The organism is Oerskovia sp. 140933, assembly GCF_059651515.1.
Window position 1 is genome coordinate 1 of the sequence record NZ_JAMXIO010000031.1, and the last position, 46,362, is coordinate 46,362.

General features: G+C 71.9%; 40 protein-coding genes and 4 tRNA genes. 18 read left to right on the top strand and 26 right to left on the bottom strand.

The window, feature by feature from the left end:
- Positions 1 to 74: 74 nt before the first annotated feature.
- The 8 genes from NHG27_RS15030 to NHG27_RS15065 all read right to left on the bottom strand — a co-directional run bounded on the left by NHG27_RS15030 (position 75) and on the right by NHG27_RS15065 (position 15,284).
- The gene (locus tag NHG27_RS15030; RefSeq protein ID WP_193718675.1) at positions 75 to 3,944 is read right to left on the bottom strand and encodes a DNA-directed RNA polymerase subunit beta'; all 3,870 of its coding nucleotides are present in this window, start codon (positions 3,942 to 3,944) and stop codon (positions 75 to 77) included.
- Between the two features lie 126 nt (positions 3,945 to 4,070).
- Positions 4,071 to 7,595: a DNA-directed RNA polymerase subunit beta gene (rpoB, locus tag NHG27_RS15035; RefSeq protein ID WP_193718674.1), complete on the bottom strand. Its 3,525-nt coding sequence runs from the start codon at positions 7,593 to 7,595 to the stop codon at positions 4,071 to 4,073.
- Between the two features lie 474 nt (positions 7,596 to 8,069).
- Positions 8,070 to 8,453 carry a 50S ribosomal protein L7/L12 gene (gene rplL, locus NHG27_RS15040; RefSeq protein ID WP_030151946.1) on the bottom strand — a complete coding sequence of 128 codons (384 nt, stop codon included), beginning with the start codon at positions 8,451 to 8,453 and terminating at the stop codon, positions 8,070 to 8,072.
- Between the two features lie 108 nt (positions 8,454 to 8,561).
- On the bottom strand, positions 8,562 to 9,089 hold the full coding sequence (gene rplJ / locus NHG27_RS15045) for a 50S ribosomal protein L10 (protein WP_193718673.1): 528 nt from the start codon (positions 9,087 to 9,089) through the stop codon (positions 8,562 to 8,564).
- 297 nt (positions 9,090 to 9,386) lie between these two features.
- Positions 9,387 to 11,951 carry a CHAT domain-containing protein gene (locus tag NHG27_RS15050; protein ID WP_497016836.1) on the bottom strand — a complete coding sequence of 855 codons (2,565 nt, stop codon included), beginning with the start codon at positions 11,949 to 11,951 and terminating at the stop codon, positions 9,387 to 9,389.
- 99 nt (positions 11,952 to 12,050) lie between these two features.
- A complete protein-coding gene (locus tag NHG27_RS15055; protein ID WP_497016837.1) occupies positions 12,051 to 13,928 on the bottom strand; it encodes a S8/S53 family peptidase in 1,878 nt (625 codons plus the stop codon).
- 217 nt (positions 13,929 to 14,145) lie between these two features.
- A complete protein-coding gene (locus NHG27_RS15060) occupies positions 14,146 to 14,643 on the bottom strand; it encodes a carboxypeptidase-like regulatory domain-containing protein (protein ID WP_193718670.1) in 498 nt (165 codons plus the stop codon).
- Positions 14,640 to 15,284, bottom strand: a complete 645-nt coding sequence (locus tag NHG27_RS15065) for an RNA polymerase sigma factor (RefSeq protein WP_193718669.1) — start codon at positions 15,282 to 15,284, stop codon at positions 14,640 to 14,642. Before NHG27_RS15065 ends, NHG27_RS15060 begins: the two co-directional genes overlap by 4 nt.
- A 479-nt stretch (positions 15,285 to 15,763) precedes the next feature.
- On the opposite strand from NHG27_RS15065, the gene NHG27_RS15070 reads away from it, so the two are divergent.
- Positions 15,764 to 17,086, top strand: coding sequence for a glycosyl hydrolase family 18 protein (locus NHG27_RS15070; protein WP_497016838.1), 1,323 nt, complete (start codon positions 15,764 to 15,766; stop codon positions 17,084 to 17,086).
- A gap of 207 nt (positions 17,087 to 17,293) precedes the next feature.
- On the opposite strand, the gene rplA is transcribed toward NHG27_RS15070, so the two are convergent.
- From rplA to NHG27_RS15095, 5 genes are all read right to left on the bottom strand, one after another.
- Positions 17,294 to 18,010: a 50S ribosomal protein L1 gene (rplA, locus tag NHG27_RS15075; RefSeq protein WP_138825567.1), complete on the bottom strand. Its 717-nt coding sequence runs from the start codon at positions 18,008 to 18,010 to the stop codon at positions 17,294 to 17,296.
- 151 nt (positions 18,011 to 18,161) lie between these two features.
- The gene (rplK, locus tag NHG27_RS15080) at positions 18,162 to 18,593 is read right to left on the bottom strand and encodes a 50S ribosomal protein L11 (protein ID WP_193718667.1); all 432 of its coding nucleotides are present in this window, start codon (positions 18,591 to 18,593) and stop codon (positions 18,162 to 18,164) included.
- Between the two features lie 73 nt (positions 18,594 to 18,666).
- A complete protein-coding gene (nusG, locus tag NHG27_RS15085) occupies positions 18,667 to 19,503 on the bottom strand; it encodes a transcription termination/antitermination protein NusG (RefSeq protein ID WP_193718666.1) in 837 nt (278 codons plus the stop codon).
- Positions 19,504 to 19,622: 119 nt separating this feature from the next.
- The gene (secE, locus tag NHG27_RS15090) at positions 19,623 to 19,898 is read right to left on the bottom strand and encodes a preprotein translocase subunit SecE (protein ID WP_193718665.1); all 276 of its coding nucleotides are present in this window, start codon (positions 19,896 to 19,898) and stop codon (positions 19,623 to 19,625) included.
- Positions 19,899 to 20,003: 105 nt separating this feature from the next.
- Positions 20,004 to 20,076, bottom strand: a tRNA-Trp gene (locus NHG27_RS15095).
- A 322-nt stretch (positions 20,077 to 20,398) separates the two neighbouring features.
- Between NHG27_RS15095 and NHG27_RS15100 the strand changes: the two genes are divergently transcribed.
- The 8 genes from NHG27_RS15100 (at position 20,399) to NHG27_RS15135 (ending at position 28,250) form a co-directional block, all read left to right on the top strand.
- Positions 20,399 to 21,406, top strand: coding sequence for an ABC transporter ATP-binding protein (locus NHG27_RS15100; protein WP_497016839.1), 1,008 nt, complete (start codon positions 20,399 to 20,401; stop codon positions 21,404 to 21,406).
- Entirely contained in the window at positions 21,403 to 22,254 is an 852-nt protein-coding gene (locus tag NHG27_RS15105) for an ABC transporter permease (RefSeq protein WP_193718663.1), read from the top strand. The genes NHG27_RS15100 and NHG27_RS15105 overlap by 4 nt, the downstream gene beginning before the upstream one ends.
- Positions 22,241 to 23,638, top strand: a complete 1,398-nt coding sequence (locus tag NHG27_RS15110; protein ID WP_497016840.1) for a sensor histidine kinase — start codon at positions 22,241 to 22,243, stop codon at positions 23,636 to 23,638. The genes NHG27_RS15105 and NHG27_RS15110 overlap by 14 nt, the downstream gene beginning before the upstream one ends.
- 104 nt (positions 23,639 to 23,742) lie before the next feature.
- A complete protein-coding gene (locus tag NHG27_RS15115) occupies positions 23,743 to 24,372 on the top strand; it encodes a response regulator (RefSeq protein WP_193718803.1) in 630 nt (209 codons plus the stop codon).
- 74 nt (positions 24,373 to 24,446) lie between these two features.
- Complete coding sequence (locus tag NHG27_RS15120) at positions 24,447 to 25,475, top strand: adenosine deaminase (protein WP_497016841.1); 1,029 nt, start codon at positions 24,447 to 24,449, stop codon at positions 25,473 to 25,475.
- A 77-nt stretch (positions 25,476 to 25,552) separates the two neighbouring features.
- On the top strand, positions 25,553 to 25,981 hold the full coding sequence (locus NHG27_RS15125) for a hypothetical protein (protein WP_497016842.1): 429 nt from the start codon (positions 25,553 to 25,555) through the stop codon (positions 25,979 to 25,981).
- Entirely contained in the window at positions 25,981 to 27,585 is a 1,605-nt protein-coding gene (locus NHG27_RS15130; protein WP_497016843.1) for a sensor histidine kinase, read from the top strand. Before NHG27_RS15125 ends, NHG27_RS15130 begins: the two co-directional genes overlap by 1 nt.
- On the top strand, positions 27,582 to 28,250 hold the full coding sequence (locus NHG27_RS15135) for a response regulator transcription factor (protein WP_193718658.1): 669 nt from the start codon (positions 27,582 to 27,584) through the stop codon (positions 28,248 to 28,250). The genes NHG27_RS15130 and NHG27_RS15135 overlap by 4 nt, the downstream gene beginning before the upstream one ends.
- Positions 28,251 to 28,454: 204 nt before the next feature.
- On the opposite strand, the gene NHG27_RS15140 is transcribed toward NHG27_RS15135, so the two are convergent.
- Entirely contained in the window at positions 28,455 to 28,757 is a 303-nt protein-coding gene (locus NHG27_RS15140) for a hypothetical protein (protein WP_497016844.1), read from the bottom strand.
- 11 nt (positions 28,758 to 28,768) lie between these two features.
- On the bottom strand, positions 28,769 to 30,121 hold the full coding sequence (locus NHG27_RS15145) for a phosphotransferase family protein (protein ID WP_497016845.1): 1,353 nt from the start codon (positions 30,119 to 30,121) through the stop codon (positions 28,769 to 28,771).
- Positions 30,122 to 30,256: 135 nt separating this feature from the next.
- Between NHG27_RS15145 and NHG27_RS15150 the strand changes: the two genes are divergently transcribed.
- The 3 genes from NHG27_RS15150 (at position 30,257) to NHG27_RS15160 (ending at position 32,756) form a co-directional block, all read left to right on the top strand.
- Entirely contained in the window at positions 30,257 to 31,276 is a 1,020-nt protein-coding gene (locus NHG27_RS15150) for a hypothetical protein (protein ID WP_497016846.1), read from the top strand.
- A 1-nt stretch (position 31,277) separates the two neighbouring features.
- Positions 31,278 to 31,682, top strand: a complete 405-nt coding sequence (locus tag NHG27_RS15155) for a GntR family transcriptional regulator (RefSeq protein WP_497016847.1) — start codon at positions 31,278 to 31,280, stop codon at positions 31,680 to 31,682.
- 159 nt (positions 31,683 to 31,841) lie between these two features.
- Positions 31,842 to 32,756, top strand: coding sequence for a L,D-transpeptidase family protein (locus NHG27_RS15160; protein ID WP_497016848.1), 915 nt, complete (start codon positions 31,842 to 31,844; stop codon positions 32,754 to 32,756).
- Between the two features lie 61 nt (positions 32,757 to 32,817).
- Here the strand turns inward: NHG27_RS15160 and NHG27_RS15165 are convergent, their stop codons facing one another.
- From NHG27_RS15165 to NHG27_RS15175, 3 genes are read right to left on the bottom strand one after another with little or no spacing between them, the layout of a single operon-like run.
- Positions 32,818 to 34,032 (bottom strand): UDP-N-acetylmuramate dehydrogenase, encoded by a 1,215-nt coding sequence (locus NHG27_RS15165; protein ID WP_497016849.1) that lies wholly within the window; start codon positions 34,030 to 34,032, stop codon positions 32,818 to 32,820.
- 30 nt (positions 34,033 to 34,062) lie between these two features.
- Positions 34,063 to 35,367 carry an MFS transporter gene (locus tag NHG27_RS15170; RefSeq protein ID WP_497016850.1) on the bottom strand — a complete coding sequence of 435 codons (1,305 nt, stop codon included), beginning with the start codon at positions 35,365 to 35,367 and terminating at the stop codon, positions 34,063 to 34,065.
- On the bottom strand, positions 35,364 to 36,917 hold the full coding sequence (locus tag NHG27_RS15175; protein WP_497016851.1) for an MFS transporter: 1,554 nt from the start codon (positions 36,915 to 36,917) through the stop codon (positions 35,364 to 35,366). Before NHG27_RS15175 ends, NHG27_RS15170 begins: the two co-directional genes overlap by 4 nt.
- A gap of 98 nt (positions 36,918 to 37,015) precedes the next feature.
- Between NHG27_RS15175 and NHG27_RS15180 the strand changes: the two genes are divergently transcribed.
- Positions 37,016 to 38,116, top strand: a complete 1,101-nt coding sequence (locus NHG27_RS15180; RefSeq protein WP_497016852.1) for a LacI family DNA-binding transcriptional regulator — start codon at positions 37,016 to 37,018, stop codon at positions 38,114 to 38,116.
- Positions 38,117 to 38,200: 84 nt separating this feature from the next.
- Here the strand turns inward: NHG27_RS15180 and NHG27_RS15185 are convergent, their stop codons facing one another.
- The 6 genes from NHG27_RS15185 to NHG27_RS15210 all read right to left on the bottom strand — a co-directional run bounded on the left by NHG27_RS15185 (position 38,201) and on the right by NHG27_RS15210 (position 40,084).
- Positions 38,201 to 38,653, bottom strand: coding sequence for a MaoC family dehydratase (locus tag NHG27_RS15185; RefSeq protein WP_497016853.1), 453 nt, complete (start codon positions 38,651 to 38,653; stop codon positions 38,201 to 38,203).
- Positions 38,650 to 39,117 carry an FAS1-like dehydratase domain-containing protein gene (locus tag NHG27_RS15190; protein ID WP_497016854.1) on the bottom strand — a complete coding sequence of 156 codons (468 nt, stop codon included), beginning with the start codon at positions 39,115 to 39,117 and terminating at the stop codon, positions 38,650 to 38,652. The genes NHG27_RS15185 and NHG27_RS15190 overlap by 4 nt, the downstream gene beginning before the upstream one ends.
- A gap of 32 nt (positions 39,118 to 39,149) precedes the next feature.
- Entirely contained in the window at positions 39,150 to 39,320 is a 171-nt protein-coding gene (gene rpmG / locus NHG27_RS15195) for a 50S ribosomal protein L33 (RefSeq protein ID WP_030151977.1), read from the bottom strand.
- Positions 39,321 to 39,408: 88 nt separating this feature from the next.
- A tRNA-Met gene (locus NHG27_RS15200) sits at positions 39,409 to 39,485 on the bottom strand.
- 63 nt (positions 39,486 to 39,548) lie between these two features.
- A tRNA-Thr gene (locus NHG27_RS15205) sits at positions 39,549 to 39,621 on the bottom strand.
- A 381-nt stretch (positions 39,622 to 40,002) separates the two neighbouring features.
- Positions 40,003 to 40,084: transfer RNA gene (locus tag NHG27_RS15210), tRNA-Tyr, on the bottom strand.
- A 162-nt stretch (positions 40,085 to 40,246) separates the two neighbouring features.
- On the opposite strand from NHG27_RS15210, the gene rarD reads away from it, so the two are divergent.
- The 5 genes from rarD to NHG27_RS15235 all read left to right on the top strand — a co-directional run bounded on the left by rarD (position 40,247) and on the right by NHG27_RS15235 (position 44,241).
- Positions 40,247 to 41,236: an EamA family transporter RarD gene (gene rarD / locus NHG27_RS15215; protein WP_497016855.1), complete on the top strand. Its 990-nt coding sequence runs from the start codon at positions 40,247 to 40,249 to the stop codon at positions 41,234 to 41,236.
- 142 nt (positions 41,237 to 41,378) lie between these two features.
- Entirely contained in the window at positions 41,379 to 41,873 is a 495-nt protein-coding gene (locus NHG27_RS15220) for a YajQ family cyclic di-GMP-binding protein (protein WP_193718647.1), read from the top strand.
- A 135-nt stretch (positions 41,874 to 42,008) separates the two neighbouring features.
- Entirely contained in the window at positions 42,009 to 42,356 is a 348-nt protein-coding gene (locus NHG27_RS15225) for a hypothetical protein (RefSeq protein WP_497016856.1), read from the top strand.
- The gene (locus tag NHG27_RS15230) at positions 42,353 to 43,192 is read left to right on the top strand and encodes an HAD family hydrolase (protein ID WP_497016857.1); all 840 of its coding nucleotides are present in this window, start codon (positions 42,353 to 42,355) and stop codon (positions 43,190 to 43,192) included. The genes NHG27_RS15225 and NHG27_RS15230 overlap by 4 nt, the downstream gene beginning before the upstream one ends.
- On the top strand, positions 43,189 to 44,241 hold the full coding sequence (locus NHG27_RS15235; protein WP_497016858.1) for an alpha/beta hydrolase family protein: 1,053 nt from the start codon (positions 43,189 to 43,191) through the stop codon (positions 44,239 to 44,241). The genes NHG27_RS15230 and NHG27_RS15235 overlap by 4 nt, the downstream gene beginning before the upstream one ends.
- A 54-nt stretch (positions 44,242 to 44,295) precedes the next feature.
- On the opposite strand, the gene htpX is transcribed toward NHG27_RS15235, so the two are convergent.
- Both htpX and NHG27_RS15245 read right to left on the bottom strand, forming a co-directional pair.
- Positions 44,296 to 45,171 (bottom strand): zinc metalloprotease HtpX, encoded by an 876-nt coding sequence (htpX, locus tag NHG27_RS15240; protein ID WP_497016859.1) that lies wholly within the window; start codon positions 45,169 to 45,171, stop codon positions 44,296 to 44,298.
- Positions 45,172 to 45,375: 204 nt separating this feature from the next.
- Positions 45,376 to 46,362 (bottom strand): ferredoxin--NADP reductase domain-containing protein (locus NHG27_RS15245; protein ID WP_497016860.1); only part of this gene is annotated, 987 nt, incomplete at its 5' end.

Consider the following 46,362-nt stretch of genomic DNA (forward strand, 5'->3'; position numbering starts at 1 on the left):
ACCGCGACCACCCCCTGTGCTACCTGGACGGACGCGACCCGACGACGCAGGGTCGCCGGGTCACGCCGTCAGGGTCAGCGGTAGTCGCCGAAGTCCAGGTCCTCGAGCGGGATCGCCTCGCCGGAGCCCATGCCGAGCCCCTGGAAGTCGATCTCGTCGTAGCCGAAGCTCGGGTAGAGCTCCGTCTTGGCCTGCTCGGTGGGCTCGACCTCGACGTTGCGGTAGCGGGGCAGACCCGTACCGGCCGGGATGAGCTTACCGAGGATGACGTTCTCCTTGAGGCCGAGGAGCGGGTCACGACGACCGCTCATCGCAGCCTCGGTCAGGACGCGCGTCGTCTCCTGGAAGGAGGCCGCCGACAGCCACGAGTCCGTCGCGAGCGACGCCTTCGTGATGCCCATCAGCTCGGGACGGCCGGAGGCCGGCTGGCCACCCTCCGACACCGCGCGACGGTTCGCGTCCTCGAAACGCCCACGCTCCGCGAGCTCGCCCGGGAGGAGCTGCGAGTCGCCCGAGTCCAGCACGGTCACGCGACGCAGCATCTGCCGCACGATGACCTCGATGTGCTTGTCGTGGATGTCCACGCCCTGGGAGCGGTAGACCTCCTGGACCTCGTCCACCAGGTGCTTCTGGGTGGCGCGAGGGCCGAGGATGCGCAGGACCTTCTTCGGGTCGACGGCACCCTGGACGAGCTGGGTACCGACCTCGACGTGGTCGCCGTCGCTGACGAGGAGGCGCGAACGCTTCGTCACCGGGTAGGCCAGCTCCTCGGAGCCGTCGTCGGGGGTCAGGACGATGCGGCGCGTACGCTCCGCCTCGTCGATCGTGATGCGACCCGAGAACTCCGCGATGGGGCCCTCACCCTTGGGGGTGCGTGCCTCGAAGAGCTCGGTCACACGGGGCAGACCCTGCGTGATGTCGTCCGCGGAGGCCACACCACCGGTGTGGAAGGTACGCATCGTCAGCTGCGTGCCGGGCTCACCGATCGACTGGGCCGCGATGATGCCCACGGCCTCGCCGATGTCGACGAGCTTGCCCGTGGCCAGCGAACGGCCGTAGCACTTGGCGCACGTGCCGACACGGGACTCGCAGGTCAGGACCGAGCGGACCTTGACCGTGTCGATCCCGGCAGCGAGCAGAGCGTCGATGACCAGGTCACCGGCGTCCTCCCCCGCCTTCGCGATGACGTTGCCGTCCGCGTCCTCCACGTCGGAGGCCAGCGTGCGCGAGTAGATGCTCGTCTCGACCTTGTCGTGACGGACCAGACGGTCGCCGATCTTCTCGCCCACGGGCAGCGTCAGGCCGCGCTCGGTGCCGCAGTCCTCCTCGCGGACGATGACGTCCTGCGACACGTCGACCAGACGACGGGTCAGGTAACCCGAGTCGGCCGTACGCAGAGCGGTGTCGGCGAGGCCCTTGCGGGCACCGTGCGTCGCGATGAAGTACTCGAGGACCGAGAGGCCCTCGCGGTAGTTGGACTTGATCGGGCGAGGGATGATCTCACCCTTCGGGTTCGCCACGAGACCGCGCATACCGGCGATCTGACGGACCTGCATCCAGTTACCACGAGCACCCGAGCCGACCATCGTGTAGACGGTGTTGCGCTCCGGGAAGCTCGCCCGCATCGCGGTCGCGACCTTGTCGGTGGCCTGCGTCCAGATCTCGATGAGCTCCTGGCGGCGCTCGTCGTCGGTGATCAGACCGCGGTCGTACTCCTGCTGCACCTTCAGGGCACGAGCCTCGTGCTCCTCCAGGATGGTCGCCTTCTCCGCAGGGGTCGCGACGTCCGAGATGGCGATGGTGACGCCCGAACGGGTGGCCCAGCGGAAACCGGCCTCCTTGAGCGCGTCGAGCGAGGCAGCGACCTCGACCTTGGGGTAGGTCTCGGCGAGCTCGTTGACGATCGTCGACAGCTTCTTCTTGTCGACGACACCGTTCACGTAGCCGTAGCTGACGGGCAGCGTCTCGTTGAACAGCGCGCGGCCGAGCGTCGTGGCGAAGACGAACGGCTCGCCCGGGACGAAGCCCTCAGGGGCCTCGCCCTCGGCGAAGACCAGCCCGTCCATGCGGATGCTGACCTCGGCGTTCAGGTCCAGCGAACCGGCGTCGAAGGCCATGATGGCCTCGGCGACCGAGCTGAACGCACGCCCCGCACCCTTGGCATCCTTCTTGTCGTTCGTCAGGTGGTACAGACCGATGATCATGTCCTGCGAGGGCATGGTCACCGGACGGCCGTCCGACGGCTTCAGGATGTTGTTGCTCGAGAGCATGAGGATGCGCGCCTCGGCCTGGGCCTCGGCGGACAGGGGCAGGTGCACGGCCATCTGGTCACCGTCGAAGTCCGCGTTGAACGCAGCACACACGAGCGGGTGCAGGTGGATCGCCTTGCCCTCGACCAGCTGGGGCTCGAAGGCCTGGATGCCCAGGCGGTGCAGCGTGGGTGCACGGTTGAGCAGCACGGGGTGCTCGGTGATGACCTCTTCGAGGACGTCCCACACGACCGGGCGGGCACGCTCGACCATGCGCTTGGCGCTCTTGATGTTCTGCGCGTGGTTCAGGTCCACGAGGCGCTTCATCACGAACGGCTTGAAGAGCTCGAGGGCCATCTGCTTGGGCAGACCGCACTGGTGCAGCTTGAGCTGCGGGCCGACCACGATGACCGAACGGCCCGAGTAGTCGACACGCTTGCCGAGCAGGTTCTGACGGAAACGACCCTGCTTGCCCTTGAGCATGTCGGAGATCGACTTCAGCGGACGGTTGCCGGGGCCCGTGACCGGGCGACCACGACGGCCGTTGTCGAAGAGCGAGTCCACAGCTTCCTGCAGCATGCGCTTCTCGTTGTTGACGATGATCTCCGGCGCGCCCAGGTCCAGAAGACGCTTGAGGCGGTTGTTCCGGTTGATCACGCGGCGGTACAGGTCGTTCAGGTCCGAGGTCGCGAAGCGGCCACCGTCGAGCTGCACCATGGGGCGCAGGTCCGGCGGGATGACCGGGACGGCGTCCAGCACCATGCCCGTGGGCGAGTTGGTGGTGGTCAGGAACGCGTTGACGACCTTGAGGCGCTTGAGCGCACGGGTCTTCTTCTGGCCCTTGCCGCTGCGGATGATCTCGCGCAGCAGCTCGGCCTCGGCGACCAGGTCGAAGTCCTGGAGGCGCTTCTGGATCGCCGCGGCGCCCATCGAGCCCTCGAAGTAGTTGCCGTAGCGGTCCTGGAGGGCGCGGTACAGCATCTCGTCGCCCTCGAGGTCGGCGACCTTGAGGTTCTTGAAGCGGTCCCAGACCTGGTCCAGGCGGTCGAGCTCGGCGTCGGCCCGCTTGCGGATCGACGCCATCTCGCGCTCGGCCGAGTCCCGGACCTTGCGGCGGGCGTCGGCACGAGCACCCTCGGCCTCGAGCGCGGCCAGGTCGGCCTCGAGCTTCTGGGCACGGGTGTTGATGTCGTTGTCGCGACGGTCCGTGATCTCCTTCTTCTCCAGGTCGATCTCGTTCTGGAGGTTGGGGAGGTCTTCCTGACGGCCCTCGACGTCGACCGACGTGATCATGTAGGCGGCGAAGTAGATGACCTTCTCGAGGTCCTTCGGCGCCAGGTCGAGGAGGTAACCGAGGCGGGAGGGCACACCCTTGAAGAACCAGATGTGCGTGACAGGGGCGGCGAGCTCGATGTGGCCCATGCGCTCACGGCGCACCTTCGAGCGCGTCACCTCGACGCCGCAGCGCTCACAGATGATGCCCTTGAAGCGCACGCGCTTGTACTTGCCGCAGTAGCACTCCCAGTCCCGGGTGGGGCCGAAGATCTTCTCGCAGAAGAGTCCGTCCTTCTCGGGCTTGAGGGTGCGGTAGTTGATGGTCTCAGGCTTCTTGACCTCGCCGTGAGACCAGTCACGGATGTCGTCTGCCGTGGCCAGTCCGATACGCAGCTCGTCGAAGACATTGACGTCGAGCAAGGTGGTCCTACTTCCTTCGTCTGCCGGCCTGTCCGGGGTTCGTCCCGGCCGGCGCGGTGGAGGTGCTACAGAGTGTCGGGTGGCGGTGGGGACGATCCGTCAGGGACGTCCCCACCGCTTCCGAGATCAGATCTCGTCGATCGTGGATGCTGCGTTGGGGCGACGCGACAGGTCGATGCCGAGCTCCTCGGCAGCGCGGTACACGTCGTCGTCGGACTCACGCATCTCGATGGAGACACCGTCGCTCGAGAGCACCTCGACGTTCAGGCACAGCGACTGCATCTCCTTCAGGAGGACCTTGAAGGACTCCGGGATGCCCGAGTCGGGGATGTTCTCGCCCTTGACGATCGCCTCGTAGACCTTGACACGGCCCGGGACGTCGTCGGACTTGATCGTCAGCAGCTCCTGGAGGGTGTACGCCGCGCCGTAAGCCTCGAGCGCCCACACCTCCATCTCGCCGAAACGCTGTCCACCGAACTGCGCCTTACCACCCAGCGGCTGCTGCGTGATCATCGAGTACGGACCGGTCGAGCGGGCGTGGATCTTGTCGTCCACCAGGTGGTGGAGCTTCAGGATGTACATGTAGCCCACGGAGACCGGCTCCGGGAACGGCTCGCCGGAGCGGCCGTCGAACAGACGTGCCTTGCCGTCGCGGCCGACCATGCGGTTGCCGTCACGGTTGGGGAGCGTCGTGGAGAGCAGACCCGTGAGGGCCTCCTCCTCGAGTCCGTCGAAGACCGGGGTCGCCACGGGGCGGCCGGGCTCGGAAGACGCAGCGACCGCGGGGACGTGCTCCTTCCAGGACAGGTCGCCCTCGCCGGCTGCGCCGTCGGTCTGCGAGATGTCCCAGCCCTGCTTCGCGACCCACCCGAGGTGGGTCTCCAGGACCTGGCCGACGTTCATACGACCGGGGACACCGAGCGGGTTGAGGATGACGTCCACGGGGGTGCCGTCCTCGAGGAAGGGCATGTCCTCGACCGGGAGGATCTTCGAGATGACGCCCTTGTTGCCGTGACGGCCGGCGAGCTTGTCGCCGTCCGTGATCTTGCGTCGCTGCGCGATGTACACGCGGACCAGCTGGTTCACGCCGGCGGGCAGCTCGTCGCCGTCCTCGCGGTTGAACTCGCGGACGCCGATCACCGTGCCGGACTCGCCGTGGGGGACCTTGAGCGACGTGTCGCGGACCTCGCGCGCCTTCTCGCCGAAGATGGCGCGCAGGAGGCGCTCCTCCGGGGTCAGCTCGGTCTCACCCTTGGGCGTGACCTTGCCGACGAGCACGTCGCCCGCGCCGACCTCTGCACCGATGCGGATGACTCCGCGCTCGTCGAGGTCCGCCAGGACGTCCTCGGAGACGTTCGGGATGTCCCGCGTGATCTCCTCGGGGCCGAGCTTCGTGTCGCGGGCGTCGACCTCGTGCTCCTCGATGTGGATCGAGGACAGGACGTCGTCCTGCACGAGGCGCTGCGACAGGATGATCGCGTCCTCGTAGTTGTGGCCCTCCCAGGACATGAACGCGACGAGCAGGTTGCGGCCGAGCGAGAGCTCGCCCTCGTCGGTCGCGGGGCCGTCGGCCAGCACGGAGCCGACCTCGACGCGTGCGCCCTCGTCGACGACGACGCGCTGGTTGTACGACGTGCCCTGGTTCGAGCGGCGGAACTTCGCCGCGCGGTAGCTCGTCGTGGTCCCGTCGTCGTTCGCGACGACGATCAGGTCCGCGGAGACCTCCGTGACGACACCAGGCTTGGTGGCCACGATGACGTCACCGGCGTCGATGGCTGCACGACGCTCCATGCCGGTGCCCACGAGCGGGGCCTCGGACCGGACCAGGGGCACGGCCTGACGCTGCATGTTGGCACCCATGAGTGCGCGGTTCGCGTCGTCGTGCTCGAGGAACGGGATGAGGGCGGTCGCGACCGACACCATCTGGCGCGGCGAGACGTCCATGTAGTCGACCTCGGTGCCGAGGACGTCGGCCGTCTCGCCACCCTTGGTGCGGACCAGGACGCGCTCGGCACGGAACGAGCCGTCGGGGTTGAGCTCGGTGTTCGCCTGGGCGATGACGTAACGGTCCTCGTCGTCGGCCGTCAGGTAGACGACCTCGTCCGAGACCTTGCCGTTCTCGACCTTGCGGTACGGCGTCTCGATGAACCCGAACGGGTTGATGCGCCCGTAGGAGGCCAGCGAGCCGATCAGACCGATGTTCGGGCCCTCAGGGGTCTCGATGGGGCACATGCGGCCGTAGTGCGACGGGTGGACGTCGCGGACCTCCATGCCGGCGCGGTCACGGGACAGACCACCCGGGCCCAGCGCGGACAGACGACGCTTGTGCGTCAGGCCGGCGAGCGGGTTGTTCTGGTCCATGAACTGCGAGAGCTGCGAGGTGCCGAAGAACTCCTTGATCGACGCCACCACGGGGCGGATGTTGATCAGGGTCTGCGGCGTGATCGCCTCGACGTCCTGGGTCGTCATGCGCTCGCGCACGACGCGCTCCATGCGGGACAGGCCCGTGCGGACCTGGTTCTGGATGAGCTCGCCCACGGCGCGGATGCGACGGTTGCCGAAGTGGTCGATGTCGTCGGTCTCGACGCGGATCTCGACGGGCTCGCCGTTGCGGGTGCCCGGCAGCGTGGTGACCTCGGCGTGGAGCGCGGCGAGGTACTTGATCGTCGCGACGATGTCCGTGACGGACAGCGTGGAGTCACCGAGGGGGGCGTCGACGCCGAGCTTCTTGTTCGCCTTGTAGCGGCCGACCTTCGCGAAGTCGTAGCGCTTGGGGTTGAAGTAGAAGTTCTCGAGGAGCGAGCGGCCGGCCTCGACCGTGGGCGGCTCGCCCGGACGGATCTTGCGGTAGAGGTCGACGAGCGCCTCTTCCTCGGTGTGGACGTGGTCCTTCTCGAGGGTGTCCAGCACGGACGGGAAGTCGGCGAACTCCTCGCGGATCTGCGACTCGGTCAGGCCCAGGGCCTTGAGCAGCACCGTGACGGACTGCTTGCGCTTGCGGTCGACACGGACGCCCACGGCGTCGCGCTTGTCGATCTCGAACTCCAGCCACGCACCGCGCGACGGGATGATCTTCGCGGAGTAGATGTCCTTGTCGCTGGTCTTGTCGGCCTGGCGCTCGAAGTACACACCGGGCGAACGGACGAGCTGCGAGACGACGACGCGCTCGGTGCCGTTGATGATGAAGGTGCCGCGTGCGGTCATGAGCGGGAAGTCGCCCATGAAGACCGTCTGGCTCTTGATCTCACCGGTGTTGTAGTTCACGAACTCCGCGGTGACGAAGAGCGGCGCGGCGAAGGTGAAGTCCTTCTCCTTGCACTCCTCGGCCGAGTACTTCGGGGGCTCGAAGCGGTGGTTGGAGAAGGAGAGAGACATGGAGGAGCCGAAGTCCTCGATCGGGGAGATCTCCTCGAAGATCTCCTCGAGACCCGACGTCGCGGGGACGTCCTGGCGACCGGCAGCGGCCGCGGCGTCGACGCGTGCGCGCCACGCCGGGTTGCCCAGCAGCCAGTCGAAGCTCTCGGTCTGGAGCCCGAGCAGGTCGGGCACCTCGAGAGGCTCGTAGATCTTGGCGAAAGATACGCGCCGGGAAGCGGTGCGGTTCGCGATAGCGTCGGCGGACGGAGCAGAAGGGGTGCGCGAGGCAGCCAAGAGGGGTCCTTCCCTGCAGATCGATTGCACGCTGTACGCTGCGTGGCTGGAGGACCTCTTCCCCCTGAGGCTGCCGTGGTGCACGATGGACGCACACCGGAGACGGTTCGGGCAGTCAGAGGGTGCCGAGGGCACACGCGAGCGCAAAGCGCTAGCATACCCGGCCCAGTCAAGCGTGTCCAGCCGCGCGAAATCGCGGCCTGTCAAGGCCGTCGTCACGCCGCTGCACTCCCCCACCAGGCCGGTGAGGACATCTTCTCGGTGGCCGCCATATGCCGCCCAAGAACACGAAGAAACTCCCTGCCCGACGGCGCCGGTCGCCTTCACGCGGAAGGCGGGCTCCGGCGTCGGGCCGGGAGACGAAGAGGCGACGAGAGGCCCGCACCCCCGGAGGGATGCGGGCCTCGTCGCCTGTGCTACCTGTCAGGTCGCGCGAGGCGACCTGTCATGCGATACCGCCCCGAAGGGCAGTGATCACTTGACGGTGACGGTTGCGCCGGCGCCCTCGAGGGCAGCCTTGGCCTTGTCAGCAGCGTCCTTGGCGACGTTCTCCAGGACGGGCTTGGGGGCGCCGTCAACGAGGTCCTTGGCCTCCTTCAGGCCGAGGCTCGTGAGGGCACGCACCTCCTTGATGACCTGGATCTTCTTGTCGCCGGCAGCCTCGAGGATGACGTCGAACTCCGTCTTCTCCTCGACCTCCTCGGCGGCAGCGGCCGCGGGGCCTGCAACGGCGACGGCGGCCGGAGCGGCCGCGGTGACCTCGAAAGCGTCCTCGAACGCCTTCACGAACTCGGAGAGCTCGATGAGGGAGAGGCCCTTGAACTGCTCGATGAGCTCTTCGGTGCTGAGCTTCGCCATGATGGCGGTCCTTTCGGTTGGTGCTCGGCAGCGGCCCTGTCAACGATCCACAGAGCCCTGCTGGAAGCAGAGGGGGTGTGTGCGTGCTGCGCGATCCTCAGAAGAGGATCAGGCGGCAGCGCTCTCCGATTCCTGCTTGAGGCGCAGGGCATCGATGGTGCGAACGGCCTGCGAAGCGGGCGCGTTGAACAGGTATGCCGCCTGGAAGAGCGGCTGCTTGAACGCGCCGGCCAGCTTGGCCAGCAGGACCTCGCGGGACTCGAGGTCCGCGAGCTTGGTGATCTCCGCAGCGGTCAGGGAGCGCCCGTCGAGGACACCGCCCTTGATGACCAGTGCGGGGTTCGCCTTGGCGAAGTCACGCAGGCCCTTGGCCGCCTCGACCGGGTCACCGGTCACGAAGGCGATGGCCGAGGGGCCCTTGAAGTCGGCGTCGATCTCGATGCCGGCTTCCTTGGCCGCGATGGCGGTCAGCGTGTTCTTCACCACGGCGTAGGTTGCGTTGCCGCTGAGCGACCGACGCAGCTGCTTGAGCTGCGCGACGGTGAGCCCGCGGTACTCGGTCAGCACGGCCGCGTTCGACTCGCGGAAGTTCTCCGTGAGCTCTGCGACTGCGGCTGCCTTGTCCGGCCTCGCCATGGCAATCCTTCCGGTGGTGGTGCCACCGGTCTCCGCAGGGCGGGGGCCCTGGGGGGTGAGGTCCTGCGGAGACGAGAAGAGCCCCGCGCAGGCGCGGGGCTCGAAGTGCAGGCTCTCGCCCGCTCCGTGAACTCTCACCTGCGCTGGCCTCCGCACTTCTGCGGGACTTCGGTCCGGACTGCAGCTGACGAGTCAGCGGGCAGGACGGTACGACCGGCGGTCTTGGGTACTGGAACAGGTTACGCGACGCGGGCGCGTGGACCAAATCCGGCCCTGGGCCCCCTCGCCCCGACCGGCTCAGGCGACGAGCGGACCGAAGCACACCAGCGGCACGGGCTCGTCCTCGGTGCTGACCGCCCGGGCCAGCGCCACGCCCGGGGGCGCTCCCCGGTGCAGCTCCGCGTGCAGCGCGGGCATGATCCGCGCGGCGACGTCGTCCCGCAGCGGCGCGACGCTCGCGATGACCGCCCGGGCCCCGAGCCTGACCAGGACGCTCGCCAGGCCCAGCGCCTCACCGCCGACGCGGACCGAGGACAGGCCGACCTCGCACGCCGACAGCACGACCACGGCGCCCCGCAGGTCGATCCCGTCGAGCTCGTGGGCGAAGAGGGGGCCGTCCGCGAGCCGCAACGACGAGAAGAGCGGGTTGTCCGTCTCGTGCGTCCCGTGCGCCGCCAGGTGGATGACGCCCGCGCCGTCGAGCCCGTCCACGACGTTCCTGCACGTCGCCCGCTCCCCCACGAGGACGGTGGCACCGCCCCACACCGACGCGACGCGCTCCACCTCGTCGACCGCCGCCCGCAGCCCCGGCCCCGCGACCACGACGACGCCGCTCGGACGCGTCGTCTCCGCGGACCGCTGGAGGTCGACCCAGGAGTTGACCCAGGTGCGCAGTCCCCGGCGCGACGGGAGCGCCGTCCACGGGACGGCGAGCAGCAGGTCCCGGGCCGCGACGTGCAGGTCCCCCGACGCCTGCAGCGGGGCCAGGAGCGCGTCGTCGAGCCGCGTCAGCACCTTGCGCAACGACGACGTCGCGGCCGCACGCATCGGCACCGGGATCAGGGCGTTCGACAGGACCGAGAAGTCCGCCCTCGCTCGCCGGACGAGCTCCGCCACGTCCTCGAGGGGCGCCAGGCGGAGGAGCTCCGAACCGTCACGGGAGAGCTTCACGGCGGACACGTGCCCCTCGAAGATCACGATGTTGGCGACCGTCGCCCCCGGGAGCGCCCCCGCGAGGGCGCGCCGCACGGACCGCTCGCTCGCCGAGCGAGCCCTTCGCTCGTCACCGCCGCTCTGCTGCCACGTCCGCCTGCGGGCCTCCTCCTGGAACCGGCGCGCCGCCCCCAGGTGGCGCTGACGCTGCTCGAGCACCTGGGACTCGGCGGTCGTCCCCAGCGCGCGCGCGGACTCGACCTCCTGGCGCGCCGCGACGAGCAGGTCGGCGAGCACGGGGTCTGCCGCAGGCCGCACGCGACCGGTACCCGCGAACGCGGCACGTCCCCGCTCGACCGCGTCGAAGACTGCGCTCGCCCGTCCGGTGCGGAAGGCCGCGTCGACGTCGACGATGCCGAGCCGCACCCCGTGGACGGCCGACGCCGTGACGACGTCGACCGAACCGAGGCGCGAGCGGTGCGAGGTCAGGACGTCCTGCCCGCGACGGATCGCCGCAAGGCCACGCCGACGGTCGCCGTCGCCGAACGCGACCAGCGCACGCACCGCCTCGCGCTGGATCCGTACCGACAGGCTCCACGACCGCGGGGACGCCGGAAGGGCTTCCAGGGCCTCCCGGGCGAGGTCCACGTCGCCCGCGCGCACGGACGCCTCGGCCTGCAGCACCCGGGCAGGGACCGCGACGAGGACGGGCGGGACCCCGTGCGCCTGACGCGCGATCTCGCCCGCGCTCGTGGCCACGCTGCGGAACTCATCGGGCTGCGCGTCTCCCGTCAGCCCCGCGAGCAGCGCCTCCTGGCGCACGAGCTCGCTGCGCAACGCCCAGACGGCGTTGGACTGCTCGACGAACGCCTGCTTGGCCTCGTGGGCAAGCTCCGCCGCACGCTCGGTCTGCCGCAGCTGGAGCAGGCACCGGGCGCTGTCGAACCGCACCCTGGCGAGGTCCGCCAGAGCGCCCCGCTGCACCAGGATCGACGTCGCCTGCTCGAGCGCCGCGGCCGCCTCCGTCACCAGCCCGGCCTCCTGCAGGACCACGGAACGGTCGAGCAGGCCGACGGCGTCGTCGTCGCTGGGGTCCAGGGCGCCGGCCTCGTCCATGAGGCGCAGGGCCAGAGGCAGGTCGCCGTGCAGGTACTCGGCGTACCCGAGGTTGTGACGCCCCTTGGCCTCGATCGAGATGTCCCCGACCGCTCGGGCGTGCTCGACCGACGCACCGAGGTCTCGCCGCGCCTCGTCGACCGATCCCGTCTCGAGGTGCAGGGCTCCCCTGTTCAGCAGGAGCACCGCGGAGTCCCGGGAGACGACGGCCGACAGGTCGGGAGCGGCCCGGTCCAGCTCGGCGAGCGCGGCGGCCACGTCACCCGAGCGGAGCAGCAGGAGACCCCGCTGGCCCTGGACGGCGAGCAGCTCGACGTCGAGACCCGCGCTCCTGCACCAGGTCTCCGCACCGTCGAGCCGGTCCAGGGCGGCTCGAAGATCCCCCGTCGCCTCGTACCCGCACCGGGCGGCCCCCAGGGTCGCGCGCGCCCACAGCGGACCGAGCTCGCTCTCCTCCTCGCGCAGGGCGAGCGGCTCGCCGAGCATGGAGATCGTGGCCTCGTAGGTGTCGAGCGCCTCCGCGAAACGGCCTGCGTCGTCCAGGTTCCGGGCGCGGACGTAGACGGAGGCCGCTCGATCACCCAGGTCGCTCACAGGGACACGGTATCCAACGGCGCGCAGAACCGTGCCCGGTGGGCCGTCGCCAGGGGTAGCGACGGCCCACCGGGCACGAAGATGCCGGTGGTCGCGTCCTCAGTCGACCGGCAGAAGCCCCGTCGCTCCGTGCACCACGGGCCACAGCTCGCGGCAGCGGTCGGGGGCACCGTGCGGTGTCGGAGGGGTCGTTCCAGGCATGCCCGCCTTGAGCAACGAGGCCGCGAGCTCCCCCGCGAGGACCGGGGCGGCGAACGACGTCCCGCTCCAGACGGCGAACCCGCCCTGGAAGCCCTCCGGGTCGATCGTCGCCCGGAAGCCCTCCGAGAAGAGCTCCTTCATGTGCATGGACGGCGCGATGACCCCGTCCATGGTCACCGGAGCGGTGCTCACGAGGCCGGCCCCTGTGCGTAGGCAGGTCACCCACGTGCCGTCGTTGCTGAACAGGGACGTCGTGCCGTCGGGGTTCTTCGAGCCGACCGCGATGAGGGGCGGCTCGTCCCAGCTCAGCCGCTGGCCGGCCAGGAGGGTCGGGGGCTTCGTCCGGCGGTCGATGCGCGGGGCGAAGGCCGCCGGGAACGTCTCGCGCACCTGTCCGTCGTTGCCGCTCGACGCCACGACGAGCACCCCGAAGCGTCGCAGCGCGCTGAGCACGGTGCCGAGCGGGGCGTCGAAGTCCGCGTCCTCGGGCCGCTCGTGGTAGTAGCCCAGCGACAGGACCGCGACGTCGACAGGCGCGTACCCCGCGACGCCGCTCAGGCCGAGCACGTGCCACAGGAGCATGCGCCGGAGCGAACGCAGGAGGTCGCGCTCGGGGATGATCCCCGACCCCCCGTAGACCCGGGGGGCGAGGATCACGGCGTCCGGGCACAGCTGGTGCACGAGCCCGGCCATGAACGTCCCGTGCCCCGCGACCGGGTCGAGCGGGCCCGTGAGCGGGTAGATCGAGACCCCACCGTGCTCGGGGTCCTGGTACGCGAACTCGGGGTCGGGGCACAGGCCGACCGGCACGCCCACGACCTGGGGGTCACGCAGCACGATCTGCTCGTTGTCGGCCAGCGGCTCGTTGCCCTCGACGACCTCCGGGTTCCACCACGGGTGCTTCCCGACCCCGGTGTCCATGAGTGCCACGACCGGACGCCGCTGCCCCTCGGGACCGGTGAAGACCGAGTCGCCACCACGGATCGACCGCCACGGGGCGGCACCGACCCAGGCGACGGGCTGGCGCCCACCGGAACCCGCGACCGCGTACTCGTCCATCCCGGCGAACGGGTGCCCTGCGGTCTTGGGGTGCCCCGCCGTCTTGGGGTGCCCCGCGGTCTTGGGGTGTCCCGCGGTCTTGGGCATGCCCTGGACGAACGGCTGCGAGTCCGTGAAGTCCCACGGCTGGGACATCGGCTGGCCACCGATCGCGCCCGGCACGATCACGTGGTCGAGCGAGACGAAGGCGCCCGCGGGCAGCGGCTCGCTGCGCGCCGCGGCCTTGCTGCCGTCCTCGTCGTCGTCATCGTCATCGTCGTCGTCGCGGTCGAGATCGATCCCCGCGTCCCGCAGGAGGCAGACGACGTCCCAGCCGTCAGGCAGGGCCCCGTTGTCCTGCGGCGCCAGCACGATCGTCGTGCCGAAGACCGAGCGCAGCTCGTCCCCGACCGCGGGATCCAGCCCGGCCCCGACCGCACGCTCGACGAGCTCGAGGTCCTCGTACGTCTCCTGCTCGATCTCGACCGCCAGATGATGGCGCGCGGCCGCCCGACGGAGCCGTCGGAGCCACCGCGGGTCGGGCTCGCCCTTCTCCGGTGCCGCCGCGTTGACCAGGAGGCGGTCTCCGACGTACCAGGTCGGCTGAGGTGACGCCTCCCGCCCGGTCCGGCGGGCCGTGACAGGGTCGAGCTCCCGGGTCCGCCACTGCAGGCGCGCCGGGGTGTCTCCGTGCCACGATCGTCGAGCGTTGCCGCTCTCGGTCGAGCTGTTGCTCACGTGCTCCTCCTCGAGTTGTGCCGACCGGACCGCCGCCGTCGGACGCACTGCCCTGTGCGTGGGACACGGGTACCTCAGGACGGGTGGTCACGGGTCGTCGATCAGCCGCCCGTGGTCGGTCGGCTGCAAAGTGATGACGTTCAGCCGCCCGTGGTCGGGCGGCTGCAAAGTGATGACGATCAGCCGCCCGTGGTCGGGCGGCTGCGGTGAGGGTCGGTCAGAGCTCGATGACCGGGGTGCTGACGGCGCGCTCGGACGACCCGGTGGGCTGCACGACGAAGCTGGCAGGACCAGGGTCGACCGCGTCGAACACGAAACGGCCGTCGTCGTCGCTCCTGGTCTCGCTCACCCCGCCCGGGCGGTGCAGGCTCACGAGGAGCTCCGCGGCCGGAGCGGCCCAGCCGTCGATCCGCACCCGGCCCCCCTCGGTGGGCGAGAGGGAGATCATGACCGTCACGGAGTCCGACGTGAACGTGATGGTCCGCGCCTCGACCGGAGGAGCCTCGCCCCGGACCGACATCTCCGGGATCCGCACGTACTCGAGCTCCATGACCTCGGCCTCGAGACCGGCCAGCGTGATCGCGAACAGCGAGCGCTCGACGAGCCCGACGGGAACAGGATCCAGCGCCACCTGGATCCGCGCGATGTCCGCGAGGATCTCGAGGTCGACGACGTCCAGCGGTTCCCCGGGGCTGTACCCCAACGGTGTGTTCATGGCGTTTCCCATGTCCTGTCCCCCTGCTCGCTCTCGATGATGTCGCGGAGCTTTGCCAAGCACCGCCCACGGTTGGACCCGATGCTGCCGACCGGCATGCCGATGGCGCTCGAGATGTACTTGTAGTCGGGTCTGTCGGCCAACGAGATCAACCGGAGCAGCTGCTGGCAGCGGTCGGGCAGCCGCAGGACCGCACGCCAGAGCTGGCGGTCCCGCTCCATCACGAGAACCTGGTTCTCCGGTGTGGGATCCGGCGAGGGCAGGGCGCCCGCCGGGCCGTCGAGGACGTCGTCCGGAAGCTCGGTCCGGCGCTTGTTGTCGTCCCTGTGCTTGCGCACTGCCTCCCAGGCGCCCCGCTTGGCGGTCACGAGGAGCCACTTGAGGATCGCGTGCGGCTCCTGGATCGTGTGGGCGTTGCGCACGAGGGCCATCCAGGTGTTCTGGACGACGTCGTCCGCATGCTCCCGGTCCACCCCCTGAGCCCTCACCGTGTGCCACAGCAGCGGCGTGGCTTCCTTCACGAAGTCGGCCAGGGCCTGGGGCTTCCCGTCCCTGTAGTCCAGCAGGGCGGCTGCGCCCCTGTCACCGAGGCTCACCTCCGGCTCGTCGACTTCCGGGACGTCCTCGGTGATCCGTGTCATGGCTGGGTACGCCGTTTGCTCTCGGTCGCGCGCGGGAACTTCGGGGGTACCCGAGTCTAGGGGCGTCTGTCCTGGTGGGACAAGCATTTCCACCATTCCGGCACCTCCCTTCACCCCGTGCTCCCGCACGCTCGATCCGGCGGGCCGACGGTGCACCGGCCCCTTTCCTGCCGGGAGAGAGGGCTGGCCGCGAGGTTTGATACACCCTCGAGAAGTTCTTCTCGAGCGAGGCCCCTCCGCGTCGCCACGATCCGCTCGACACCCCCGCCACCGCGCCGTGCTGCGGCCCAGGACGGCCACTACGGGTACGGGTCGCGTAGGGGGATCCCCGTAGCCTCGACGCCCGGAGAAATGGTGAAACCCCTCATCACAGGCGTGACCCGCGTCACGTAGCGTCGCCATGGCCGACCTTGATCGGTCCACTCCGACGGTCCCGGTGAGACGACGACGTCCCGGACCCCTTGCTAGAGGAGCACCACGTGAGTACTCATCGCCACCCTGCCGACGGCTCCCGCCGTCCGGCCCGCCTGCTCGCGGCACTGACCGCCGCGACCGTCGCCCTCGGGGGGCTCGCACTCGCAGGAACGAGCGCCCAGGCCGCGCCGCAGCCCGCCGCCGCGGCCACGACCGTCGCCGCTGCGGCCGCCCCGGGCCACCAGTGGCTCACGGGCTACTGGCACAACTTCAACAACGGCTCGGTCGTCATGCCGCTCAGCGACATCCCGCCCGCCTACAACCTCGTCGCGGTCGCGTTCGCCGACAACCTGACCGGCACCCCCGGCGGCATCACGTTCAACCTGTCGAGCGCCGAGCTGAACGGGTACACCGTGCCCCAGTTCAAGGCCGACATCGCCGCGATCCGCGCCCAGGGCCGCAAGGTCATCCTGTCGGTGGGCGGCGAGAAGGGGAACGTGATCGTCTCCAACGCGACCGAGGCGAAGAACTTCGCGGACACCGCGTACGCCCTCATGCAGGAGTACGGGTTCGACGGCGTCGACATCGACCTCGAGCACGGCATCAACGCCACGTACATGTCGAGCGCTCTGCACCAGCTCTCGGCCAAGGCCGGACCGAACCTCATCATCGCGATGGCACCGCAGACCATCGACTACCAGGCCACCTCGATGGGCTACTACCAGCTCACGCTCGCGATCAAGGACATCCTGACGATCGTCAACACCCAGTACTACAACTCGGGCGCGATGATGGGCTGCAACCAGCAGGTGTACAGCCAGGGCAGCGTCGACTTCCTGACCGCGCTCTCCTGCATCCAGCTCGAGATGGGCCTGCGCCCCGACCAGGTCGGCATCGGCGTCCCTGCGGTCCAGGCCGCGGCCGGCGGCGGCTACCAGCCGATCGCCAACGTCATCAAGGCTGTCGACTGCCTCGAGACGGGGACGGGCTGCGGCGCGTTCAAGCCCGCGACGCCGTACGGCAAGATCGGCGGCGTCATGACGTGGTCGATCAACTGGGACAAGAAGAACAACTACGCGCTCGCGACGCAGGTCGGTGCACGCCTCGGCACCGGGACCGGCGGCACCACGGGCGGCACGACCGGCGGCACGACCGGCGGCACGACCGGCGGCACCACGGGCGGCACGACCGGCGGCACCACGGGCGGCACGACCGGCGGCACGACCGGCGGCACCTGCTCCGCGGCGCCCTGGAGCGCGACCACGACCTACACCGGTGGCAACACCGTCTCCCACAACGGGCGCACGTGGCAGGCGAAGTGGTGGACGCGCGGCGACGCCCCCGTCACGAGCGACTGGGGCGTGTGGAAGGACCTCGGCGCCTGCTGAGCCTCCCCCACCCGGCGGCCCCGCTCGCCGCGCACGCCACGAGCCGCGCGGCTCTCGGCTCCGCCCAGGGTGCCGAGAACCGAGGGGCTCGGCGCTTCCCACCGGCACCGTGCACGAAGCACGCTCACCGGTGCGTCGGTGCGCCGACGACGACGGCGCCCCTCCCCGAGAAGGGGAGAGGCGCCGTCGGGCTGGAGAACGAGGCGATCAGGCCGCGTCGTCCTCGAGGAGCTTCGAGACCTTGGACTGGTCCAGCGGGATGCCGGGGCCCATCGTGGTCGAGAGCGTCGCCTTGATGATGTAGCGGCCCTTCGAGGAGGACGGCTTCAGACGCAGGACCTCTTCGATCGCTGCGGCGTAGTTCTCCACGAGCGCCTTCTCGTCGAACGAGACCTTGCCGATGATGAAGTGGAGGTTCGCGTGCTTGTCGACGCGGAACTCGATCTTTCCGCCCTTGATGTCCTCGACGGCCTTCGCGACGTCCATCGTGACGGTGCCGGTCTTCGGGTTCGGCATCAGACCACGGGGGCCGAGGACCTTACCGAGGCGACCGACCTTGCCCATGAGGTCCGGCGTCGCGACCGCGGAGTCGAAGTCCGTGAAGCCTGCGGCCACCTTCTCGATGAGCTCGTCGCCACCGACGATGTCGGCGCCGGCCGCACGGGCCTGCTCCGCCTTCTCGCCGTTCGCGAAGACCAGGACGCGGGCGGTCTTGCCCGTGCCGTGGGGGAGGTTGACCGTGCCACGGACCATCTGGTCCGCCTTGCGGGGGTCGACACCGAGGCGGAACGCGACCTCGACGGTCGCGTCGTACTTGGTGGGCGAGGTCTCCTTCGCCAGGCGAACAGCCTGGAGCGGGGTGTAGAGCTCGTCGCGGTCGATCTTCTCCGCTGCGGCGCGGTACGCCTTGCTGCGCGTTGCCATCTGCTTCTCCTTCTCGAGCAGTCGTGGTCTACGGGTCCGCGCGGACCCTGCCACTGTCCCGGCGGGCGAGCCCGCCGGGACCTGATGAATCATGACTGGTCGGCCCAGAGGCCGACCGGAGGACCGGTCAGGACCGGTCCGAGGGTGGTGCTCAGCCCTCGACGGTGATGCCCATCGAACGGGCGGTGCCCGCGATGATGAGCGCCGCGGCGTCGAGGTCGTTCGCGTTGAGGTCCTCGAGCTTGGTCTGAGCGATCTCGCGCACCTGCGCCGAGGTCAGCTTCGCGACCTTGACCGTGTGCGGCGTGGGCGATCCCTTGTCGACGCCCGCAGCCTTCTTGATGAGCTCGGCAGCCGGCGGCGTCTTGGTGATGAAGGTGAAGGAACGGTCCTCGTAGACCGTGATCTCCACGGGGACGACGTTGCCACGCTGCGACTCGGTCGCCGCGTTGTAGGCCTTGCAGAACTCCATGATGTTGACGCCGTGCTGACCGAGCGCGGGGCCGATCGGCGGGGCGGGAGTTGCAGCACCGGCCTGGATCTGGAGCTTGATCAGCCCAGAGACCTTCTTCTTGGGAGGCATGAGTGTTCCGTGCTTTCTGTGTCTGGGCCGACGCCGTGGGCGATGACCCGGTTGCAGGTGCTGCCGAGCAGCGTCAGATCTTGGCGACCTGGCTGAACGACAGCTCGACCGGGGTCTCCCGGCCGAAGATGGAGACGAGGACCTTGAGCTTCTGGCCCTCGGCGTTGATCTCGGAGATCGTCGCGGGCAGGGTGTCGAACGGGCCGTCCGTGACGGTGACCGACTCGCCGACCTGGAAATCGACCTCGAACGGCGCCTTGGCGGACTGGGCGGGCTTGCCCGCCTCGGCCTTGGGCTCGATCGTCGGGGCGAGCATCGAGAAGACCTCGTCGAGCGTCAGCGGCACCGGCTGGTGGGTGTGACCCACGAAGCCCGTGACGCCGGGCGTGTGGCGCACGGCGCCCCACGACTCGTCGGTCAGGTCCATGCGCACCAGGACGTAGCCGGGGATGCGGACGCGACGCACGATCTTCTTCTGCGCGTTCTTGATCTCCGCGACCTCTTCCATGGGGACTTCGATCTGGAAGATGTAGTCCTCCATGTTCAGGCTCTGGATGCGGTTCTCCAGGTTGGCCTTCACACGGTTCTCGTAGCCCGCGTAGGAGTGGATGACGAACCAGTCGCCCGGCTTGGTGCGCAGGTCCTTCTTGAACTCCTCGAGCGGGTCGAGGTCCTCGAGGACGTCGCCGTCCTCGTCGACACGGGGCTCGTCGTCAGAGGGCTCGTCGTCGGCGGGCTGCTCGTCGTCGGCCTCGGCCGACTCCTCTGCCTCGGCGTCCGGGGCGTCCTGCGCCTCTGCGTCGACCTCGTCGATGGCAGCCTCAGGCGCGTCGAGCTCGGCCTCGGCGCCTTCGGCGACGGGCTCGGTGGGATCGACGTTCTCCGCCTGGTCCAGCGACTCCTGGGACACGAACGAACCTGCTTTCCTTGACTACGCGAACATGCAACTGACGGGACCGGTCCGTACGCTCCGGGCGCGAACTCCTCCGGCGCCGCGAGATCCTCGCGGCACGGGGCGCCCTCCGGGGATCAGCCTCCGAAGACCCACAGGACGGCCTGGCCGATCCCGTAGTCGAGCACCGTCACGAACGCCATGACCACGGCCACGAAGACCAGGACGACGGTGGTGTAGGTGATCAGCTCGGAACGGGTGGGGGTGACGACCTTCTTGAGCTCCGCGATGACCTGGCGGACGAAGAGCGCGATGCGCGAGAAGATGTTGCCCTTCTTCGCGTCGCCCTTCTTCTTGTCACCGCCGGCGCGCACGCCTTCAGCACCCAACGCCTCTGATGGCGATTCGCTCACTGTTCATCCCCACTACGTGACGTTGAAACCGAAACCGATGCTGGACCTCTCGTGGTGTAACCCGTTACCGGACTACGCGCACACCCCGGGAGGGGTGACGCCTTGCAGGGCAGACAGGGCTCGAACCTGCAACCTGCGGTTTTGGAGACCGCTGCGCTACCAATTGCGCCACTGCCCTTCGTGATGGACACCACCCCACGACCCTCCGTGAAGGCAGAGAACATCGGGTGGACACCTGCCACCGAAGGAATACTGTACGCGACCGGAGCGCCGTGGTCGAACTCGACCCCTCAGCGGTCCCGGACGGCGATCCGACCAGCCCCTTCGCGACCCCACGGCCTGTCACACCGTGGCACCGGAGCGGCCCGCGGACCAGATTCCCTCGACTCCACAGTAGCGGAGGTCCGTACAGACCGGTCCCGGCGTCCACCGGTCGGTGGACGCCAGGTCCCCCCGACCGGTCGTCGCGCCGCACCACCCGCCACGGCCACGCTGGAGCCATGAGCCCACACAGGACACCTCCCCGAGCAGGAACGGACGCCCCGGCGATCGAGGTCCGCGGCCTCACGAAGCGCTACACGCAGGGCGACACCGTGAAGCAGGCGGTCGACGGCCTGGACCTCACGGTCGAGCGCGGCGAGATCTTCGCGGTCCTCGGGCCCAACGGCGCGGGCAAGACCACGACGGTCGAGATCCTCGAGGGCTTCCGCCGGCGCGACGGCGGACAGGTCCAGGTCCTCGGCGAGGACCCCGCCCTCGCGGGCCGTGCGTGGCGCAGCAGGATCGGCGTCGTCCTGCAGGACTCGCGCGACCAGGCCGAGCTCACGGTGCGCGAGCTCGTGCACCACTTCGCGACCTTCTACCCGGCCCCGCGCGACCCCGACGAGGTGATCGCCGCCGTCGGGCTCCTGGAGAAGGCCACGACCCGCTCCCGCCAGCTCTCGGGCGGCCAGCGCCGCCGCCTCGACGTGGCGCTCGGGATCGTGGGCGACCCCGAGCTGCTGTTCCTCGACGAACCCACGACCGGGTTCGACCCGCAGGCCCGCCGCAGCTTCTGGGACCTCGTGCTCGCGCTGCGCGAGGGCGGCACCACGATCCTCCTGACGACCCACTACCTCGACGAGGCCGCGCACCTGGCCGACCGTGCCGCCGTCGTGCGGGACGGCAGGATCGTGGCGCTCGGCGCACCCGCGGACCTGGGCGGGCCCGACGCGCTGCGCCCCGTCGTGCAGTGGGTGTCCGACGGCGTCACGCACGCCGAGCGCACCGACCACCCGACCGCCCTGGTCTCCTCGCTCGCGGCGCGCCTGGCCGGGCCCGACGGCGAGGTGCCCGGCCTGCGGGTGCTCCAGCCGAGCCTCGAGGACGTGTACCTGGGGCTCATCGGTGCCACCCCGACGACCCCGTCCCTCGGGGCGGGGGCACCGGACCTGCCGGACCTGCCCGCTCCCACCGACCCGTCGCACCACGCCGCCGACGCGGCCGTCACCGAGGAGGCCTCCCGATGAGCGCCCAGACCGCCACCCGGGCCCAGCCCGCCGGCCGCTCCCTGCCCAGCACCGCGAACCTCGCGCTGCGGCGCACCTGGATCGAGCTCCTCGCTTTCCTGCGCGAGCGCGAGGCCGTGATCTTCATCCTGGCGTACCCGCTGATCATGATGGCGATCTTCTCGACCGTGTTCGGCCAGGAGGAGCAGGGCAGCGCCGCGGGCTCGGTGCCCTACGCGCAGTACTTCCTCCCGGGCATGGTCGCCACGGGCGTCATGCTCACGAGCTTCCAGAACCTCGCGATCTCGATCACGGTCGAGCGCGACGACGGGACGCTCAAGCGCCTGCGCGCCACGCCCTTGCCCGCGACGTCCTACTTCCTGGGGAAGGTCGGGCAGGTCCTGATCGTCACGACGGTCCAGACCGCGGCGCTGCTGGTGCTCTCCGCCACGGCGTTCGACGTCCCGATGCCCTCGACCGCGTCGGCCTGGGCGACGTTCGCCTGGGTGTTCGTGCTCGGCACCGCCACCGGCTCCGTCCTGGGCGTCGCGTTCTCCTCGGTCCCCCGGTCGGGCAAGTCCGTGACCGCGGTCGTGACCCCGATCGTCCTGGTCCTGCAGTTCATCTCGGGCGTGTTCTTCGCGTTCTTCGCCCTCCCGTCGTGGATGCAGCAGGTCGCGTCCCTGTTCCCGCTCAAGTGGCTCGCGCAGGGCATGCGCTCGGTGTTCCTGCCGCCCGAGGCCGTGGTCCTCGAGGTGGGCGGGTCGTGGCAGCACGGCGCGACGGCTGCTGTACTGGGGGCGTGGCTCGTCGTGGGCCTCGTGGTGGGGGTCCGGACGTTCAGGTGGAGGCGGCGTGACGACGGCTGAGAGCCCGGTGGACCGTCCTGCGGGCGAGCGCGCGGAGGACGGGGTGCGCTCCGGCACCTCGCCCGTGCACCCGGTCGCCGGTCGCGACCCGGCGGTCGGTCCGGCTGGACCGGCCGTGGACCGGTTCGAGTCGTCGTGGGACCGGGTCGTCGTGTGGTGGGACGTCGGCTTCTACGTCGTCGTGGTCCTGAGCGCGGTCGCGCTGCTCCTGGCCGGGGTCGAGCCGGACCGCCTCGCCCGGGCGCTCGGCGCGATCGGCGTGATCCTGCTGGCGTACACGTTCCTGGGACGCCGGGCCGCACGGAACCGCGACCAGCGGCTGGCCGTGAGCTACCTGGTGATCATGATCGTCGCGACCGACGTCGCCGTGATCCAGAACCAGCTCGGGACGTTCCTGCTGTTCGTCGCGTTCACCCAGATCTGGATGCTGTCCGAGCACCGCTGGGTGAGCGTCGCCCTCTCGACTCTCCTCGCGGTGGGCACGACGGTCGCGCTCGTGGCCCCGTACGGGTTCTCGCGCGCGGCGCTGGCCGAGGCAGCCCCGCAGATGGGGGTCGCGCTCGCGTTCTCGATCCTGCTCGGGACGTGGGTGGGCCAGACGATGCTCCAGACCGTCCGGCACGCCCAGCTCGTCGACGACCTCAACGCCGCCCAGGCCGAGCTCGGGACGGTGCACCACGCGGCCGGGGTCGCGGCCGAGCGCGAGCGCATGGCCCGCGAGATCCACGACACCCTGGCACAGGGCTTCACGAGCGTCGTCATGCTCGCGCAGGCCGCGAGCGCCGACCTGGACCGTGCGGACACGTCCGCGGCCCGGGACCGGCTCGCGCTCGTCGAGGCCACGGCCCGCGACAACCTCGCGGAGGCACGGTCGCTCGTGACGGCGTTCGCTCCCCTCCCCCTGCAGGGCGCGACGCTCGTCGAGGCGCTCGAGCGGCTCGCGGCCCGCTTCGAGGACGAGTCCGGGGTCTCGGTCACGCTCCGGCTGTCGGCCGTGCCGGGGCTGGGCAGCGCGGAGGACGTGGTGCTGCTGCGTGCGGCGCAGGAAGCCCTGGCGAACGTGCGCCGGCACGCGGAGGCGGGCGCCGTCGTCGTGTCGCTGGGCCCGGGGGGCGCAGGCCTCTCTCCCCCGGGGTCCGCCCGGCCCGACGGCGCCACGGTCGTCCTCGAGGTCGCCGACGACGGTCGCGGGCTGGGTCCGGGCGCCGTCGAGGGCTTCGGCCTGCGCGGCATGCGGGAACGCGTGGCAGCGGGCGACGGCGTCGTGACCGTCGTGTCCCCGCCCGCCGGCGGGACGACCGTCCGCGTCGAGCTGCCCGTCCCCGCGCCCCTCCCCACCGATTCCCCCTCCCTGCCTGCCGTCGACCCCCGGAGCCACCCGTGACCCTGCCCGCCGACCACCCGGCACCCGTGCCCGACCGCCGGACGGCGCCTCCCACCGGCGGACGGGAGGCGGCGACCGGGGCGGGAGCGCCGTCGTCGGCTCCCGTGGTGCGGGTCCTCGTGATCGACGACCACCCGGTCGTGCGCTCGGGGCTGGTCGGGATGCTCACCGCCGAGCCGGACCTCGTCGTGGTGGGCGAGGCGGGCGACGGCCGCGAGGGCGTCGCTCTCGCGCGCGACCTGGCCCCCGACGTCGTGCTCATGGACCTGCGCATGCCCGTGCTCGACGGCGTGGGCGCGACGACCGAGATCCTCGCCGCCCCCGGCGCGACGAGACCACGCGTCGTGGTGCTCACGACGTACGAGACCGACACCGACATCCTGCGCGCGGTCGAGGCGGGCGCGACGGGCTACCTGCTCAAGGACACCCCGCGCGACGTGCTCGTCGCGGGCATCCGGGCCGCGGCCCGGGGCGAGACGGTCCTGGCCCCCACGGTCGCGACCCGGCTCGTGACGAGCGTCCGCGGCGCGGGCGAGCGCCTGACCGCGCGCGAGGCCCAGGTCCTCGCGCTCGTCGCGCGCGGGCTCAGCAACCCCGCGATCGGGCGCGAGCTGTTCATCTCCGAGGCCACGGTCAAGACGCACCTGCTGCGGGCGTTCGCCAAGCTGGGTGTCGACGACCGCACGCGCGCCGTGACGGTCGCGATCGAGCGGGGCATACTGCCCGGGGTGTGAAGGTCTCGCATCCCGGGAGACCGGGGAGCGGGCCGCGGGTCCGCGCGGGACGGGCGGGGTGCAAGACTGCCCCTGTGCGTGATCTGGCGAAGCTCCCCAAGGCCCACCTCCACCTGCACTTCACCGGCTCCATGCGGCCGGAGACGCTGCACGACCTCGCATCGCAGTACGGCGTGCGGCTGCCGGCGGCCCTGCTCGACGGCGACCCGCTGCGGCTGCCCGCGACCGAGCGCGGGTGGTTCCGCTTCCAGCGCCTGTACGACGCCGCGCGGGCGTGCGTGCGCTCGGAGGCGGACATGCGCCGCATCGTGCACGAGGCCGCCGAGGACGACGCGGCCGAGGGCTCGGGCCGCCTCGAGATCCAGGTCGACCCGACGTCGTACGCGCCGTTCGTGGGCGGCATCTCGCCCGCGGTGGAGATCGTGCTCGACGCCGCCAGGGAGGCGAGCGCCGCGACGGGCACCGAGGTCGGCGTGATCGTGGCCGCGTCCCGCATGCGCCACCCGCTCGACGCCCGCACGCTCGCGCGCCTCGCCGCGCAGTACGTGGGCGACGGCCCGGGCGAGGTGCTGGGCTTCGGGCTGAGCAACGACGAGCGCCGTGGGGACACCGCGGCGTTCGCCCCGGCCTTCGCGATCGCGCGCCGTGCGGGCCTCGCGCTCGTCCCGCACGGCGGCGAGCTCCTCGGCCCCGACCACGTGACCGAGGTCCTGACGGACCTGGACCCCGACAGGATCGGGCACGGGGTGCGCTCGGTCGAGGACCCGCGGGTCCTCGAGGAGGTCGTCGCGCGCGGGGTCGCGCTCGAGGTGTGCCCGGCGTCGAACGTGTCGCTCGGGGTGTACGACGACGGCGCCCAGGTCCCGCTCGGGGCCCTCGTCGACGCGGGGGCCCAGGTCGCGCTCGGCGCCGACGACCCGCTGCTGTTCGGGTCACGCCTCGTCGCGCAGTACGAGTCGGCGCGGACCGAGCACGGGTTCTCCGACGAGGAGCTCGCCGACCTCGCCCGGTCCTCGATCCGCGCGAGCCGCGCGGGCGCGAGCACGCAAGCCCGCCTGCTCGCGGGTGTCGACGACTGGCTCGCGCAGGATCCCGCCCCGTGACGTCGGGCGACCACGACCACGGAACGGGTGACACACGCTCTCATTCCCCTCTCATGCGCGCCCGTGATACTCGCGCCATGCGACGGACGACGATGTGGGTGATCGCGCTCGTGGTGGTCGCACTCGGCGCGGGCGCCGGCGCCGTGGCACTGGTCTCGGCGAGCCCGCCCGACCGTGACCTGCGGGGGCTCGTCGTGCTGACCCCCGCCCCGACCCCCGAGGAGACCACCTCGACGCCACCGGTGCCCACGCTGCCGTCCGACCAGGAGACCGACGAGGAGCCCGAGGCGCCGTCGGACGACGGCGAGCAGGACACGCCGAGCGCACCCCTGGTGCCCGTGCAGCCCGCCCCGCCGCGGATCGGGACCGACACGGTGGACAAGACCCCCGAGCCGCCGTACGACGACGGCATGTACCACCCCGGGGACGAGTACGACGACGGCATGTACCGGCCGTCCGACGAGTACGACGACGGCATGTGGACGCCGGACACGGGGAACGGCTGATGGCTCACCACGGCCAGGGGACCGGTGCCGCCCCCCGTCGCGCCCCCTCCCGCCTCCAGACCGTCCGGGCCCGGATCCTCGGGGCCGTCCTCGCCCTCGCCGCCCTCGGCCTGATCATCGCGGGCGGCGTCGCCTACACCGCTCAGCGCGCGCACGTCGACGACCGGATGGACCAGTCCCTCACGCGCTCGCTCGAGGAGTTCGAGGCCCTCGCCCACGACGGAGTGCACCCCTCGACCGGGGAGCGGTTCACCTCGTCGGACGACCTCGTCAACACCGCCATGCGGCAGACCGTGCCCGCACCGCACGAGGGCATGGTCGGCTTCCGTGGAGGCCGCACCCAGTGGATCGCGGCCACGCCCGTTCCGCTGCGCCTCGAGGACGACGAGGCCCTCATGAAGGAGCTCGAGCCCTACACGACGGGGCGGGTGGTCGTGCTCCGTCAGATCACGACCCCCGAGACGAGCTACCGGGTCCTCGTCATCCCCGTGACCGACGGCGACGTCCCCTCCGCGCTCGTGCTGGCCTTCGACCGCAGCGCGGAGCACGCCGAGTTCGACCAGGTGTTCCGGACCTACGCGATCATCGCCGTGGTCGCGCTCCTCCTGATCGCGGCGGTGGGCTGGCTGGTCGCCGGTCGGCTCCTGCGCCCGGTCCGCCTCCTCGGCCAGACCGCCCGGCGCATCAGCGACACCCACACGTCCGAGCGGCTCCCCGTCACCGGCAACGACGACGTCTCGGACCTCACGCACGCGTTCAACGAGATGCTGGACCGGCTCGCGGCGGCGTTCGACGCCGAGCACGAGCTCCTCGACGACGTCGGCCATGAGCTGCGCACCCCCCTCACGATCGTGCGGGGGCACCTCGAGCTCATGGACCCGGAGGACCCCGAGGACGCCGGGAGCACGCGTGACCTCGCGCTGGACGAGCTCGACCGGATGCACCGGCTCGTCGACGACCTCATGACGCTCGCGACGGCCGGCAGCCCGGGGTTCGTCCGGCTCGAGGAGACGGACCTCGGCCGGCTCACCGACGACATCCTCGACAAGGCCCGCCTCCTGGGCGACCGTCGGTGGACCGTGGACGCCAGGACCGGGGCCACGGCGAACGTCGACGAGCAACGACTGACGCAGGCCTGGTTGCAGCTCGCGTCCAACGCGGTGAAGTTCTCCGCCCCGGGCTCGAAGATCACGCTGGGGTCCGCGGTCCGCGACGGGCGGATCCGCCTCTGGGTCCGCGACGAGGGTATCGGCGTCTCCCCCGACCAGCTCGAACGCATCTTCGTCCGCTTCGCCCAGGCCGAGCGGGACCCCGCCTTCCGGGACGGGGCGGGGCTCGGCCTCGCGATCGTCAGCGCGATCGCGGGCGGTCACGAGGGCCGGGTCGAGGTCTCCTCGACCCGCGGCTTCGGTTCGACCTTCACCCTGGACCTCCCTCTCGAGCCCGGCCCGAACCCTCCCGTCCACGAACCCGACGACCTGTCGGGAGCGAGCGGCATCCCGCTCGTGCCCAGGTCCTCCCCGGGCGTCGGGGCGGAGACCCCGCTCACCATGGAGATACCGGTCGACTCTCGGGCGCGCCTGGGTGAAAGGACATCGTCGTGAGCCAGATCCTCGTCGTCGAGGACGAGACCCGCATCTCGTCGTTCGTGACCAAGGGGCTGCGCGCCGCAGGCTATGCGAGCGTGGCCGTGACCACCGGGAGGGAGGGCTACGACCTGGCCCAGACCGGCGACTACGACCTGATGGTCCTCGACCTGGGGCTGCCCGACCAGGACGGGTTCACGGTCCTGCGGCGCCTGCGCTCGGCCCGCAGCACCATCCCGGTCATCATCCTCACGGCCCGCTCGTCCGTGACGGACACGGTCGCCGGCCTCGAGGGTGGCGCCGACGACTACATGATCAAGCCGTTCCGGTTCGAGGAGCTCCTGGCCCGGATCCGGCTGCGCCTGCGGACGGAGCCCGCCGGGGAGGTCACGGTCCTCACGCACGGCTCCCTGAGCCTCGACCTGCGCACCCGCCGGGCCCGCACGCAGGACCGGGAGGTCGATCTCTCGGCCCGGGAGTTCGCGCTCGCCGAGACGTTCCTGCGCAACCCGGGCCAGGTGCTGAGCAGGGAGCAGCTGCTCTCGCGGGTCTGGGGGTACGACTTCGACCCGGGGTCGAACGTCGTGGACGTGTACGTGCGCTACCTGCGCAACAAGCTCGGTCCCGAGCGGGTGGTGACGGTCCGCGGGATGGGGTACCGGCTGGCGGACCCCGCGGCCTGAGCCGGTCGGCAGGGCCGACCCCACGTCGTACGACGTACGACGGGTGCGGTCCCCGAGTGTCGGCGACCTCGGGCGTGGTCCGGCACGGCCCGTGCGACAGGGGCCGACGGCTCGACGAGAGGGCGGAGGCCCGTGTGCCTCCGCCCTCTCCGTGCGGCCGGTGACGCGCCGACCGCCGAGTCGCCCCGTCGGGGCAGCCGCCCCCTAGGGGGTGGCTGCCGACGGGGACGTCTGCGCCGAGACCGGGCTCAGCGGGCTCACCGGGCTTGCCGCGGTCCGGGCGGTGTTCGTGGAGACCGTCGTCGTGGAGCTGCTCGGGTCGACGTCCGACGGGCTCGGCACGACGCCCGCCCCCGGCGCGGTCGACGCCGCCGAGCGCTCGTCGACGGTCACGACGGTCGGGTCGTCGGCGCCCGCGCGGACGTGCGCTGCGGCCACCGTCGCGCCGAGACCGGCCCCGAGCACGCCGAGCGTGCCCGTGGCGATCCAGATCCTCCGTGCGTCCATGTCCTGCGTCCTCAGACGGTGGGCGGCACGTTCGCCGCCCCGTCGGTCCGAGCCTCGTCGGGCCGGATGAGAGCAGCAGGAGCCTGGCGTGAGAGGACCCTCAGACGGGTCTCGGCCCCGGCGAGGAGCTCCTCGGCGACGGAGAGCCAGGCCTCTGCGAGGGCGTCGCGCGGGGCCCCGGGCAGCAGGGAGAGCACGACGGCGGCGCTGCGCGCGCGCAGGCCCACCGGGTCGGTGGCCTCGCCGAAGACCGCGAGGCAGCGGTCGACCAGGCCGGCGACGCCCGGGTAGACCTGGGGGGCGAGGGTCTCGAGCACCGCGAGGTGCCCGGTCATGCAGGCCAGGTCGTCGATGCGGTGACCTGGCCCCAGGGTGTCGACGTCGAGGACCGCGGCCACCCGTCGGCAGCCCGCCCCGCCCACCAGGAGGACGTTGGCCTCGTAGAAGTCGCCGTGCGTCGCGACGACGGGCCCCGGGTCGCGGACGGCCACGATCCTGCGGACCGAGCGCTCGAGGGCCACGATCCGGTCCGCGCGGCCCGGCAGGCGCCCGACGGCGGCGCGCGCGTAGTGCTCCGAGCGGTCGGCCCAGGCGGCCCGGTGGTCGAGCAGGACGGCGTCCTGCGGGAGCGCGCACAACGCCCTGAGCAGCTCGCGCGGGTCGATCGTCAGGGGCTGCTCGTGCCGGGGCGTCGAGGCGATCGCGGAGGCCAGCGTCTCCTCCGGCCGGGCCGCGAGCACGAGGATGCCCTCGCCGAGGGAGGCGAGCACGCGGGGCGCAGCCGGCGGCGCCGTGAGCGCGTAGCCCATGGGAGCCGCCTCTGCGACGCGGAAGAGGTCGTGGCGGATGCGGAGGTCGGTGACGCGGTCGGGCCGGACGACCTTGAGGTAGACGTCCCCGTCGGTGGTCCGCGCGCGCAGCACGGCACGTCGCAGGGGCCGGTAGGTCACGAGGTCGAGCCCCAGGACGAGCGGGGCGTGCGGGTCGAGCGAGCGCCACCGGTCGGTGAGGGCCGCGGCGTCGCAGGCCGTGGCCAGCCCGGGCAGCAGGGGGTCGACGGGGTGGCGCCAGACGTGCACGGTCTGCTCACCGTCGCCGAGCCGCAGGATCCCGCGTCGTTCGACGACGTCCGCCGGGAGGTCCGCAGTGGTGGCCACGAGGTACTCGGGCCGACCGGCCGGCGTCCGGGCGCCGCCGGGACCGCTGCGGACCGTGACCTCGTACCCGACGCTGACCTCGGCGCCGGGGCGGGCGTGCACCTGGTGCACGCGCCACGACCCGAGGGCGACGTGGTCCACCGCGAGCGCCGCCTCCAGGAGGTCGCCCGCCCGTGGTCCGGTGAGGAGCTGCGTGGCGGTGTCCATGGCCAGAGGGAACCGTCCGGGCGTGACGTGCACATGAGGACTGCGTGAGAGTCCTCTCACGGAGTCGTTGACAGCCCGCCCCACCCCTGCCATTGTATCGACATGGCGATACAAAGTCTCCGCACGGAGCTGTTCATGCCCCCTCTCTACGACCTCGCCTGGTCGGTCGTCTTCCTGCTCGCCCCGCTGCTCGTCGTGATCGGCGCGACCGCCGCCGTGACCCTCGCGCTCACGAGGGGCGCGACCCGGCGTCGGGCCGCAGGGTCCGCGACGCCGGTCGCCGCGGCGACGGTCGTGGCCCGAGCGCGCGCCACGACGACGCACGTCGCCGCCTGGGTCGTCGCGCTCGTGATCGCCCCGGTGCTCCTGTCCGTCGGAGCGATCGCCTCCGGCGCTCGTCTCGCGCCCCGGTTCGCGGACCACGCCCCCGACGCCGACTACTGGATGACCACGTGGAACCCCGTGCCGCTGGCCGTCGCCCCGGCCGGGATCGCCCTCGCCTACCTCGCCGTCCTCCTCGTCGGCGAGGCCACCTGGCGCGCCGCCGACGGGACGGTCCGCCGAGCAGGGCTCGCGGCCCGCAGCGCGGACCTCATCGCACCGAGGTCCCTGCGCAGGGCCACCTGGGCCTGGTCAGCGCTCCTCGTCGTCGCCGCCCTGTTCGGGGGCCTCACGGCGACGCGCACGGGGACGCTCGAGCGCAGCACCGTCTCCTCCCGGCCCGGGCGGGAGAACCTCGTCGAGCTGGTCACCGCGACGCCCTACCCGTCGTGGGAGGCGGCCGTCCCCCTCGCCGGTGGCGCTCTGGTCCTGGTGCTCGCGGCCGAGCTCGTCCTGCGCCGCGTCACGAACCGGCCCGTGATCGACGCGGTCGACCCCGCCTGGGACATGGCGCTGCGCCGCCTGACCGCGCGCCGCGTCCTGCGTCTGCCGCAGCTCCTCGCCGGGCTGACGCTCTGCCTCGTCCTCGTCTGGATCGGGCGCTCGTTCCTGACCGTCGAGGAGCCCGTGACCGGGTGGGCGCTCGTCGCGCTGGGGTCCGCGGCGGGTCTGGTCGCGCTCGCCCTCGCGGTCGTGCCCGGGCGCCCGCTGCCGCTCGTCGGGCCGGACGTCGCCCCCGCGGTGCAGCCGGTCACCGCTCCTCGGAGGGCCTGAGGTGGCCGGGACCGAGCGGCCCCCCGTGGGCGGGGGCCTGCACCTCGAGATCGACCTCTCGTCGGGCGTCCCTCCCTACGAGCAGATCCGCTCCCAGGTCGTGGCGCACGTCGCGTCCGAGCGCCTCCTGGTCGGCGACCGGCTCCCGACGATCCGCGCGCTCGCGGCCGACCTCGGCCTCGCGGCCGGCACCGTCGCGCGCGCCTACCGCGAGCTCGAGGCGGCGGGGGTCACCACGACGAACCGGCGTGCGGGCACCGTCGTGTCCGACGGCGTGGCCCCGGCCGACGTCGTCGCCCGGCAGGCGGCGAGCGCGTTCGTCGCGTCCGTGCGCGAGACGGGCCTCGACGACGAGGCGATCCTCGACCTCGTCCGCGGAGAGCTCCTGCGCCGGCACGACGGCTGACCGCAGCGGGCCCGTCGGCGTCCGCCCGGGACCCGGGCCCCCGCTCGCTTCACAACGATTGCGCAACCTGTCGCCACCCGGTGTGTGGTGCACCGGCCCGGCGTGGGACGGTGGGACGACGGGGTTCCACCGAGGAACCCGACGGCGAGGGGCGCGTGCATGACCGATCGACCGAACCGACGGGTCCTGGCTGCCGCGACGGCTGCCCTGCTCTCGTTCGTCCTCGTAGCGGGCTGCGACGCACCCGACCCCCAGGCCGGCAGCGGTCCGGGGAGCTCGGCGTCGGCGGAGAGCTCCCCGCGCGCGACGCCGAGCCCTTCCGCGTCGCCCACACCCACACCAGCACAGACACCGACCCCTTCCCCGACCCCCGAACCCCCCGCTCCGACCCCGGACCCCCCTGCCCCGACGCCCGTGCCTCCGGCCGAGCCTCTGCCCGTCGAGCCGCCCGCCCCCACCCCGGACCCGGCGACCGTCGAGCTGGCCCGCGGGAGCACGGGCGACCGCGTCGTCGCGCTCCAGCAGCGGCTCGTCGACCTCGGGTACTGGGGCGCGTCCCCCGACGGCGTGTTCGGCCCGGGCACGCAGCAGGCCGTCTGGGCGCTCCAGAAGGCCGCGGGCCTCAGCCGCGACGGCCGCGTCGGCCCTCTGACCCAGGCCGCCCTGGACCAGGGGGTCCGGCCTGCCGCCCGGAGCACGTCGGGGCACGTGATCGAGATCGACGTCGACCGACAGCTGGTCGTGGCCGTCGACGACGGGCAGGTCGCCAAGATCTTCAACGCCTCGTCGGGCAACGGCGAACGGTACGAGGCCAAGGGCAGGACGTACGTCGCCCGGACGCCGCGCGGCTCGTTCCAGGTGGGCCGACAGGTCGATGCGAACTACGAGTCGTCGCTCGAGCTCGGCAGCATGTGGCGCCCCAAGTTCTTCACGGGCGGGATCGCCCTGCACGGTTCCGGCTCGGTGCCGCCGAGCCCCGCGTCGCACGGGTGCGTGCGCGTGACGAACGCCGCGATGAACTGGATCTGGGACGCGTGGGGTGCCCCCGCGGGGACGACCGTGCTCGTGTACTGACGCGTCCTGCCGCCCGCACGGTGGAGGCCTGCCGGGCCGCCGCCCCCGCGCGCGGGCGCCCTCAGAGCGCGACGCCCACCAGCACGGGCTCGGGCACGAGCTCGATCCCGTAGGCGTCGAGCACGCCGTCGCGCACCGTGCGGGCGAGCTCGACGATCTCCGCCGCGCTCGCGCCACCTCGGTTGGTGAGCGCGAGCGTGTGCTTGGTCGAGAGCGTCGCGGCGCTCGACGGCCCGTGCACCCCGAAGCCCTTGGTGAAGCCCGCGTGCTCGATGAGCCAGGCGGCCGACGTCTTGACCAGCGTCGGGTCGATCTCGCCCAGGCTGGGGCCCGTGGTGCGCGACGGGAGCGGGGAGCGGACCGGGAAGCGCGGTGCGTCGGGCGGCAGCAGGTCGGCCTGGTCCGCGGCGACGACCGGGTTCGTGAAGAAGGATCCGGCGCTCCAGCGGTCGTGGTCGGGGGCGGCGGGGTCGTCGAGCAGCATGCCCTTGCCGCCCCGCAGCTCGAGGACCGCGGCCCGGACGTCGGTGCTCGGTGCCCGGTCCCCGACCTGCACGCCGAGTCGGCGGGCGAGCTCGGGGTAGGCGACGGGCGCGGACAGGGTCCCGAGCCGCATCTGGAAGCTGACCTCGAGCACGACGTAGCGCGGCGACGGGTACCAGATGTCGCCGCCGTCGGGCGACGCGTGCATGCTCCGCTTGAGGAGCGAGGTGCGGTAGCCGAACTGGAGGTCGATCAGGGCCAGGGTGCGGATGCGGGCCTGCTCGCGGTCCCACACGCGCACCGAGGCGACGGCTCCGGCGACCTCCTGGCCGTAGGCGCCGATGTTCTGGACGGGGGCCGCGCCGACGGTGCCGGGGATGCCCGACAGCGCCTCGACGCCGACCCACTCCTGGGCCACGGTCTGCTCGACGAGCCGGTCCCAGTCCTGCCCCGCGGTCACGGTCATGCTGCCGCCGCCGCACGTGTCCTCGGCGTCGATCCGGATCTCGGCGCGTACGTCGCGCACCACGACGCCGCCGAAGCCCTCGTCGCTCACGAGCAGGTTGGACCCGCCGCCGAGCACGAGGAGGGGCTCGCCCGCGTCGTCGGCCGCACGGACGGCGTCGACGAGCTCGGCCTCGGTCGTGGCCTCGACGTAGGCGTCCGCCGGACCGCCGACACGCAGCGTCGTGAGCTCGGCGAGGGTGGGCTGCTCGAGCGGCCCGTCCGGTCCGGGCGCGGCGCCCTCGGTGACGTCGACGGCGGACACGCGGCGTGAAGGGGTGGCGGTCATGGGTCCAGCCTAGTTCGCGGGCCGGTCTGCTCAGCGGGTGGGGCCGCCTGCACCGGCCGCGGTCGGCAGCGGCCGGGCCGCGTTGACGACGAGCAGCCCGATCACGAGCGGCACCGCGATGACGAGCAGCGCGGGACGGTACCCGCCGATGTGCTCGGCGAGGAACCCGATGAGCGGGGGCCCGACGAAGAACGCCGAGTACCCGATGGTCGACACGACGCTGACCCGGACCGCGGCGTGCGCGGGGTCGTCCGAGGCCGCGCTCATCCCGACGGGGAAGCCGAGCGCTGCGCCCATGCCCCACAGGACGACGCCGACGAGCGCGACCCACAGGTTGGGCACGAGCGTGAAGACGAGCAGACCCACGAACGCGAGCCCGGCCGAGATCCGCAGCACGGCGACGCGCCCGAACCGGTCGAGCAGGCCCGTCCCCAGCAGGCGCATCCCGGTCATCGCGGTGAGGAAGATCCCCAGTCCCACGGCCCCCATCGCGTCGGACGTCCCGAACCCGTCGACGACCGCGAGCCCGACCCAGTCGTTGGCCGCGCCCTCGGTCAGCGCCGCGGCGAGGACCACGAGGCCGATCAGCAGCGTCCTGGGCTCCTTCCACGCGGCGAGCGCGCCGCGCGCGCCCTTGTTCCCGTGCACGGCGGTCGCGGGGTCCTCCCCCGCGGGGTCCTCGGCACCGCCCGACGGCGTCGCACCGGTCCGGTCGTCGACGGCGCCCGCGGGGAGGAAGGACCGCACGCACCACACCACGCCCAGGAGGCTGAGCGCGAGCGCGACCGCGAGGTGCCACTGGACGGGGACGGCCGCGAGCGCGGCGAGGGCCCCGACGCCTGCACCGGCCATGGTCCCGAACGAGAAGCCCGCGTGGAAGCGCGGCATGATCGCCTTGCCGAGCCTCTGCTCGACCGCCGCCCCCTCGATGTTCATCGCCGCGTCCCAGACGCCGGTGCCGATCCCGAACAGGAACAGGCCGACGCGCGCGACGTCGACCGAGCCCTGGGCGACCCCCGTGACGGCGACCACGAGGCCGGTCACGTTGACGGCGGCGAAGAGCAGCACCGCGCGCGCGGCTCCGATGCGCTGCACGACCATGCCGGAGAGCGGGAGCGCGAGGAGGGACCCGACCGCGGCGAAGAGGAGGAGGAACCCCATGCTGCCCTCGCTGAGCCCGAGCGCGTCACGCACCGCGGGCAGGCGTGAGGCCCAGCTCGCGAAGTTGAACCCGTTGAGGAAGAACACCGCGAACACGGACCAGGTCGCGACCTGGAGGGCTCGGGAGGCGCTCACGGCGCTCGGGCCGCGAGGGGGCGGGGGCGGGGTGGTCATGCGGAGGTCTCCTCGCGTCGGTGGGAGGTGGAGCTGGTGGGTGCCGGCAGGACCGGCGGTGCGGTGTCCGCGGTGCGCCGACGGGCAGACCGGCGGCGACGGGTGCGCACGGACGACGGTACCGGCTGATTGCTTACCAGGCGGTCAGCCTCTTCGTGCTGGACACCCGGGGCCCCGTCGCCCTCCCCGACCGTCCGCACGACGCGGCCCGCCGCACCCGCGGGGGCTCCGCCGTCGGGCAGGGGGCGCGCGACGGGCGCCGCGGCGAGCGGCGCGACCTTCGTGGACAGCAGCACGCTCACGACCATCGCGACCACGATGAGCACGAGCGCGTGCCGCGCCCCCATGGCCTCGGCCGCGATCCCGAGCAGCGGCGGCGCGGCGAGCGAGGCCATCGACGAGAACGCCGAGACGACCGAGACGCGGCTCGCCGCCTGCAGCGGCTCGTCCGACGCGGCCGCGATGCCGATGGGCACCGCGAGAGCCGCTCCCATGCCCCAGGCGAGCACGCCGACCCCTGCGAGCGGGAGGTTGGGCGCGAACCCGAACAGCAGGAGACCGCCGATCGACGCGACCCCCGAGACCCGCAGCACCGCGACGCGGCCGTAGCGGTCGATGAGGCGCGTGCCCAGCAGGCGCATGACCGTCATGGCTCCGACGAACGCACCGAAGACCACGGCCCCGACGGCCTCGGTCTGCTCGAACCCGTCGACCACCGCGAGCGAGAGCCAGTCGTTGGCCGAGCCCTCGGACAGCGCGGCCGCCATGATGACCAGGCCGATCAGCAGCGTCCGCGGCTCGCGCCAGGCGCTCAGCGCTGCCCCGAGGCGCACACGGCGCGAACGCGGGTGCAGGACCGCCGCGGCCTCGACCCCCTCGACGGTCGCCTCGCCCAGGTGACCTTCGACGCGAGGGCGCGGGGGTGTGGCGTGGATGAACATCGGGATGCTCACGAGTCGCCAGACCGTCGCGACGACCGCGGTGCCCGCGAACTGGACCAGGACCGGGACGTCGCCCGCCGCGCAGGCGGCGCCGACGAGCGAGCCGACCACGGCACCGACGCTGAACGCCGCGTGGAACTGCGGCAGGATCGTGCGCCCGGTGCGACGCTCGACGCTCGCGCTCTCGACGTTCATGGGGACGTTGGCGAGCGAGAAGGCCACTCCGTTGAGGAAGATGCCCGCGGCCAGCAGGGCGACCGAGCCCGTCGCCGGGCCCACCCCGAGGAGCACGAAGGCCGCGGCGAAGAACGCGGTCGAGGCGAGCATCGTGACCTTGCCACCGAACCGGTTGACGACGGGACCCGCGAGCGTCACGGTCAGCAGAGCCCCGACCGCGCCCGCGAGGAGCACGAAGCCCAGGTCCTTGGGGGTCATGCCGAGCGCGTCGCGGATCGACGGGATGCGGGCGAGCCAGCTCGACATGGCGATGCCGTTGAGGAGGAAGATCCCGAGGAGGGACCAGCGGGCGCGGGAGAGGCCGGGGTCGAGCACGGGTCGAATCGATTCGATTCCTGCGTCGGGGGTGGCCTTCGAAACGATTCGAGACATGGGCACAATTCTGCGGGTAGTCTGGCCGCGCCGTCAACAACCGTTCCGCGCGCCACGCCGGGACCGAGAACGTCGACCAGACCGGCAGAGGGGCAACGATGACCGAGACCGAGCAGGCACCCAGGCCGCCAGGCCGCCCGACCCTCGCCCGCGTGGCTGCGCTCGCCGGGGTCTCGGTGTCCACCGCGTCCCTCGCCTTCTCGGGCGCCGGGCCCATCACCCCCGAGACGCGCGACCGCGTCATGGCCGCGGCCGACGAGCTCGGCTACACCGGGCCCAACCCCCTCGGGCGCCAGCTGCGCTCCGGGAAGTCCGGGATCGTCGGCGTCGTGATCGGCGACCAGCTCAAGCGCGCGTTCCGCGACCCCGTGGCCGTCCAGGTGCTCGACGGGCTGGTCTCCACGCTCGGGACCAGCGGGCTCGGCGTGCTCCTCATCCCCGGCATCCCCTCGGACGTCCCGTCCCGCGCGGTCGACCCGCTCATCGAGAGCGCCGCGATGGACGTCGCGGTGCTCGTCTGGGGCGTCGGGACCGACGACGCGACCCTCGCCGCCCTGCAGCGCCGCGGCGTCCCCGTGGTGATCGGCGAGGGGCACCCCGTCCCCGGCACGCCCCTCGTCGGCATCGAGGACCGACGCGGCACGGCGGACGCCGTCCGCCACCTCGTCGGTCTCGGCCACACGCGCATCGCCGAGATCTCGCTCCCCCTCGACAACTCGCGCCGCAGCGGCATCATCGACGCCGAGCGCCTCGCCCAGGCCGACCGCACCCCCACGCTCAACCGGCTCGCCGGGGTGCGCGACGTCGTCGAGCCCCTCATCTCCTGGGAGACCGAGGCCTCGCTCGTCGAGCACGGGCACGCCGCCGCGGTCCAGATCCTCGGGACCTGGGTCCCGGCGGACGAGCGCCCGACGGCGATCATCGCCCACTCCGACCTGCTCGCCGCGGGAGCGGTCCTGGGCGCCAAGGAGCTCGGGCTGCGCGTGCCCGAGGACCTGTCGGTCGCCGGGTTCGACGGGCTCGACCTGCCCTGGCTCAGCCCCGACACGCTCACGAGCGTCCACCAGCCCCTCGCCGAGAAGGGGTCCCAGCTCGGGGACGCCGTCGTCGGCCTCCTCGCGGGCAAGGAGCCGGAGACCGTCATGCTCGACGTGGAGCTCGTGATCGGCACCACGACCGGCCCCGCGCCCGGCGCCTGACCGGGACCTCCCGCGGGAGGTCACGGACGCACGAAGGGCGCCTCTCCGGCGGGAGAGGCGCCCTTCGACGCACCGTGGAAGGCCCTAGAGGCGGACGACCGCCTGTGCCTTCATGAGGACCTTCGCGCCCTCGAACGTGACCGTGAGGTCGACGCGGACCGTCCGGGCCTCGAGGTCGATCGCGCCGATCGCCCCCGACACCGAGATCACGGCCTCGCCCGGGTTCGGCACGGGCACGGGGCGCGTGAAGCGCGTCTGATAGTCCACGACCGCGCCGGGGTCCCCGGCCCAGTCCTCCACCAGCGCGACGGCCGCACCCATGGTGAACATGCCGTGCGCGATCACGCCCGGCAGGTCCACGCTCTGCGCGAAGGCGTCGTTCCAGTGGATCGGGTTGAAGTCGCCGCTCGCGCCGGCGTAGCGGACCAGGCGGGCCCGGTCCACGAGGACCTCACGGGTCCCGACGACGTCGCCCACCGCGAGCGCGGCGAGGTCCGGGCGCGGTGTGCTCACCGTGGGCGCTGCGTGCTCGGTCATGCGTCCTCCCCGCGGACGACGAGGCTCGACGTGACGGTCGCGACGGGCTCGACGGCTCCGGAACCGTCAGCCGCCAGGGCGCCGATCTCGGCGCGGGTCGTGACCATCGAGATGCCCGCACGCTGCGTGACCGAGTCGACGTGCAGCACCGTCACGAGCTCGTCGCCGGCGACGATCGGACGGTGGTGCACGAACCGCTCGTCGGCGTGGACGACTCGCGTGAAGTCGATCCCGGCCGCGGGGTCCTGGACGAACGGGGCCTCCGCACGCTGCGCGACGATCACCGCGAACGTGGGCGGTGCGATCAGGTCCGGATAGCCCAAACCCCGCGCAGTGGCCACATCGTGGTGCGCGGGGTGGGACGAACCGACAGCAGAGGCGAACTCGCGGATCTTCTCGCGGCCGACCGAGTACGGGGCGGTTGCCGGGTACTCGCGACCGGCGTAGTCAGCGTTGATCGCCATGCGTACGGAAGCTGCTCAGCAGAGCCGCTGGATCAGCGGGTCTCGCGGTGAGCGGTGTGCTTGCCGCAACGCGGGCAGAACTTCGCCAGCTCGAGACGGTCGGGGTCGTTGCGGCGGTTCTTCTTGGTGATGTAGTTCCGCTCCTTGCAGTCCACGCATGCGAGCGTGATCTTCGGGCGAACGTCTGAGCTCTTGCTTGCCACGGTAGTGCCACCTCTCGCGCCTCCGGAGGGCGCTACGTGCTTGCTAGGCCGCACGGCGCCGGCCGCCGTACGGTGTGTTGTCAGGAAGTGGTAGCGGGGGCGGGGCTCGAACCCGCGACCTCACGATTATGAGCCGTGCGCTCTGACCAGCTGAGCTACCCCGCCGCGTGATGAACGCGGGGTCGTGTCGCCAACATTGTAGCGAGACGACCCCACGTCACTTCACAGAGCCCCGAAAGGGAATCGAACCCTTGACCTTCTCCTTACCATGGAGACGCTCTGCCGACTGAGCTATCGGGGCAGCGGTGAAAAGATTACACGGGTTCCGGCCTCGTGCGAAATCGGCTCCCGCGACCACCCGAAACCCCAGTGATCAGGCCGATTCTGCCCCCTCGCCGCGCCGAGCCCCGCGAGCGCGTCGACCCCCGCGCAGGACGCCGGGAGCGCCCGACATGTCGCGAAGCGGGTGCATGTCACACCCGGGTCGCCCTGCCGGCTCGTCCCCTGTCGGCTCCCGAGCCCCGGACGAGCCCCGTGGGGTCCTCGAGCGGACCGCGGCGAGCTCCGGCGTCGGGTCGGGGCGAGCAGCGCCACGAGGGCGCGTGCACCGGGCACCGGCTCGCCTCGGTCGCACCACGCGAACGAGGCGCCACCCCGGGGGGTGGCGCCTCGTCGAGGTGCGTGGCAGGTGAGGGATTCGAACCCACGAAGGCTATGCCGTCTGATTTACAGTCAGATCCCTTTGGCCGCTCGGGCAACCTGCCATGTTCTGTTGTGCACTCTCGTCGGACGTCCGCACCCGGGCTGCACCGAGGCGCAACCGCAGGACGCTTCCGAACTGCGGGAGCGTGGCAACAGTACAACCGATCGGGCTCCGGTGGAAAATCGATCCCTCCCTGACCGCCCTCGGACGCCTACAGTGAACCGTGAGCCACTCCCCTCGACCCTCCGCGAACGACCTCTCCGCGGCCACCGGCGCCCCGAGCCCCACCGCCCCGGACACCCCCGGCGGCCCCGCCCCGGTCGACCGCCTGGGCCTGACCCTCGGCGCGAGCGCCTACGTCCTGTGGGGCGCCATGCCCCTCTTCTTCCCCCTGCTCAAGCCCGCCGGTCCGCTCGAGATCATCGGGCACCGCGTGGTCTGGAGCCTGCTCTTCTGCCTGCTCCTGCTCGTCGTGATGCGCCAGCTCCCCGCCTACCGCGCGGCGTTCCGCTCGCGCCGGACGGTCGGTCTGCTCGCGATCGCCTCGGTGCTCGTCGCCACGAACTGGACGGTCTACGTGTACGGCGTGCTCTCCGGGCACGTGCTCGACGCCGCACTGGGCTACTTCATCAACCCGCTCGTCACGGTGCTGCTCGCGGTGGTCGTCCTCAAGGAGCGCCTGCGCCCCGCGCAGTGGGTCGCGCTCGGGATCGGGACCGTGGCCGTGGTCGTCCTCACGTTCGGCGTCGGTCGGCTACCGTGGATCGCACTGACCCTCGCGACCTCGTTCGGGCTGTACGGGCTCGTCAAGAACCGGGTCGGCCGCGACGTCGAGGCCCTGCCCGGCCTCGCGGTCGAGACCACCCTGCTGTTCCCCGTGGCGCTGGGCTACCTGGTCTACCTGGGGGTCACGGGCGTCGGCACGTTCGCCACCGAGGGGGCCGGGCACGCGCTCCTGCTCGCGTCGAGCGGCGTCGTCACGGCCCTGCCCCTGCTGCTGTTCGGCTCCGCTGCCCGCCGCCTGCCGCTGAGCCTCGTGGGCATGCTCCAGTACCTCGCGCCCGTGCTGCAGTTCCTCGTCGGCCTGCTCGTGTTCCACGAGACCATGCCGCCCGCCCGGTGGGCCGGCTTCTCGCTCGTGTGGCTCGCGCTGATCGTGCTCAGCGTCGACGCCCTGCGGTCGATGCGCGTGTCCCGGCTCGCGGCCCGCTGACGGCGGACCCGTGGCGGGCGGGCCGCGTGCGGCAGCGCCCGTCCGCGCGGCGCACCCGACCACGACCCGAGGCGACGCCCCGGGCGCCCGCGCACTACCGTGGACCCCAGACCACCCCCACCTACCGCGTCAGGAGAGCACCGTGGCCGATTCATCGATGGACATCGTCAGCAAGGTCGACCGCCAGGAGGTCGACAACGCCCTCAACCAGGCCGTCAAGGAGATCGCGACCCGCTACGACTTCAAGAACATCGGCGCGTCGATCGCCTGGAGCGGCGAGAAGATCGTGATGGTCGCGAACTCCGAGGAGCGCGTGCTCGCGATCCTCGACGTGTTCCAGACCAAGCTCATCAAGCGCGGCATCTCGCTCAAGGCGTTCGACACGGGGGACAACGAGCCCAAGCTGTCGGGCAAGGAGTACCGCCTCGAGGGCGTGCTCAAGGAGGGCCTCGCGGGCGAGAACGCCAAGAAGGTCACCAAGATCATCCGTGAGGAAGGCCCCAAGGGCGTCAAGACCCAGATCACGGGCGACGAGGTCCGCGCGACGAGCAAGTCGCGCGACGACCTCCAGGCGGTCCAGGCGCTGCTCAAGGGAGCGGACCTGGACTTCGCGGTGCAGTTCACGAACTACCGCTGACCTGCTCCTGACGGGCGCGTCGTCGGTCGGGCTCCTGCCCGACGGCGGCGCGCCCGTCGGCGTTCCCGGACAGGTCCTGCACGGGCGCGGTCACGGGTGGGCGTGTCGTCGGCGCGCCCGACCTACACTCACGGCGTGGACTCTCACCGGCTCTCGTCGTCCGACGCCCTCGCGCGGGCGGGGCGCGGGCCGTGGTCGCTCGGCGGCACCGAGGAGACGGTGCGGCGCCCCGTGCTCGGCACGGCCGTGGCCCGGTTCGCCGACCGGGAGGCGTCCCGCACCCGTTCCCCGGAGGCGCTCCGCGGGGCGCCGTGGCGAGCGTGGTCCGGGGAACCCGTTCTCGTCGTGGGAGGGTCGTCGGGGCGCGTGGTCGCTGCGCTCCGTGCGACCGACGGTGGACCGTGGGTGGTGTCGCGGGGCCGTCGCGGGCCCGTGCGACACACCCGTCCCGTGAGCGCCGAGCAGCAGGGAGCCCACGCATGACCGCCTTGCCTCGCGTGGTCGCGACCGACCTCGACGGGACGCTCCTGCGCTCCGACGGCACGGTCTCCGACCGGACGCGCGGCGTCCTCACGGCCCTGGACGAGGGCGGGACGCACGTCGTGTTCGTCACGGCCCGCCCGCCGCGCTGGCTCGGGGAGGTCGGGCGCCTGGTCGGGGGGCACGGCGTCATCATCTGCCTGGGGGGTGCGTGCGTCTACGACGTCGGCACGCGCCAGGTCGTGGAGTCGAGGGGCTTCGCGCCGCTCGCCCTGCGTGACGTGGTCCGCGACCTGCGGGCGGCCGTCCCGGGGGTCGCGCTCGCCGTCGAGCAGGTCGAGGGCCCGGTGTTCGACCCGGAGTTCCGTCACGACGAGGACATGCCGGACTCCTGGCGCGGGCCGGTCGAGCGCGCGCTCGACGCTCCTGTCGCCAAGCTGCTCGCGCGCACCGAGGACCTGGGCCAGGACGCGTTCTTCGAGCGGGTGCTCGACGCCGTGGGCGACCGGGCGCTGCTCGCGTTCTCGGGGGCCGAGGGGCTCGCGGAGCTGCTGCCTCCGGACGTGACGAAGGCGGGTGCGCTGGCCGCCTGGTGCGCGACGCACGGCATCGGCGCGGAGGAGGTGTGGGCGTTCGGCGACATGCCGAACGACCTGCCCATGCTCGCCTGGGCAGGAACCTCGTACGCCGTAGCCAACGCGCACCCCGAGGTGCTCACGGCCGCGACCCGTGTGACGGCGTCGAACGACGACGACGGCGTCGCGCTCGCCCTGGAGCGGCTGCTCCACGGGGCGCGTCCGCGCCCGACCACGCCCCCGGCGGGAGGAGGCGCGCGGTGACGGGCCCGCACCGGAGGGTCGGGCAGGGCACGGGCTCCCGCCGTCGTCTCGCGGCGGGGTTCACGCTCGGCCTCTCCCTCGCCCTGTCCGCCGCCGGGTGCGCGGGCACGGCGGCGCCCGACCCGGGGTCAGGTTCGTCGGCGCGGCCCGCGACGTCCCCTCGCCCGAGCCAGCCCGACGACGCGACGACCACCACGTTCGCCTACGGACCGCGGCCCGCGCAGGTGGCCGACCTGATCCTGCCCGCCGCGCTCGCCGGTGCGGTCGCCGAACGACGTACACCGTCCGGTGACACGGCGGAGACGGGCGGCGACCGGTCCGTCGACGTCGTCGTCGTGGTCCACGGTGGCGGCTGGGACGCCTCGTACGACCGGTTCTCCGAGACCGCGGTCGCCCGTGACCTGACCGACGACGGCATCGTGGTGTGGAACCTCGACTACCGCGGCGTGGGAGCGCCCGACCCCGCCGACGACGGAGGCTGGCCCGGGACGTTCGAGGACGTCGCCGCGGGCCTCGACCTGCTCCCCGAGGCACTCGGGAGCGTGGGCCTGACGCCCGGGCGCGTGGCCGTCGTCGGGCACTCCGCCGGCGGGACCCTGGCCCTGTGGCTCGCCGCCCGGCACACCCTGCCCGACGGCGCCCCGGGCGCGAGCCCGGTCGTCCGACCGGACCTCGTGGTCACCCAGGCCGGGGTCAACGACCTGGTGGCGGCCGGGGCGGCGAGCGGGAACCGAGGGGCGGTCGAGGCCCTCATGGGAGGGACGACGAGCGAGGTCTCCGACGACCGGTACGACCTCGCCTCCCCCACGGCCCGGCTCCCGCTCGGGGTCCCGACGCTCGTGCTGACCGGCGACCTGGACGCCGTGGTCCTCCCGTCGGTGGCCACGGACTACGCCGCGGCGGCGCAGGCAGCCGGTGACGACGCGACCCTCGCCGTCGTCCCCGGCGACGACCACCTGTCGCCCCAGAACCCTCGCTCGGCCTCGTGGGCCACGGTGCGCGGCTGGCTGGCCGACCGCGGGATCTCGCCGAGCGCCCCGGCGACGTAGGCGCGAGGGGTCGAGGCGGGGGAACCTCGGCATCGACCGCGGGGCTCCCGGTCGTCAGTACCGCGTGATGCCGCCCTGCTGGCCCGCCATGCGCTCGAGGCGCTGGATGCGGTCGGCCATGGGCGGGTGCGTCGCGAACATCTTCGCGACGCCCGCCCCGCGGAACGGGTTGGCGATCATGAGGTGCGAGACGTCGACCAGGTCCCTGTTCTGCGGCAGCGGGGCCCGCGCGGTCCCCTGCTCGAGCTTGCGCAGCGCCGAGGCGAGCGCGAGCGGGTCGCCCGTGAGCTTCGCGCCGTCCTCGTCGGCGTCGTACTCGCGCGTCCGGGAGATCGCGAGCTGGATCACCATCGCGGCGACGGGCGCGAGCAGCGCCATCGCGATCGCCGCGAGCGGGTTGCCGCCCCGGTCGCGGTTGCCGCCGAAGATCAGCAGGAACTGCGCGAGCGACGTGATGACGCCGGCCATGGCGCTCGCGACCGACGAGGTGAGGATGTCGCGGTTGTACACGTGCATGAGCTCGTGCCCCAGGACCCCGCGCAGCTCGCGCTCGTCGAGCAGCGTCAGGATGCCCTCGGTGCAGCAGACGGCCGCGTTCTTGGGGTTGCGGCCGGTCGCGAACGCGTTGGGCGCCTGCGTGGGTGAGACGTACAGCTTGGGCATAGGCTGACGTGCGGCGGTCGAGAGCTCGCGCACGATCCTGTACATCGCGGGCTGCTCGAGCTCGCTCACGGGCCGCGCGTGCATGGCCCGGATCGCGATCTTGTCGGAGTTCCAGTACCCGTACGCCGTGGTCACGAGGCCGACCGCGACGAAGATCCACAACGTGCTGGCCGACCGCCCGAACACGGCCCAGAGGCCCAGGATCACGGCCCACATGACGCCGAAGAGCCCTGCGGTCTTCAGACCGTTGAAATGCTGGTGACCCACCTCAGTCCTTCCGTCGAGCACAGGATGCCGTGGTGCGAGCATCCACCGGGAGAACGCTCGGTGCACCCGGAGCGTTCCCGTCGGCCCCTCGCGGGGCGTCGGGCCTGAGGTCTGCTGGGCGCCCGTGCGCGGTGTCCCGGGACGACGACGGCGCCCCCACCCGGGTGGGTGGGGGCGCCGTCGTGCCGTGCACGGGTCAGGCGCTCAGAGCGCGTCGTCCCCCGCAGCGGCCTGCGTCTGACGGCGAGCGATGCAGAGCATCTCCTCACGCGGCACGACCTTCACGCGCTCACGCCCGTGCGGCTCGCCCAACGAACGCTCGTGAGCGTCCAGGACCTCCCAGTCCGCCCACTGCACCACGTCCACCCCCCGCTCGGCCAAGAACTCCAGGATCGCCTCGGGCTCGGGGTGGGCGGCCGTGCGCGAGTCGGCGACGTCTTCGACGAGGTGGCGCACGGTCTCGGACGCGTCGGACTTGGTGTGCCCGATCAACCCGACCGGCCCCCGCTTGATCCACCCCGTGGCATACACCCCCGGGATCTGCTCACCATCGATGTCGATCACCCGACCCTCACGGTTGGGAATCACACCCTTGAGATCATCGAACGGGATCTCCGGCAACGGCGACCCGAAGTACCCCACCGCCCGATACACCGCCTGCACCGGCCACTCGTGGAACTCCCCCGTCCCACTGACCGTCCCGTCCCCGTTCAACCGCGTCCGCTCGGTACGCAACCCCTCGACCCTGCCCTCACCCAGCACCGCGACCGGCGCATGCAAGAAATGCAGGTGCAACCGCCGCGAAGCCGTGAACTGCGACGGATCCTTCAACGTCCAGTCCGTCAACGTCTTGACGACCTGCTTCGTCTGGTTCGACGAGTTGATCGCGGCCATCGACCCCTCGTCGAACTCGAAGTCCTCCGGATACACGATCACGTCCACGTCCGGCACATGCCCCAGCTCACGCAACTCCAACGGCGAGAACTTCGCCTGCGCCGGACCACGACGCGCGAACACATGCACATCCGTGACCGGAGAGTTCTTCAGGCCCTGATAGACGTTGTCCGGGATCTCGGTCGGGAGAAGGTCGTCAGCATGCTTGGCCAGCACCCGCGCCACGTCCAACGCCACGTTCCCCGCCCCCAGCACCGCAACCTGCCGAGCCTCCAACGGCCACGTCCGCGGCACATC

Excerpts from the sequence above, each read along its gene's own strand:
- NHG27_RS15170 (WP_497016850.1), bottom strand. The coding sequence starts at position 35,367 with ATGACCACCCCGCCCCCGCCCCCTCGCGGCCCGAGCGCCGTGAGCGCC.
- NHG27_RS15130 (WP_497016843.1), top strand. The coding sequence starts at position 25,981 with ATGGCTCACCACGGCCAGGGGACCGGTGCCGCCCCCCGTCGCGCCCCC.
- NHG27_RS15140 (WP_497016844.1), bottom strand. The coding sequence starts at position 28,757 with ATGGACGCACGGAGGATCTGGATCGCCACGGGCACGCTCGGCGTGCTC.
- NHG27_RS15165 (WP_497016849.1), bottom strand. The coding sequence starts at position 34,032 with ATGACCGCCACCCCTTCACGCCGCGTGTCCGCCGTCGACGTCACCGAG.
- NHG27_RS15230 (WP_497016857.1), top strand. The coding sequence starts at position 42,353 with ATGACCGCCTTGCCTCGCGTGGTCGCGACCGACCTCGACGGGACGCTC.
- NHG27_RS15190 (WP_497016854.1), bottom strand. The coding sequence starts at position 39,117 with ATGGCGATCAACGCTGACTACGCCGGTCGCGAGTACCCGGCAACCGCC.
- NHG27_RS15160 (WP_497016848.1), top strand. The coding sequence starts at position 31,842 with ATGACCGATCGACCGAACCGACGGGTCCTGGCTGCCGCGACGGCTGCC.
- NHG27_RS15060 (WP_193718670.1), bottom strand. The coding sequence starts at position 14,643 with ATGAACACACCGTTGGGGTACAGCCCCGGGGAACCGCTGGACGTCGTC.
- rplJ (WP_193718673.1), bottom strand. The coding sequence starts at position 9,089 with ATGGCGAGGCCGGACAAGGCAGCCGCAGTCGCAGAGCTCACGGAGAAC.
- NHG27_RS15125 (WP_497016842.1), top strand. The coding sequence starts at position 25,553 with ATGCGACGGACGACGATGTGGGTGATCGCGCTCGTGGTGGTCGCACTC.
- rplA (WP_138825567.1), bottom strand. The coding sequence starts at position 18,010 with ATGGCAACGCGCAGCAAGGCGTACCGCGCCGCAGCGGAGAAGATCGAC.
- NHG27_RS15185 (WP_497016853.1), bottom strand. The coding sequence starts at position 38,653 with ATGACCGAGCACGCAGCGCCCACGGTGAGCACACCGCGCCCGGACCTC.
- NHG27_RS15065 (WP_193718669.1), bottom strand. The coding sequence starts at position 15,284 with ATGACACGGATCACCGAGGACGTCCCGGAAGTCGACGAGCCGGAGGTG.
- NHG27_RS15105 (WP_193718663.1), top strand. The coding sequence starts at position 21,403 with ATGAGCGCCCAGACCGCCACCCGGGCCCAGCCCGCCGGCCGCTCCCTG.
- NHG27_RS15175 (WP_497016851.1), bottom strand. The coding sequence starts at position 36,917 with ATGTCTCGAATCGTTTCGAAGGCCACCCCCGACGCAGGAATCGAATCG.
- NHG27_RS15145 (WP_497016845.1), bottom strand. The coding sequence starts at position 30,121 with ATGGACACCGCCACGCAGCTCCTCACCGGACCACGGGCGGGCGACCTC.
- rplK (WP_193718667.1), bottom strand. The coding sequence starts at position 18,593 with ATGCCTCCCAAGAAGAAGGTCTCTGGGCTGATCAAGCTCCAGATCCAG.
- rplL (WP_030151946.1), bottom strand. The coding sequence starts at position 8,453 with ATGGCGAAGCTCAGCACCGAAGAGCTCATCGAGCAGTTCAAGGGCCTC.
- NHG27_RS15100 (WP_497016839.1), top strand. The coding sequence starts at position 20,399 with ATGAGCCCACACAGGACACCTCCCCGAGCAGGAACGGACGCCCCGGCG.
- NHG27_RS15180 (WP_497016852.1), top strand. The coding sequence starts at position 37,016 with ATGACCGAGACCGAGCAGGCACCCAGGCCGCCAGGCCGCCCGACCCTC.
- NHG27_RS15150 (WP_497016846.1), top strand. The coding sequence starts at position 30,257 with ATGCCCCCTCTCTACGACCTCGCCTGGTCGGTCGTCTTCCTGCTCGCC.